This window comes from Streptomyces sp. NPDC008121, assembly GCF_042957155.1.
Lineage (GTDB): Bacteria > Actinomycetota > Actinomycetes > Streptomycetales > Streptomycetaceae > Streptomyces.
Genome location: NZ_JBIBHT010000012.1, coordinates 1 through 57,671, shown reverse-complemented (window position 1 = coordinate 57,671; position 57,671 = coordinate 1). Strand labels below are relative to the sequence as shown.

The window sequence follows — 57,671 nt, the reverse complement described above, 5'->3', positions numbered from 1 at the left end:
TCTTCAGACCACCTGCATGTTTCGGTGACGTCACATTCAAGGAGGCCGAAGGGACTGAAGGGACTGAAGAATATCTATGACGGAGGCTATCGCAGAGGAATGACCCGCTCGCTGATGTAGTCCCCGTTGCCTCAAAGTCAGTCCCTTTGGTCCCTCTGTAGAGATTTTCGCATCTCTTCCCCTTGCTCCCATTGACAATTGTGTACGGATCATGCCCTGCCCGGATGGCGGATGCGGTTTGGACCGGTGTTGGCGTGGGCGGAGATCTCAGAAGCTGTTGTCGTACCCGAATGCGATCGGCGGGCTTCCGCAGGTCAGACATGGTTCCGTTGTAGTGAGGCAGGCTCGGGCTGTGGGGTGGTCTCGTTGATAGAGGTGCCGGGATGACGCCGGTCGTGGGGCGCTTGCAGGAGCGGAAGCGCGGGAGCGAGGCGAGGTACTGCGGGTGGAGGCCGGCCGGATTCTGACTGGGCTTGCGAAGGCGGAGACCAGCTGGCAGGTACGGGTGATCGCGCGGCAGCGGGTGGGCGAGGTGCGGCCGTGCGGGCCGCCTGCTGGCGTATCACTTCGCCGCGCAGAACTTGGGCCGCGGTGGCTTGGTCGGGCCACGAGGTCACTGCCGGCGATGGTGACCTCCTCGTTGTCAGTGCGGACCGTGACCCTGTTGCCGACGGCCCCGGGTTGGACAGAGGCCGTCTGTGTCGACGCAGATGTAGTGGTCCCGGGCCGATATGGTGCGGGTGCGCCACCAGTTCGGCGGGGCCACCGGCGGGATGGCGGGCATCGCCGCGCGGTCGGCCCCCCAGCGGTCCGCCGGCCGGGGGCCGTGGACACGCAGCTGGCGCCAGATGGCGATCTGCAGCCAGGCCGTCAGCTGGGTGTGGCAGTTGTCAGGCCGGTGAAGGTCCGTCCGGGCAAAAAAGGCTGGTCTCCAGGCAGCGGGTCACCCGCTCGACCCGCCGCGCGGAGCCGGCAGAGGTCCACGCTCCCGGCGAGAAGCCCGGCGAACGCGGCGAAGTCGCTGGTCAGCCTGCGCGTGGATCGCGGCTTCATTGTCCCAGACCAGCATCTTCAGGACGGCTCACCAGCCGTGCCAGCAGTCGCCAGTGGCTGCCGATCGGGTCGGTCGCCAGACTGCCGGGAGGACACTATCCGGGCCGTGGTCACCCGCGGACACCCCGAGACGATGAGGCCAGCCCGACTGCTCAAAGCCGAGCGAGATGTCCATCGGTGTGAAGCACAGGTCGCACTGGGCGCGAGCTCGGCGGGTCAGCAGACTGATCCGAGACCGAATCGACCGGCAGGCAGGACGGCCGGAACTCGCGCACGTGTTCCTTAAGGATCCTCACCCCCGCTCCCAGCGTCTGCACCCTCTCAGCAAATCTGAACCGAGGGATCACAGACCCAGACGGCAGCAAGCTTCCACCTCACACAACGGGCCTCGCACTCCCGTACTCGACTCACTGCTGAGCTATCAGATCCACCTGCGCCGACCGCTACTGCCGCCGACCGATCGCGATTCTGACCCCCGGGCAGGCGGCAGACCGCCCGCAGTTCGTTCCCGTCCTGGACAAGCTGCGGGTACGCCTGCCGACGGGTCGGCCCCCAGGTCAAGCCGCGGAGTACTGCGGGAGTCACCGTGCTGACCGGCTTCGACCAAGACCTCGCCGCCGAGGCCACCCGCACCAGCAACTGGCTACCCGGCCTGCCACGCAGTTCCACCCCAGCCCCGAGCGCGCCCTTGGGCCACGGCTGGATCACGCCGCCGTCGCTTGGCTCCTCGAGCGCTACGGATCCCGGGCCGCCCTGAGGACAGCCGACCCCCGAAGACTTGCCGAGATGATCCGTCCCAAGCCTTCCGCATGGCGGCCCGGGGATCAGCGACGTCTTCACCGCACTCGACGAGCAGACCGTCATCGTCTCCGGCAGGGGCGCCCCCGGCAGCGTCATCCCCCTCCCCTGCCCCCTCGCTCGCCGCAGGCCATGACCAGCACAGGGCTCTGGAAGCCCACCCTCTTCACCAGGTTCTGGCCTCGATGCCCGGAGTCCGAGTCAGGACCGCGGCGTCCTGCTGGTCACCGTCGGCGAAGGCACAGGCTTCCTCAGCGAAGCGCATCTCGGCTCCTACGCCGCCCTCGCCCCCGCCACACGCCCCCAGGGGAGGACCCGCAGCTCAAACACGTGATGTTCCTCTCCGCCTCGCCTTGTCTCCGACCAACGGGCGACAGGCGACGGCGGGGTGCTGGCAAAGGTTGGCGGGGCAGAGCTGAACGCTGCCCCCCGGTGACTTGCGGCTGAGCTCCTGGACGGCGGGTGGGCCCCACCTGCCGTCCAAAACTCTCGTTCACCGGACCGCGGCGTACGCTTACGCGGCTAGCCGACGAGGCGGGCAGCTGGCCGCCTTGAAGCGGTCTTCTGCGGACAGTCCGGTGCGCCGAGATCAGACGGCCGACCGTCTACTTCTTGGAACGCCGCGGCCGCTTAGCTTCCGGAAGGAAGTCGTTGAGAACCGCGTTAATGAACTGGGACCGGTCCTTGAAATAGGCCGGCCACACGCCATCCAGCTTCGCGAGCTGTCCGAAGGTCGGTCGCCACGACAGCTGGTCGGTCTTCCGGCGCTCTCGTGAAGTACGCCGGCCTGGAGCGTGGATCGCGAGGAAGTCCTCAGGGTCTTCCTCGGGGGCTTCATTGAGCTCCCCCAGCCGGTTGGCCCGGACAGCCGCGTTGATGGCCTGGAAGACAACCACTGTGTTCGAGGGTTCTGATCCAGTCCTGACCTTGAGGTCCAGCTGGTAGGCGTGGAAACGGTCCACCACGCTGACCTCGACGATCGAGGTGACCTGGGTGAATCGATCGTCAGCCGCTGTCGCATCCGCCGTCGATCCCTCAGCGCGTGCTGCCGGTGTGGGTGCAGGTTCGGCCGAGCGAGGCTGCGGCGGCGCTGCAGCCTGTGTCGGAGCGGGGCGCGCGGCAGGGGAAGAAGGCGTTGCCCCTGCCGGTACCGGAGGTACAGAAGTGGCCGCAGCGTTCCCGCTCCGGGACGCACCCAGTGCACTCGAAGCGAGGGCAGCGAGGTCAGCGTCATCGTCCGGGAGCCCGCCCCGCTTGTTGCTTTCCTGCTGCTGTGCACTCACTGCTCCGCACCTCCGGTGTTATTCGCCTGGGTCATCGCCGACAGAACCTCCATCGCGAGCGAGCGGTAGTCCTTCGCCAGATTCCTTACGGACTGCATGACCGAAGGATCGACGCCGCGGTCCGTCCGCTTGGCCAGCTCCTGCGGAACCAGCCCGTTGGTCCGGCAAGCAACCGCAGCTGCTTCTACGTGCCGAATCGCAGTTGAGAATACCTCTGCGACGCCCCGGAGGTCGCCTTCGAAAAACTCGCGGATGTTGCCGAGGACCTTCTTGGCACTGGAGTTGACACCGAACAGGGCAACGCCAAGCAGGACGATCGAGGGGTTGTGCGCCCTCGCCCGCAGCATACGTCGGGCCACGGTCCTGAGGCCCTTGCGAGAGCTGGGGTCACTCTTGGCGGGGATTATTACCATGTCTCCCGCGGTGAGCGCCTGGAGTTGAAGGGTTTCGTAGCCGGGGGCTACATCCAGGATGACCAGGTCGAAATCGTCGTCAAGGTCTTCGAGGGCAGCCGCATACATGCCCATCCATGCGTCCCTGGCAAGGGGATCCTCGTTGTCCCGATAGGCACGCTTCTGGATGTACAACTCCTCGACAATCTCTTCCAGGCGATCACCGCCCGGAATCACGAAGAGGTTCTCGCGCACCTCCCCCGTCGGCACCAGGCGCTTGCCGTGAAGAATCGCATCAACTTGCGCCTGGCCGTTGTCGAAGAACTCGGTGCCAAGGAAACCAAGATCCTCCGCGTTATTTCCCTGCGGATCTAGCTCGACGAGGGCGACCTTGCGGCCGATGGTTGCGCAGGTGACGGCGAGAGCGGCAGCCAGACTCGACTTCCCGACGCCCCCCTTACCGTTAATGATCACCAGCCGCTTGCGCGGGCGGACAGCTGACGGCGTCACATCGATCCGACGCTGCAGCGCATTCCAGGCAGGGCCGATGTCCGCGATTTCAAGTGTCGTCGTTGCCATCTCTGCATCCTCCTCTTCTCATGAGACATGACGTGTTCTCAAGGGCCCGCAGCAAGCCGCGCACAACCCTGCTGCTCGCGCCGTGTGCGACACCTGATCGCCGAGCTTTACCCGCGAGCAGACGCAGGGTTAACCACAAGGCAGGAGAGTACACGTTGCATCAGGGGTCTTGGGTCGCGAGCACATAAATCCCACGTCGTGTCGCACGTTGAGAGCGCAGTGTTGGACCTCGACAGATCGTTCTAAGACGACGCAGCGCGCATGGACCCCCACCAAGAGCCCTAGCGAAACGCAGTGCGCGGGGCCTAGCGTGCTAGGCCTTACACCTCCTAGTACTTGACTAGTCTTTTACTATCCTTGACCTTCTCGATGCGCCTCTGAACTGCCGTTATGCTAACACCGGCTGACAGCATTGCGGCCCGCAAGGCGGTGAGCCGTTCCCTCTCAGTGTCACCCGGAGAGTGCCGTTGAGGCTGCTCGCTGGATTCAAATTGAGCCCCGGGAACCCTGTCTGACTGACTGTAGACTCGAGCGCGGCGTTCATGTGACCAGGCCTCGCCGACAGAGGACTGCAGCTGCTTGGTCCGCACCGGTCAGCGGTCAGCGCAGGAATGCTGTGGCGCAGCAGCCATTGATCATTTCCACCATCGCTCGTTTGCCGACCGCGGTGGTTCTGCGCCATCGGGGTATCAGGCCCCTGGCAACGCCCCGAGCTTCAACGCGGCGTACCTACAGCCGGGGCACTTACAAGCGCTCGTCTATGACAGCGGCTCCCCAAGGCCGCTCCAGTGCTGGAGGTTCGCAGCCGCTGGGGTGGGCTGGTCCAAGCCTTCCCACGATCCGCCCAGCAAGAGCTCATTAGGCCGACAGAGATGCCCGTGCGCAATCCGTACCCTCCGATGCCTTGAAGAGCCCGTTGCAGCAGGGCGGCATGGATGCTCGTTATCCGCAGATTTCCTGAGTCACACATCAGCAGCAGCGGGGAGTTGTCAGGGCCATTCGAGCGGGAAATTGCCACGCGGAGTGTGGGACCCCCAAGGCAAGGCAGCCAGGCGACCTCCGACCTCGAAGGACCGGCAGGGTACTCACATGACGCGGTGCGGTGACTAGCTCCCGGTGCCCTGTCAACGGTCTCCCTGAGGCCAGCCCTTTTCGATCTGGGTGATCGGGTAAGAACCTCGCTACAGCCCTGACTGGTGCATCCCATCGGCCTCATGCAGGCCGTGCAGAGGTACGTCGCCCTAAGGAAGGGAGGGGCCGCTTCAGGGTGCTCAAGTAGCTCGTCACAAGCTCCCTCTGGCTGTCTGGGGCCACGCGGCCACCCCTGTCGGCCTGCACACAGCTCCATCCAGTGGAACGCACTCTCTCTTCTAGGCCCCCTGACCGTCAACGGCAAGGTGAAGATTCGATCCCAGTACGGCCCGACGTACCAGCGGCTTCCCGCCCTAGGAATGCTGTCGTTGTCGAGGGGAAGCAGCAACTCCTTGCCTCTGTCCCGCCGGGGGCAGAGTCTGCTGAGTGCATGGGCCGTCAAATGGCCGGCCAGACCAAAGGCACTGTGCTTCATCAGCCCCATGGGAACCGCACCTGGCGCCAGTTGATCGCTCTGCGGGGGAGAAGCTGCTGTCATCTGGCGGCAGCTTCTGCCATGCGAGATGCGCGTGATGGCGTCGCACCAGGTTGGCCCCTTAGAAAGGTGCGACACCCCTAACGGTGACTCAGCTGGCTGTACATGCACGTCGCGTGAATGCCATGGGGACAGCCTCCAATGTGCATTCGCCGCCCCCATATGCGACCAAAGGTGTATATCCGGCAGCCCCGCAAGCTTCTGACCTGCGGTTTTATCGAATTTCCCGTGAGAGAGGCTAACGCCGTCATGCCGGTGTGATCGGATCCACCAGGAGGAGTTAGGCCGCCAGGGAGGCGCTCAGCCATTCCCAGGCCCCGATGGGTGGATGGGACTGCAATGCCGTAAGGGGTCGTGCCCCAAGGGGGCCTTACGCCGCCCAAGTTGCCCTGCGGGGGAGCGGTCTGTCACCCGCAAGAAGCCATGCTCATTGAGCGTACAGACTCTCCACTCTCCACGCTGAAGCCCCACCGACGAGGCCACCCGGCAGCGAAGCGCCGTAGCCCCTCACCTCAGGGCAAGTGAGGTCTACCCCAAACATCTTCCTGCCGCCGGTTGGACGTACAGGCCGTCGAGCACCCCTCCAGTGGTAAGGGCGACGTGGATCCCGTCGGCGTGAGGCACTTCCCTCCGCCTCAGCGGTATATCAGGCCCAAGGCTGGTGGTGACCCGACGCTCTGCGAGGCACTGCTGCTTACTGGCTCAGCTCACCCGCTGTTGCTTCGTGCCCTCGGCAACGGCGTTCGGCCGTACCGGCCGTGCCCAGCCTGTCTGCGGCCTCAGCTCCGTCCTCACAGTCTCCTGCACAACAGGCGACGGCGCACCAATTCCCTCCACTGCACGCGGGGGAGCGGCACCTTCTCTCAGGATGAGTCTTAGCAGTCCACTGAGCTTTCTAAGCTGCCGATACGCGGTCGGTCGTGAGATGGAGGCAGTGCCCTGTAACTCCTGGACGGGCTATCCTTCCCTGTCCGCCAGGGCCACGATAGCGGCCAGACCGCTTCCTCCCAGCCCGAAGTGGGCGAAGGCATCGAGGGGAAGGGGCTGCGCCGCAGGCGCAGCCAGTGAACTGATGTCCGCTTCAGCCCTAACGCGTATCACCGCTGAACCACCGATGCCCCCTCAGCCGTCGGCCCTTGAGGGGCGTTCAGGGGGAGACGCGCTATGCACGGGGGATATCGACCTCAACCGGGCGCCCTCGGTTGCGTCGCCTCGATCGAGGCGACGCAAAAGCTGCTGATGGCTGGAGCGTGCGGCTTGTTCGGCTGCATCCCAACCCCTCGGCAAGCTCGCGTTCGGAGACGGCATGATCCCCGGCGCCGGCTCGGGAGCACAGGTCCATCCGGGCGATCAGATCGCGAAGGTCAGTCTTCTTGGCGACTCCCTTTCCGGGGCGCTCATCTCTTGCGAAAGGTGGCGAGGTCGGCGTAGAAGCTCTGGCGGAACAGCTGCGGTCGAGTTGGACCGAGCGCGTGCTCACCAGCTCCGTCCGGGCCCTCCGGACCCCCTCAATAGCCCTGTCATAGCCGCGGCGGCACTGGATCGCCCTGGCGTGGTGGTCGGCCCTATACGGACCGTCGGCGAGGACCTGGACGAAGGAGTCCCGACCCCACGCGACACGTCATCGATTGACCGGCGCACAGACGGCCGCTGAGGAGTCCCGGCTGCTTGGACACGGTGGGAGCGTCTACCCGCTCCTGGCGGCCTGCCCGGAGCATGACCTGGTGTTCACCGGCGCGTCATCGTGACTCTGGTGACGCTGCGCTTGCAGCTCCCGCACGCGGAGTTCCGCGGAAGCTGTGTGCAATCGGGTCGAGGGCAAGCTGGGCGTCACGGCCGCGTGCCGACTGACCGGCCGTTGCAAGCAAGTCACTGCCTCAGATCCAAGCCGAGGCCGGTGCGGGAGCACGCGCCAAGGCCATCGCTTCCTTTGCCACACGCGGCCGAGCGGGCCAGGGTGGCTGAACTGGTGGACTCGCCCGAGTGCGCCGAGCTGCCGCCTCCCCAGATCTGGGACCCGTTCCCTGGACGCGGCGCGCTGCCGTGTTCTCTCCTGCGGATGTACCAGATCCTGTGGGCCGGGGGCCTGGTCCGGGCGGCGCCGCCCGGCCTCGCAGTGGTCTACCTGGGGCACCCCAAGCTCGTGCGGCCCGCCAAAAGCATCTGGTGACCCGTCTACGTCACCATGGGCATCTTTCAGCCGGTATGCCGTCGGCCACACCATGGAGAAGGCTGAGCGGGCGGAGGAGTTGATCCGCGAGACCCTCCAGCCGAACGGCCTGATACCCGAGACCGGGCATTCCCCTGCCGTATGGCCTGACCTCATGCCGAGGAGTTTTCCGTCCCTTCTGGCTCCGGTCACTGCACAAACCCGCTGGCCGGCGGCGCAGCAGGGTCGGTCAGGGACTCAAGGGACCCATATCTGGAGTTATGAGCCACATACAGAGCAGAGCTGTTCCTTTCGCGCCCGCGCATACACATACTCATAGTGGTAGTGGAAGTGGTGAAGGCTGGTCCCTTCAGTCCCTGTCGTGGCCGCTGTTCATCGTCTGACCTGCTCCTTTTCAAGGGACTGAGAGGTCAGGGACTGAGTGCCGGGGGGTATACATCGCGGCTGTCCGCGCCGCGCCGCCCCGCCCCGCCCCGCCTATGCCGGCTGGGCGCGCCACTGGTCAGGATCAAGCCCAGCCCTGCCGTGTCGGTTTAGAACCGAAGGGCGCCCGCGTCCAGGCGATGACCTGAAGATGGCGACTGTACGAACAGGCCGGGCGGCCGGTCTGAGACGGCGTACCCGAGGTTGAGTCACTACAGTCGCTGCTCCGCGAGTGTCGGCGGCGTGACCTGCACTTTTGTTGGGCGGAGGCCTGAAAGTTCGGTCTCTTGCCGTAGTCGCTGATCGGTGGCGGTAAGCCGCTGGCCGTGCTCTCCCACTGATCGGCCGACCTGTTGATCGGGTGCGGGGCCGGTCCCGATCCTTGAGGCAAGAAATGCTGACTCGCTATGGTGGATCCCGTCTCAGACTGGTGAACTCGCCTGTTGAGCGTCGCGAATTCGTAGCTGACGTCAGCAGCCCCATGCCGCTGATGAGTGATACGTCAGGGCGGCCGGTCCCAGGGGGCAATCGAGTGGTAAGTGAAGCGAGGGTGCTGGCCGCGGAGGCCGTTGAGTCACTTGCCCAGGGGATCTTCGAGGGGCACCCTGTGTGGGGGCGTCGGCTACGGTCTCGGGCAGGAACGGCAAGCGGTGGTGCCCGACCTGCGAGGGGTGATTATGGGGCCCGGCTCCGAGCGACGGCTGGCCCTATCCGCCGGTCGGCGGCGATGGACGAGGACGGTCGCGGCCTTGAGTTCGTCATGACCGCTCAGGTCTGTGACCAACCGTTCATCGAGCTCGGCAAAGATCGTCTGCTGCCTCTGTGGAGAACACGAGCTCGACTTTGAGCACAGATGCCGATCGGTGAACCATAGGCCGGGAGGCAAACGGCGATCACCTGCTGGTCAGCCTGCTCAAATCTTCATGGACCAGACCCTGATCACTGTCCCGTTCCCGCGGAACGGGGCCACGCCCACATCTGTAGACCCCACCCCTAATGACAACCGCGATGGGTTCCGCAGGCGTCGTTGCACGAAGCGTGGAGCAGCTCTCCGACACGGCAGATCCCCGTCGATCCTCTCGGAACGTCGGTCGCCTGAGCTGCCCAGGTCCAGCCTTGGTGACCAGCTAGGGGGCGGTGTTGGCCCGGTGCCTTCGCGGTCACGGGACCGGTGCCTGGAGGACGAGCTCGCAGATCGCCGACGTCCTGCTGCGCTGTTACGGCAGTCAGGTCCTTCTAAGCTCGTGCATTGCCGTGGAAGGGGGTCCTCCCTCGGAGCGTTCCGTCTTGCGCCCCCTGGTCCCGGGTTGCAGGCTGCGCGGATCGATGCCTTCTGACGGGCCGGACGCACGGTACAGCCCGTCTGGCACGGTGTCCCTGTCGTGCGGTAGGAGCCAGAACACGCGGCGCCGGAAGGTTCCAGATGCGCGGGACGCCTTAGCATTCGGGCCCAGGATCGCGTATCCAACCATGCGGCCGTCACGGAAGTAAGCGGGTCTCCCGCTGCGTGTGGGCAGCCTGTCCAAGCTCTGGCGAACGTAGTCCAACTGCTCGATGTCCTCAAGCCAGACCAGTTCGGTCTCGTGTTTGATCTCGTCGTCGCTGATCAGGGCACTCATGCCATCTCCTCGTCGGCGAGCAATCCGATACCAGGGTAATACTTCCTCGAATTCGACAAGATCATCTCTTTCGGAGACGACAGCCCGACTAGTTCGCGAGTGCGCTGCGCGAACGCCCGGCTAGTGATCGACGGGGAGCCTTCGCTCGCGCACCAGGCCCGGTATGCGTCGTAGAGGGTCTTCTGTTCGGTTCGGGCGTCCGGGGTGACGACGCAAGCCTCGTCATAGAAGCGGCCGGTGTGATCTTCCGTCTCTGCATATGCGGTGGTTGCGATCCGGACCTTGTCAGGCCCCGTCAGGTCCTTGTCGCCGGCGAGGTAGCGCCGGGCGCCTTCGATGAGCCAGTTGAGGATGCCGGGGCCCTCCTCGGCAACCAAAATGTCTGCGAGATTGTCAATCTTATTGTCATCCGAGACAGTGCGTTCGAAGGGAATGAGTCGCATCCGGCGCCAGAAGGCAAACCCACCAGTCCCGACTTCGGGACGGTGGTTTCCAAGAAGCCAAAGCTTGTGAGTGGGCTCGAAACTGAAAAAGTCCTGCCTCATCCGGCGTGCCTTAATTCTGTCACCGCCGGTCAGATGCTTGACGCGGGCTTCGTCGAACTTGTCTCCCGGCTTGACCTCGGAGCAGACGATGACCCTGCGACCGTGCAGCTCAGCCAGATCGGTGGGGTGGCCTTCGTAGGGACGCGCCATAAGAAAGCCGGGTGGGGCAGCGTCCGCATAGTCACCGAGAAGTTTCATAAAAAGGTCCAGAAGGACCGATTTTCCGTTCTTTCCCAGCCCGAAGAGAAAGGGCATGACCTGCGCTCCGGTGTCTCCCGTGATCGAGTATCCCAGCAGCAGCTGAAGGTACCGGATCATCTCGAGGCCTTCCGTGTCGTCCCCAAACGTATCGACGAGGAAGCGGATGAACCGCGGAGTGGGCATCACGGTGGGGCCGGTGGTGGTTGAGCGGGAATTGAAGTCCTTGTTCGGGTCAGGCGTGCGCAGCAGGCCTGACCGCAGGTCCACGACGCCGGCAGGCGTACACAAGACGTACGGGTCCGCGTCCAGGAGTGCAGCATTAAGCACCATGCCGGGGGCAGATCTGGCCTGGGCGAGCATGGCGTTGATTCCCGACGTGCTCAAGGCGCGCTTCCGGTGCTTCCGCAGGGACTCCATGCTGTAGACCCCTCTGGGGTCGGTAGAGGCGATCTCCTCACCGATCTCACCTGCAGCCCACAGGACCGTGTCATCTTCGTCCATCTGCCAGCGGGTGGTGTCCCAGCGGTACCAGCCTAGCCCCGGAACGTGACGGAAGTCGGAAGCGTAAATCTGCACGAAAAGCTTTGCGTTGCCACGGTCAGTGAGACTGTCCGGCAAGAGACCCTGAGGAGTGGCGGGGCCATGAGCAACGTCAGGCTTTGGGGGGCCTTGGAATGGGAAAGGTGCAACGTTTCTCGCCATGATCTGCGCAGCGATAGCTTGCGGGTCGAAGTCAAAAAGCAGCTCCTCACTGCCGCCTGCGGGGCTGGTCACGGACGGCTCCCGGTACGAAGAGGGTTGCGGGATCCGGCGGCCAGGCCGCTGCGGATGATCTGTGCAGAGCGGCGTTCCTGCCCCGGGCGGGCTGTATCTGCAGATTCCTGCAGGGCGCGCTCAGCGGCAGAATAAACCAGGTGCCCTGCTGCAACGAGGCCACCGGCCGTGTACGCAGCGCGGTTAAGTTTTGAAGAAAACCCTGCGCCTTCGGGGACAGCCGCGCAGGCGGTGACCTCAGCAAGGACTGTCGACAGTGCCCTCGCTGCCTGGCTGGAGTCGCCGCCGACAGCGGCGACTGCCTGCCGGGCCCTGGGGGGGACCGAGCGGGGCGCTGGGACATGCTCAGCCGGCAAATGGTTGGTGCGCTCCAGTTCCTGCGCAAGCCATTCCGGGATCGGGGCGGGGGCGCGTCCGGGGCCGACGGGGGTATAGGGACCGGCAGTCGTGTGGGTGCTGGGGGCAATGATGTACCCGCCGTGGGCCCGCACGTCAACCTGCCAGGCCAGCGCGCGGCCTGAAGCTGAGCCGGTGGAGCATTGCCAGCGTCTGGCACCTGTCTCCCGGTACCAGATGTGGAGGCCTCCGGAGGGAGTACGTACGCGAAGAGTGTCGGGATCCGTCGCTGGATTTCTCTGGTTTCGCAGGGCAGCGAGGACGGCCAGGGTGTGAAAACCGGTGGTCATCGCCGACACGTCGATTTCGTCGGCGATGTCGATACCTGGCAGGAGCCTGTTTCTGGGGGGCACGGGCACTGGGTGAGCATCCACGTCAATTACCACGAGATTGGCAGGGCCGCAGGCAACCCCTACACCCATTTGGGGACGCTGGCCCCACCACTGGACGATCCGGGTCATGTCGAGGGTTGCAGCGTGAAAGCCATGACACCAGCGGCCGGAGGCCCGGCAGGGGCAGCTGCGGCGGTCGTGGTCACGCCGTCGGCACTCCTGGCAGTTGGCTGCAGGAGTCTTCTTGCCCGGGGCAAGCGGGAGAACGGGCCAGCCAAGGCTGGCGCAGTGCTTCGCAATAGTCAGGGGTGTCGGGGCCGACGTTCCAGGACTCAGCATGTTGCTTGCGTCGCTGTAGGAGACCCGCAGGTCAGCAGGCATCTCATTCCCCCATCAGCGACTGAAGCGACTCAACAACGAACACAGACTAGCGAAGATGCCTGCGCGGGGGGTGCACCTGCCAGCCGGGCGTGGCGGCTGCACCCGTGACAGCGACCAAAACCGGGGCGACAGGTCGGCATTGTTGAGTCGCTCCATTGAGTCGCTCGACAAAACCGCAGGTCAGAGCACCTATGGAAGCCCGAACAGCGACTGAAGCGACTCAACAACGAACACAGACTAGCGAAGATGCCTGCGCGGGGGGTGCACCTGCCAGCCGGGCGTGGCGGCTGCACCCGTGACAGCGACCAAAACCGGGGCGACAGGTCGGCATTGTTGAGTCGCTCCATTGAGTCGCTCGACAAAACCGCAGGTCAGAGCACCTATGGAAGCCCGAACAGCGACTGAAGCGACTCAACTTTCTACTTATCACACCCACACGCACACACAGTAGAGCCCATATATCCGAGCCTCAGTCGCTTCAGTCGCTAATTAGAGGCGAGCAGGCTTCTGACCTGCACCTTTCTGCAGCGACCGAAGAAGCCTTCAGTCACTGGTGCTCAGTCGCTGCCCAGCGACGCCCTAGCGAGTGCTGGAGCGACCCAAGCGACCCAAGCGACCCACCACGAGACATCAAGCTCAGGTGGTGAGCACAGGCTTCTGACGCAGGAGCTCCCTTCTTTCCAAGCAGTGCGCAGACGCCACCCAGCTAGCAAGCTCGTGTCCGCCACTTAGAAATCAGCAAGAAGACTGCGGATCGGCAGGCGGGCCGGGAGTGCCGGAAGGCCTGGCCGCGTATGCCGAAGCGAGCCGCAGCTCCCAGACCCCCGGGGGCCGATTTGTGCAAGCTGCCCTCTGAGCGACTCCTGAAGGTCACCGCTTGTTGCAACCAGAAGGGATGCGTGGAGGCGGCAACGGACAAGCCCCAGCCTCGCAGGCCGGCTCTCTGGCAGCCTGCGGTAGAGGTTGGCGCAGCCGAGGCAGGTGGGAGCTCGGGATCGGTCGGTCCGGATACCGGTGGCGCGCGGAGGCCGGCGGTCCTGCGCCGGAGGGCCCCCCAGGTGTATTGATCACGAGCGTTGTTGACACGCGGTAGGTCTTGAACATGGCGAAGACCTCCGGTGTGGTGGGAGCTGTCTAGGAACTCACCGCACGGAGGTCTTCGTGCCCCACCGTAATGCCCGGCTGACCGTCTTCGGTAGGAGACTGCTGGTCGAACGTGTCTGCTCAGGCCGTCCGGCCGCCCACGTGGCCGCCGAGATGGGTATCTCCCGGGCCACGGCCCACAAATGGATCCGCCGGTCGCGGGCCGAGGGCGACGCGGGTCTGCACGACCGGCCGAGCCGGCGGCGGGCCCGTCCGGTCCGCAGGTCCTTGGTGAGTTCGCGGCGGAGTTCTCCGCGGCCCTGGACGTAGAGCGCCTGGTAGATCGTCTCGTGCGTCACGCGCATCTCCGGGTCGTCGGGGAAGTCCCGGCGGAGCTGGTGGGCTACCTGTTCCGGGCTCCAGCGTCCTTGGCTTGGGTCGGGGTCGGCGGGCGTCAGCCCTGGCCTGGGCTGTGTAGGGGCGGTAGTGCCACTGGCCGCTGCGACCGGGGGTGCGGTTGCGGCGAAGCTCCCGGCTGACCGTGGACGGGCTGCGGCCCAGCTCGGCAGCGATCGCACGAACGGTGACCTTCTCTCGTATCGGTCGGCGATGTTGATGCGCTCGGGCTGCGAGAGGTACCGGGTCGGCGAAGAGGCCGCTCGCGCAGACCGCGCGGGCGGCCTGGGCCGCCTCTTACCGCCCTCGGGCCGACCGTTACGCCATTCACGGCCGGTCCGAGGGTTGACGCCGACACGTCGGCTTGCCTGGGCGTTACTGAATCCCTGCTGCACGAGCCGGAAGTATTCCTCCCTCTCAGCGTGCAGCTCCTTCCGCCCTTGTTCCTTCCGGCTCTCCCGGATCTTGACGTCCATCGCATCCCCTGAGCTGGGGTGTTGCCACGACCACTAGGACGGAAGGGAGGGGGAGGGGTCATAACCAGGACTCGGAGGTAGGTACACCGTGACCCGCGCCGGCACCAGCCGCGCCGGCCTCGGCCAGCGCCTCCTCGACCATCTCGAACGGCACGATGCGGGTCCCGTCACCGATGTGGCCCGGCGCGAACAGCGCGTTGCGACGGGTCCGCTATCGTCTGGGGGCAGTCCCGGTGAAGGCCTGTTCGACCTGGTGCGCGGGCCGACGGCCGCGGCCGCCGACCGTGGCGGTCGACGGCACGCTGCTGTCGGCGCCGGACGCTCCGGCGAACCTCGCGGTTTTCGCCAGGCAGCGGTGTTAGAAGGGGACCGAGAGCTATCCGCAGATCAGGCTGACGGTACTGGTGGCCTGCGGGACCCGGTCGGTGATCGGGGCCGTGTTTGGTCTGGCGGCCAGCCGGCGAGCTGGGATACGCGCGCCGGCTGGCCGGTGATCTGCGTGCGCGGATGCTGCTGCTGGGTGACCGGATTTTCGCCGCCGCCGCCCTGCTGGACCGCTTCGCGGCCACCGGCGCCCACCTGCTGGTGCGGTGCAAGTCCGGGCGGAAACTGCCCGTGGTAGCCCGCTTGCGCGGCGGCTCGTTCCTGTCCCGGCTGCGAGCGCTGACTGTGCGGATCATCGACACCGAGATCACGATGACCACTTCCCAAGGGATCCGCACCCGTCACTACCGGCTGCCGAACACCCTCACCGACCCTATGACCTACCCGGCGCGCGAGCTCATCCGGCTCTACCACGAGCGCTGGGAGATCGAGATGGCCTACGCGGAGCTGAAGTCGACGGTCCTGGGCGGACGGGTCCTGCGGGCCTGGATCCTGGCCGGCGTCGAGCAGGAGGCCTGGGCACTGTTGGCCGCCTACCAGGCACTGCGGACCGCGATGACGGACGCCACCGATAGCGCCCCGGCCCCGGCCCCGGCCCCGGCCCCGGCCCCCGCCCGGCTTCACTGTCCGCCGCCCGCGGCAGCTCGCCCTGGCCGCAAGGATCATCGCCGACACCGCAATCGACCTGGTCGGAACCATCAGCCGCAACGTGCTGGCCCAGGTCCTGCCCGCCCGGCGGGTCCGCATCAAAGACCGTGGCAAGCAGGGCATTTCCGCCCTTCCCTGTGCCGGGACCACTCCGCAACGAGCAGTCGGCGTGGCTGCGACATCATCAGCGGCTACCCGAGCGAGTAGGGCCCTGGTGGGCAGCCGGATCTCCAGCGCGGGCAGCCTCTTCCCAAGCCGGTGCGCCGAGTATTACGTCGTAATACCGGGCCGGGAGCTGTCCGGAGACGCCGACATGTCGATGTGGCCGATCCCTGGCTGGGCTCTGAATCCGCCCGCCGGGCTTGTAGTCCTGGCAGTTGCCAAATGCAGCCGTCGCAAGCACGACGTCTCCTTGCCTCGACAGGCCGCCAAATTGGTGTGGACGCACTCGATACTGGGCGGGCCCTGGGAATAGGCCACCTAGGGCAGCCCCCTGCGGGGTCGTCGAACGCCTCAACCGCACCTTGCTCGACGAGTGGGCCTACGCCCGCCCCTACCGCTCAGAGCAGGAACGACGCGATGCGTTCCCCGACTGGCTGCACTCCTGCAATCACCACCGCGGACACACCGCGCTTGCAGGCAAACCACCCGCCAGCCGCGTCCCCAACCTCACAGGGCAATACACCTAGCCGAAGTTGCGGTCGAGGCCGCCGAGCGGCAGCACGAGCCCCGATCGCGGTGATCACGGCGGCCGTGCTCCTGACGCTCGGGCCGGCAGGGACGTCAGGAGGTGGACCAGGAGGAGGGCCTCCAGTAGGAGGCGATCTCCCGCTCGGCCTGGCGAACGCTGGGTGTGGGCGGCGGCGAGCCGGGCGGCCGTGCCGGGCACGATCAGCGCGCTGGCCTCGATGCCGGGAACGATGAAGGACTGCTCGGCGAGCGTGTCGAGGATCTCGTTGAGGCTTAGGCCTTGAGTAGGGCCTCGCAGCGGGCCCGGCCGAATTCCTTCAGTCTCGGAGGGGAGCCGTGCCGTCGGAGGAGGGCTTGGACATAGGGGTAGGCCAGGCAGGGGCCGAGTACGCGGTTAGCTCGGCCAGTACCTCGTCGTCTCGGGCCGATCTGCGCCCCCTGCGCGGGGTGGGTACGGGCGGTCTCGGCGCTCACGAGCGCGTCGCGGGCGACGGTCTCGGCCTTCCCGGGTGCGGGTCGGGGGCCCGGGTCACGGTCAGCGGCAGCGCACCGATATTGGCGACCTGGTCTCTGATCACCACCAGGGCAGTGCCAACTTTGCCACCGGTCTGGCTCCAGCAGTCTTGACCCGGTGTTGGGCAGCGGCTTGCTGTGCACGGTCCTGCCGCTCTTGTCGCGGTCGTGTCGACCACATGCGTCCAGAGCCCAGCGCTTCCAGGCCGCAGGCCGAGGCCAAGGCCCTTGAGAGCGGGATCCTCGCCCTGGTACGGCGGCAGGCACCCGCACTTCTCGGCTTGTTCGGGGTCGAACCGATCACCATCGACCCCTGGAATCCGCCCAGGAGGGGGAGGAGCCACGCTTCATTACGTCGTAATACTTGGCGGCAGACCGCAGAGCGATACGGGCCTTGAGGCTTGATCTTGCGCAGCGACCCATAGGCGTGGGGCGGTGCTCGCGCTGATCCGGAACCCGGCGGCGATCTGTTCCAGACGAGCATCGGGACCGCCCCGAGGCTGCTGTGTCGTGTCAAACGGCTGGAGTGAGTTCCTCGATGCTCCCGATCTGGGTTCGCTCGGTCCGTTCAAGGATCTTGAAGATCTGACGACAGATGGTGCGCTTGGGGCATCGCTGTGCGTCGCGGGAGGTCTTCCCCTCGGTAATTCTTCGGGCGATGTACGTCTTCGTGGCGGGTCGAGCCGCATACGGATCAGGGTGATGGTGGGCATGGCCCGGTTGAGCTGCCGGTCGCCGCTGCGATTGAGTCGGTGCCGGCTGGTGAGCCCGGAAGACGCAGGGATCGGCGAGACGCCGGCAAAGGACGCAAAGGCTGCTTCTGAGCGGAACCTGGCCTGATGGGACCAACTGCCAGGATCTGAGCTGCAGTGATCGGCCCGACGCCGAGCAGGTCGAGGAGCTCTGGAGCGGACGCTCTGACCAGCGTGCAAGATCCTTGGCCTCGGCTTGCAGGGTCTGGATGCGTTGGCCTGTGGATCGAAGGGCCTGTGCTGTCATCTGGTGTTCAAGGTCCTGGGTGGGGCGGTCGCGGAGCTGGGCGCAGTGGGTGATCTGGGACGGGCGCTTGAGTTTCCGCAGCTCGGCGCGTAGGCCGTCTGGCGCGGAGACGGTCAGTGCCTTGAGCTGGTTGATCGCCGCCGTGGACGCAAGGACCGCACCTTGGCGGGTGGCGAGAAGGACACGCAGTGCCTCTCGTTCGCCGCGGAGTTGGGGCTGTATCAGGTGCTCGGTGGCCAGGGCCTCCTTCGCGGCCCGGATGGCATCGAGCATGTCGGTCTTGCGTCTGCCCCGGTTGGTGGCCCGCCTGGGCCGGCAGACCTCGACGACCTGCTCGCCGGCCTGGTCAAGGAAAGAGGCGAGCCCGTCGCCGTAGCTGCCGATGCCTTCCAGGGCCAGTTATGTTTCGAGTCATGCCGGATCATCGGCGTCGAGCCTGGCAGCAACCCATCTCGGGCCGTAGAAGAACTCTCACAGTCATGTTCTTCGCGGTCCTGCGATGGGGCCGCTGGCCTCCGGGCCCGGTATGACGGTGTCCGCTCTGTCGCACGGATGACCTGGGGGGTGGTGTCGCCGGGTCCGTGGTGTGCCGTCGGAGACGCTGATGAGCGACCCGGCCACCGCCCGGTCCGGCGCAATGGCGGGTACAGACGCGGGCGGCAGGCCTGCATAACGTGGATGCGCGAGCACGGTGCCATCGCCCTGGCCAGCACGGTCAACGACCTGGAAAGGGTGCGATGTTCGACATCGAAGGCGTGGGCGTCTACCTCGGGATGGACGTCGCCAAGACCACTCACCACGGTCACGGGCTGACGTCGGCGGGCAAGAAGGTCTTCGACAAGCCGATGCCCAACAGCGGACCGAAACTGCGGGCCGTCTTCGACAGGCCCAAGGCCAGGTTCGGCGCCGTCCTGGTGATCGTGGACCAGCCCGCGTCCATCGGCGCTCTGCCGCTGACCGTCGCCCGCGACGCGGGCTGCGAGGTCGCCTGCCTGCCCGGACTCGCGATGCGGCGGATCGCTGATCTGTATCCGGGCGAGGCGAAAACGGACGCGAAGGACGCGGCGGTGATTGCAGACGCGGTCCGGACGATGCCTCACACTCTGCGTTTGCTGGAACTGACCGACGAGATCAACGCTGAGCTAACGGGGCTGACCGGCTTTGACCAGGACCTCGCGGCCGGGGCCACCCGCACCAGCAACCGGATACGCGGTCTGCGCACCCAGTTCCATCCCAGCCTCGAGCGCGTGCTCGGGCCCTCGCCTCTACCATCAGGCCATGACCTGGCTGCTGGAGCGTCACGGCTCCCCGGCCGCCCTGCGCAAAGCGGGCCGCCGCAGACTCGTCCAACTGATCCGGCCCAAGGCCTCGCACATGGCCCAGCGGCTGATCGACGACGTCTTCGACGCCCTCGACGAACAGACCGTCGTCGTGCCCGGCACCGCCACCCTCGACATCGTCGGGCCCTCCCTGGCCGCCTCGCTCGCCGCCGTCCACACCCAGCGCCGGGCCCTGGAAGCCCAGATCAACGCCCTGCTGCTGTCCAAAGCCTGCCATTCCGGTCCGGGCAGCAGATCGAAGCCAGCTGCGTCTTCCTCGACGAACCGGCGCCAGCCTTCCAGACGGGTGGAGGGATCCGGCCGGTCTTCTTCCAGGTCCACAGCCTCTTCTTCGTCCGGTTCCGGGGTGGCTACCACCACTTCTCAGCCTCCTGGCGTGCATCGAAGCGTCGGGCAGGGCGCGCTTCCGGTCCGTCGGCGGCCCGATCCAGCAGCGCCGCCGCAGCCTGGGCGACCTCTTCCTCGTGCGGCCTGCGCTGCTCCCGCTCGGTCAGTACCTGGTGGGCGCGCTCGAATACCAACTCGCCCATCGGGACTGGAGACGTGCGCAGATGGCGCCACGTTGCCGTGATCCACCCTTCCCCGCGGTGATTGCGCACCCAGACGCAGGAGATGTCGTAGGGGTCGTAGTGGACCTCCCATAGACGGCCGCTTGGCCCGGCCCCGGACGGTTGGCGCCGGTGGGGGTCGAGTGCACAGGTGTCGTGGTGCGGTTGTTGATACGGACTCCGCTTGGCCCGATGACCCGCCATGCACGGGGCATCAGTTGGATGTACTCCTCCGGACTCAGCGCGACTGGCACGTATCCAGCTGCCGAGACCAGGGCGGTTCTCGTTCGGGCTCAGCGGCCGATCCGGCATCAGCGGGTCCCTCAGACCGTCGTGCGGCCGTGTTTGCCACCCCGCGACGACCCACTCCTGCAGTAGCTCCTGAAGTTCGTGGATGGATGAGGCCGCGTGCGCAGCCGGGTCCTTGCCAGCGCATCTCGGCGCTGCGGCCCGTATAGCCAGCCACGTACTGGGCGAACATCGTCGCCACCGAGCCGAGGGTCCGTTCGATGTGCGGCCGGTCGGTGTGGGTATCGGGATGCGCGGGCTGGAAGGAGATCCCCAGGCTCCGGCAGGCGTTGCGGAAGGTGTCCGAGATGAACGCTTTCCCGTGGTCGCTGACCACCATCTCCGGGGCGATCACCGGGACCGCGGCGGCCTTGGCCAGCCGCTCGTCCAGCGACAGCAGCGATGCGTAGGGCAGCACCGAGCGCGACATGCGCAAGGCGTCTGGCCAACCGGGCCTCATCAGGTCCGGTGTCGTAGCTCGCGCCAGCAGGAGTGCGGTGTCCACCGCCTGGGTCGACGGGCGCACTACCGCCGCCGCCAAGGTCCTGGTGGCCACATCCACCAGCCCGGTCAGCTCGCAGCGGTCCACGACCCCGTCGTCATGGGTGACCAGTACATCCAGGGGCGTGGAGTCAATCTCCATCACCTCGCCCGGCCGGGCAGCTATCAGCTGCCCGAACATCCGCTTCGGCTGCTTGCCCAACGAGCGGCGGGTGCGGGCCGACCCCATGAGATGCCGCCCGCTGGAGACCGCCTCCAGCAGCCGGTAGAACGTCGCGCGGGACGGCATCTCCACCACTCCGGCGCCGTGCTCGGCTGCCAGCTCCCGCTCCACCTTCCGCCGCAGCACCTGCGCGGTAACAGTCGCATCATCTGTCCGCCCGCCCACCACCTCCTCGATCGCGGCCACCGCCCGTGGATCAGCCCGGCTCGTGCCAGTGGCGGGCTTGCGCAACCGCCCGTCCACCAACCCCGCCACCCCTTCACGCTCGAAGCGGGACCGCATCCGACGCTGCGTGCTCAGCCCCACTCCCTCACCGCCCACCCCCAATCGGCCAGCTTGGTCAGCTCCCGCTGACCCAGCGAGTGCAGCGACGGGTCGTACTCTGCCCGCACCGGGGCGTGCGGATCGTCGTCCGGGCGTCCCGTCAGCAGCTCGACCAAGTGACGCTGCCACCATCTGACCCGATCCGTGACGTCCTCCGGCAGACCCGCCAAAGCACCCGGATCACTCATGACCGGGCGGACGGGGCCGACGCTGACCACGGCGAAGCCGTCGGAGGACAGCAAATGCCCCAGCAGCACCACGCTCGCGGCATGCGCATCGTCGACCAGCCGCACCGACGTGCCGTGCAGGGCGATGACCGTATGCTCGCGCCCGTCATAGCGGACCCGGTCACCCAGCAACAGCATCCGCGGACGCATCGGCATCGGTGTCCACCTCCTTGGCGATCGCGGGTGCCAGGCTCACCAGCGTGGCCGCTGACAGCAACTCGCCCTCCAGATCGATGTTGAGCTCCCGGAGCCACAGCAGATGGAAGAGCACCGGCAGCACGGCGATCGGGTCACCGACCGACCGGGCTCCCTCCAGCAGGGCCTGCGGCTCGGTGAAGGCGGCCCTCAGCTCCGCCGCCACCGGTTCCCGCCGCACCCTGGGGTGCCGGTAACCCGACAGCCAGCGCAGATTCGCCGCCGACACCGGCTCCAGCACCCCGACACGTTCGTATCCCCAGCCGACCCGGCCGCAGGCCATGGCAGTGGCTGCGAACTTTGCCGCGTCCTCGGGCTCGATCCGATCGTCGGGACGTACGTCCAGCACTGTGGCTGTGCCGTCCCGCCGACGTACGAAGTAGTCCGGCGTGTGGTTGATCCGGCGCCCCTGGCCGCCGTACCGCCAAGAAAGCCGGAAGGGCTGCGAGGCCAGCGCCACCACATCCGGGTCGAAGTCCAGCCGCATCAGGTGGCCCAGCTCAACCCAGGATTCGTAACCGATTTCCGTGGCCCTGGTTATTCCCAGCACCAGCCGGGGAAGTTGCGCTGCCCCCGGAACGACGGGAATGCACGCACGCAAGGTCGAAGCCGGCTGACCACATCACCTCAAGTGGCCCCCGGCACAGCTCACCAGGGGCCGCCACGTACTCCAGCCAGAAGTCCTCTGCCTCCACCAGTTCCTCCCGCATCGCCCTGCCCTCGCACATTGACCGTAGGTAGCGGCTCAGACCGGTGGGTCAGGAAGAGCGAGACGTACCAGCAGATGGCCGAGGTTGACTGAGACGCGCGACCAGATGACTTAGAACGACTGGGATTGGCTCACCATCAGCGAGACAGGTCAACCGACGCCAACAGTCCAAGAACTACCGTGCCGACGCTTGTGATGGCCCTGAGCGTTAGTAAGGTGTCGCCCATGAGTTCACCTACCTCGAGCGACCGCGAGAAGGTCGTATCCAAGCTTCCGGCCGGGCTGCAGAGAGATCTGAAGATCCGCACCGTGCAACACGGCATCGACATCCAACATGCTGTCGAGGCAGGCATCATGGCCTGGCGCGGGCTGGGTGCCAGCCTTTCGCCCATCGAAACCTCCGGCGCCAGGTCGTTCTCCACGTTTCTGCCAACCGGTCAATGGGACGACTTCCGAACGGACTGCACCTCCCGCGGGGTATCCCTCATCCAGGGACTCTCACAGTCCGTGTTCCTGTGGCTAGAGAAGAACCCGGCGCCAGCGGTGGTTCGGCCCAGGCACCCCCGACGCATCATCGTCTGCAACCAAAAGGGTGGCGTCGGGAAGACAGCCGTCGGGGCCGGCGTCGGCGAGGCCCTGGCCGAAGACCCCAATCAGCTGCACCCGGTCCGGATCTCTAAGCACTTTGCCGTGGCGCTCGGTGACGATGAAGCTGACTCCCCGCTTCACTACGAAGACCTCCCGGGCCTTGGGCTGAACGTTCTGCTGGTCGACTTTGACCCTCAAGCCCATATGACCAATCAGCTCGGTCACGAACCTCTCCCGATGGATGGTGACAGCCTGACCAAGCACATGGCCGGCGAAGCCAAGGGCGAACTGCGCGACCTCATCGTCCAGATCAACGGCGAGCGCTTCGGTGACCGGCTTCACCTGCTGCCCGCCTGCAACGACGCCTTTCTCCTCGACGTGAAGCTCTCCAGCGTCCGGGCCCGCGAAGCTGCCCTCGAGCGGGCTCTCGGCACCGTCGAATCCAACTACGACGTAATCCTGGTCGACTGCCCCCCCAGTCTGGGTTTGTCCATGGACGCCGCTGCATACCTCGGCCGCCGCCGCCCCGGCGAGGCCCCCGGCAATTCGGGCATCCTCGTCATCGTCCAAGCCGAGGACAGCTCAGCTGACGCGTACGGCCTCCTCACGTCGCAGATCGAAGACCTCCGGGACGACATGCACCTGGAGCTCGACTACCTCGGGATCGTCGTGAACCATTACGACGCCCGACGCGGCTATATCGCTACATCGTCGCTCCAGGCGTGGATGGACATAAAGGATCCTCGCGTTGTGGGAGTCATCGGGGATCTGAAGGAACAGAAAGAAGCTGTTCGCGCGAAGCTGCCACTCCTCGAATACGCTCCACGCTGCAGTCAGGCCGTGGCTATGCGGGCCCTCGCCAGGGAGATTTCATGAGCTGTCTGAGCGAACCCCCACGTCGCCCCGGCGTGAGTCGGCCTTTGGATGCTCCCGCTGGATTGCCCGGCCGATGGGGCGTAGCAGCCTCCGTCTCGCCCGCTGGGCCCCGACAGGCGTATCCAGGCTCGGGTGAGAGGGCGCTTGAGCCGCAGGTGCCGCTTCTCGTGCCTGCGGGCATCAGCGATGTACTTGACGCAGCCATTGCCGCGTCTGCTGCCCGCGGCGAGAGTGGTGTCGGTCAGGCATGGGAGGCGGTGGGTCTCATGCTGGAGGGCAACGGATTGGCCGGGCTTAGGAGCGGAGCGGCGGTTGCGTTTGCATCGGGCTACAAGCCACCCGGCAGTGAGGTTGCCGCCGGATGCGAGGCTGGGGTGCCGCTCCGGGCCGGCATGAGCAATGTTCGTGACAAGCTCGCGCAATACGGCCTTGCCCCCATGCAAGGGGGCTTCCATCAGCGCTGCGAGCTAGTTGACGGCGACGACCGTATCGTCCACCACATCCGCCTGAAGCCGGGCGCGTGCCTGGATCCGGCCCCGCGCGGCCTGGCCGGCGGTCTCCAGCAGAGGCAGCTAGTGCACGCCGGTATGCAGGTAGGCGGCGAGCCTGAGGCTGTCCACGACGTTAGCCCCGGCATCCTTGGTGCTACGGCGAGGATGCATGACATAGAAGGGGCAGGGGCGCGCCGCCGCTACCCCGGTCCCGGCGGCCAGCAGCTGGGCCACAATCAGAAGCCGGGCAGTCTCAAAGGCCACTGGCACATCAGCAGGCACACCAAGATCCGCCAGCCAGGCCTCAGGTGTTGGAACGCCAGCTTTACTCGGCGCGCTCAGCTCTCACTCGTCAAACACGAAAGAACTACCTTTGTGTCGTGCGTCAAGCACCAACTCGGATGCGAAGAGGCATGCCGGGAGCTCGCCAATCGGTACGCCAATGGGCGTCTCCCTGAGAGGTCCCGTGCGGCTGCGGACCCGACAAGACCGGTGGCGGTGGAACTTGTGATGGCCAATAGGCGGCACGCAGCACGCGATGTACAACACGGGGACCAAGTGGTCGCACCGGTATTTAAGTGCACTGCAGTTAGGAGGCTCTCCAGTGAGCAGTAAGGCAGCGAAGCTCGGCATGGGCGCCTCGTTCCAACAGGCCAAACCCGTCAGCTCACGGCGCGCCGCCATCGAGGCGTCGACTACCGCTCCCACCGAAGGCGTCCCGGCACCCACCGAACTCTCCGTCAACGAAATCAGCCTGAACCCCGACAATCCCCGCTCCAGGTTGGGAGACCTGACAGACCTCGCCAACAGCCTCCGCGATCACAAGCAGAAGACCGCGATCAGCGTCATGACGAGGTTTGCCTACCTAGAAGGCAACCCGGACAAGGAAGACCAGCTGGAGCCCCGGGCCCGGTATGTCGTCATTGAGGGCAACAGCCGTCTAGCTGCGGCGCGTGAAGCTGGCCTGAAGACCATCAAGGTCATGCTCGACGACGGCCTGGGTAGCAGCTCCGACGAGATCCTTGAGTCCGCCCTTGTCGCCAACATCCACCGCAACGATCTCGATCACCTCGACGAGGCGCGCGCCCTGGAGCGGCTATTGAAGATTCATGGCACACAGGAAGCCCTAGCGGCGCGCCTGCATCGTTCCCAGGGCTGGGTGTCCCAAAGACTCGCGCTGCTGAAGCTGAATCCGGAACTGCAGCAGCGTCTGGAAAACGGTCAGGAGCCGGCGGACCTACTGCGGCGTGTGGGCGGCCAGGCTCCGGAGAAGCAAGAGGCGCACCTGGAAAAGCTCAAGCAGGAACGAGCTCAGGCAGTTGCAGCGAGGCGGGCCGCCAGGGGGCGGACACTGCCGCCTACCTTGGGGACGCTGGCCGTGCCCGCCGCGGCCAGCCCAGAAGCGGGTGCTACCGAGAAGGAGCAGAGCAGCTCCAGGACTGGTGTACAGGCAGCAAATTTCGGCCCTGAGTTCCTCGGAGGCCCCGTAGCAGCGCCGCGGCATGGGGCTGGGGACGAGGAGAGCTACACCACACGTTCTGACGTGAAAAGCACCGGGGACGGCAGCAGAGATTTTGCGGTTCACGAATCCGTCCCCATCGCTGCCCTGCCGTGGAAGAACGGCGCTGCCGTGATGGACATCGCCTACCGATCCTTGGATGCCGAGCAGCGCAGTGTCTTCATCCAACGCTACTTCCAGGTCAGTAGGGGCGTGGAGGCAGTGGTCGAGGACATGAGGGGTAAACTGAGCGCACCAGACAGAAGGGAACTAGCCGACATTCTGCAGCAGGTCGCCAGGATTCTGGCCGAGGCAGAGTAGGGCGTCAAACAGGTCTATCGCCACATCATCATGCGCGCGGGACCTGCTACAGCAAAGTCCCAGTGGTCGGGTAATCCGCCCTCTGAACTTTCCCCGTGATGTCGGACACCTCATGCTTACGCTGCGAGGACGTCCTTGTTCGTGTCGCTGCCGGATCTGCAGTGGGGTGCGGTAGCCCCAAGGTGCTTCGGCAGCCGTCTGCGGTTGCAGAAGGTCTCGATAGGGTGAGGATCTCGGCGCGGGCGGTGGCCCGGTCGGGCCAGCGGCGGGTGCCGATCTTTTCTTGCAGCACTGCGAGGAAGGACTCGGCGGCGCGTTGCCGAAGCATGAGCAGGTTCGTCCTATGTTCTGCCGCAGCCCCAGTCGGTGTATCTCACGGCGGAGTTCACCGGAGGTGTACTCCGGGTGACGGTCGGAATGTGCGATGCAGCCGGGCTGGAGGCGGCCGCGGTCGGCGGCCATCACCAGCGCGTCGACGACCAGGCTCGAGCGGTGGTGGCCGGCCATCGCGTAGCCGACGATCTCGCTGGTGCCCAGCTCTGGCCAGGTCGCCAGATATTAACCAGCCTTCATCGGCGGGGACGACGGCGATGTCGTCGGCCAGTTGCAGACCGGGCGCGGGGGCGGTGAAGTCGCGGCCGAGCACATCGGCCGCGGGCACTGCCCTGACCAGCACGGTCAGCGGATACCGCCGCCCGCGACGACCACGCGGATCGGCGCTCTCCGCTGTGCAGTCACCCGCCAGGGCGCCCGAAACACAATCAGCGCAGGCGCGGGCATGACAGGCACACATCACCGAGGCTCCGTTGTTTGCAGGTTGTTTGCAGGCGAGTTGGTACGTCACCCACATCAACGGAGTCTTCGGCACGTCCGGTCACACCCCAGTCGACCAGCCCATTGACAAGATCACGACGACTTTGCAAGAGCCCTGGTCAGACACAGGGCATGAAAGGCGCAAATAGGGCTGTCGCCTCTTGCAGGACGGAGAGCCCGCGGGGGGAGTGCTAATCGTCAGGAAATTGGCGTACGGGCCCACCCGGGGGCGTGCGCACGCAGCATCTATCCCGACCCCCTCCATAGCCCGGCCCTAGACACAGGAACGGTTGCTGGGCCTGAAAGGAATCGGCGTGTGTCGGAGAGTCGGCTGGCTGTGCGCTCATGTACGTGCGAATCTGGCAGTCCCAAACGGACTGCCCGCGAATCACTGCTCTAGGCCAGCACGGCAGGAAACGACGAAGGGGTCTCAATATGCCTGCAAGAAGCCGCTGGGTATCCGGGGTATTGGGTGCGGTGGCCCTGGCTGCGCTAGGCTCGATGAGTCATAGCGAGGCAGCGGCGTACGTGGCAGGACAGCAGACCCCCACGCCTCTTATCTCGCCTTCAGCAAGTTGCATCCCGGCAGGCGTCTCCGTCCCGACTGTGACCGTGACGGCAACAGTAACGGTTACTGCCACAGCCACGCAGCGCATCACCCCTACGCCCCTGCAAACGGCATCCCCGACCGGCACGAGTACCGCTTCGCCTTCCCTGACCGGCACTGCCTCTGCCTCCCCGTCCGGGTCGCCCTCTGTCCCGCCTTCACCATCTCTAAGCGTCAGTGGGACACCTTCACCCACTGTGCCCTCACTGCCCACGCCCTCATTCTCACCCTCAGCTCCTCCTACCGCTCTTCCTGTCTGCCCGACCAACACCCCGACGGTGACAGCTACCATCACCGTCACGCCCTCGGGACTTGCCCCCACCGGGACTCCGCAGACCCTGCCAGTGAGCACCATCGCAGCAGTCGCGGCGGTACTAGCGCTGCTCCTCCTTCTCGCGCTGCGGCTGATCAAGCGGCGACCACCCCGACGTCATTGACCTGCTGCCGGCGCACGTGCGAGCCACATAGCAAGGCTCGGAAGTGGTGCGGGTCTCTGCCGAGAGTTTCCAAAGAATCGTCTGTGCGGCCGACGGTCTGAGAGCAGGATGAAGATGGGGCGCCTCAATAGTATCTGAAATCAGCCCTACAACACGGCCCAGTTGAGCGCGCGCGGATAGGCGGTGGCCAGGGCTGCCGCTCAATCCTGTGTGAATATGTTCCTGCTGATGAGAGGCCCGTGCCTGCACTAAGCTCTGTTGGCGCGGCTACCTCGCAAGTCGCCCTGCAATAACGGAGCTTCGCTGTGAGAAGGCGCATTCTGACACGTCCGTGCCGGTGTCGGCGCAGGCGGTGCTGTGACAGAGGCCCGGTGGGGCGACCGGTCCGTGCACGGCGCTGGGGCGTTGTTCCCGTTGCCGCGGCTGCTCGTGATCGCGCTGTGTGTGACGGCGGCGGGGTTTGGGTCCTGGCGGGCGATGGCGCAGGGGGCTGGCGCCGCGGAGCCGCGGGAGGAGCAGAGCCTAGCCGGAGCCGTTGCCTGCCGGTACGTCCGGGCTGGTGAGGGCGCCGGGGGCGGACACGCTGTGCAGTGTGCAGCCGACGCTGAGGCCGGGTGAGCTGAAGGTTCTCCTGCGGCTGGGTGTTGGCTCAGCAAACGGTAGAGGCGGGTGGCAGGGCCTCTGAGAAAATCGCGTCGGGGTACGCAGAGCGCGGTGATGCTGTCGGCGTGATGGCTCACACGGCACGCTGGTTGCCCAGCAGCGAGCCGCGGACAGGAGAAACGAGTGCCCGGGCGCTGGCTCCGCTGTTCAGCGGTTCTGGACGGGCGGGGTGCGGTGGTGACGGTCATCGCCCTGGCACCCCAGGCGGAGACCGCCAATGTGCTGGTGTAAAGGGCGGGCGCGCACTTCGTTCTCCGGGTGAAGCGGACCCAGCCGGCCCTGTGGGAGGGGTGCCGCTCGGTCCCGTGGCATAAGGTGACGGCCGGGCACACGGAGAGTGGACGAGGGCACGGCCGACCGCATGGCCCGGGTGACGCACCGTGAAGCCCTCGGGGAAGCAGTCCTGCGGGATCGTCTGCCTGACCACGGTCTCACCTCGCAACGAGCGGCTTCCGAGGCCGTCGCGAGGTACGCCAGGGGTCACTGGGGAGTCAAACTCAAGATCCACTATGTGTGGATGTGCCCTTCGGCGAGGACGCCGCCCGGCTTCCGCACGGGCTACGGCCGGCAAAACGTCTCTACGTTGCGGTCGATCAACATCAGGTGCGCGATCCGCGCCGCCGACATGCCCTGTGCGGAAAGGCGCCATCTCAGCCCGCCACCGCGTCACCACCGGCCCGAAGGCCGATCCGCATCAGCCGTCGCTCTTCGGCGTCGACATCAGCCCCGTACTCGTCTGCTGCCTGCAGCTGCAAAGCTTGTCACGCGACCACAAAGCCAACATCGCTCGACCTGGCACTGCTGGGAGTGGGGGCCGGCCTCCGCTGTCGGCAGAAGCTGATTGCCCTGGAGCTCGGCGCAGGTTCCAGCCCGCCCGCGCGGACTTCCTGCCGCTTACCCGCGGGACAGCGGCGGCAGGGTTCACGCGGCAACTTTGAGCAGCTCAGCGGTCCCCAGAACCGCCCCTGCCCTCTGTCCCTATGTACCCGCAGCGCTGCAATTTGCGGCCTTGCACCCGAGCGTGTAGGTGGCGGGCTCGGAGCCGCAGGCCCACACTGGCTCTATGGAAAGAGCGAGCCGCACCGTCCACGCCGCGGCGCTCGTGGTCCACGCCGCGGCGCTCGCATTGGTGTCGCTGTGTACGGCGCTTCTCGTCATCCTTATCACCATCAATAACACGGTCGCGAATCCGAAATTCTATGAGTCCGTGCTTGACGATAATGATGCGTACAGCAGGATCTATGACCAGATTCTCGTGGATCCCCAATTGTCTGCAGTGACAAGCGATCTCTTGGCCAGGCTCCCTGTACCCCCCGGCGTGGTATCGGCCAACTTGAAAAACCTGGTACCTCCGTCGGCCTTGCGTGAGCTCACGCAACAGCAAGTTGATGCGGCGGTTTCCTATGTGCGGCGCGGAGAGGATGGACCTTTTCGCATCGAAGTAGACATAGAGCCTATAGCCAATAATCTAGCGTCACTAGGGCAAGACTACTTTAGTGACCTAGTTTCTTCGCTACAGGAAAGCGAGTCGGCGAACTTTACTCAATTTTCACAGCAGCTTGGAAAAGCGGCTGTGGCGCTATCGCATGGTCAGCGCCCGCAACAGCTTCCGAATCTGGAGCTGACTGAACGTCAAGCTGATGCCGCCACGACAGCGCTACTCCGCGTCGTCCCGGCTCAGCAGCGGGAACAGCTCCGTTCCGGGGTCAGGGCAGCGCTGGGTGACGGAGACATTGCGTCAGCTCTCGCTGCAGTGGGCCCGGCCGCGTTTTCTCCAACATCGGCGGCGGCTTCCACGAACTTGATGGTTCGGGCTGATGAGGACGGTTCTTGGGACGTCCAGGTGAAGAGCGGTGACGGACGAGAGATTCCTGCCCTTAGACAGGCTCAGGCCATCAGCTATTTCCTGCTCACCATAGGTCCGGGTGCGATAGCGGCAGTAGCAATCGCAGCGCTGGCAGTGGCTCTCTCCACAGGCCCGCTTTCGCGGGGCCAGAAGCTCACGCGGATTGGGTGGGCAATCACCATCGGGGCTGTTTCCGTGGTCGCCGCTCTCTGGGCTGGGGAACAGATCGTCGGTGAGGGAATCTACGTACCCCCTGAATCGTGGCCTGCCTCAGTTTCCAACCTCATCTCTGACATGGAGCACACCGCTACGTTGGGTATAGCGCACACCGCGCTGGCAGTGGCTCTTGCTTGTGTCTCATTCGGGGCGTGCCTGACCGTGATTGGTTGGGCGCTTGCACGCCGATACAACCCTCCGGATCTACCCCGACGGACCGCACTGCTGGCGTGGGCTGGTGCATTTATGGCGCTGCTGCTGGCAACAGTACCGGCAGCATCCATAGAAATCGGATTTAAAACGCAGCGTCGGTGTCAGGGTGATATCCGTCTGTGCGAGCGGCCATATAATGATGTCGCCTATCTGGCCTCACACAATGCAATGTCCTCTACCGCCGAACACTTCATTGGCCCATTGCAGGATCTTGACATCATTGGTCAGCTGAACTATGGCGTCCGGGCTCTCCTTATCGATATCCACCGATGGGAGACGCCGGAAAGTGTCACGGAACGACTGCGCGCGTCCAGCATTAGCCCGCAGCTGCAGGCACAGATAGACGAATTCGCCAAGAGAGCCAATCCTCCTCGTGCGGGGCTCTGGCTGTGTCATGCCGTCTGCCGGGCCGGAGCTACTGAGCTCAGCTCGCAGCTGCGAGACGTCGGAGCATGGCTGGAGGCTAATCCCACCGAGGTTGTGACGATGATAGTTCAAGATGAGACCAGCAATGTAGATATTGAACGGGCCTTCATCGGAGCAGGACTGGGTGACTTCCTGTTCACCCCTCCTGCCGATCCTGATGGCCCTTGGCCTACGCTGGGAGAGATGATCGATGATGGGCGCAGGCTGGTCGTCTTTTCCGAGAAGGCGGACGGCCCAGGACCTTGGTACCGAAACTTCTACCGCTATGGGATGGAAAATCACTACTCCTATGCCCGACCCGAGGACATAAATTGCTCTCCGAACCGAGGCGGGACAGGCAAGGAGCTGTTGCTGATGAACAATTTTGTCACCAACGGCGGGGGGAGTAGAGCGGATGCCGGAGTCGTTAATAGGCGCGACTGGATCCTATCCCATGCGAAAGCGTGCGAATCGGCCCGCAACCGCCCCGTCAACTTCATTGCTGTCGACTACGTGAACATCGGGCAAGCACTCGAAGCGGTGTGGGATCTCAACGATGACTCGTTGGATCCCTAGTAGGGCTTGGTCAGGTCGGGGCTGGTGTGGGTATGCCGCGGTGGCAGGTGGGGCAGACGCCGGTCCATGTCGCGAGGAGGGTCTGCAGCTCGCGGACGGCTTGGTAGAGGCTCAGGCCGGCGCCGTGTCTTTTGGGGCTTGGGCCAGTCGTTGCAGGGTGCAGAAGGCGTGGGCGAGGGAGACGAGGGTGACGTGGTGGTGCCATCCGTTGAAGGTGCGGCCCTCGAAGTGGGCGAGACCCAGGGCCTGTTTCATCTCCCGGCAGTCGTGTTCGATGCGCCAGCGGAGCTTTGCCAGGCGGACCAGGGTGGTCAGCGGGGTGTCGGCGGGCAGGTCGGAGAGCCAGAACTGAACGGGTTCGCTCTGTCCGGCGGGCCACTCGGCCAGGAGCCAGCACTCAGGCAGTTCCGGTCCGTCCATATGCTGCCCGTGGCCCCGATCGAGCTGGCTCAGCTTCTCCTCGGCGCCAGCCAGGCTGACCTGGAGACCCTCGACCTCGCCGAGCCAGCCTTCCGTCTCGGCTTCGGCGATTCGGGCGATCAAGTTGTCCCGGATCTCGGCAAGCCGTGCCCGTTGGGCCGGGTCAGGCCGGAGGAGCGAGCATCTGACACAAGCGTGCTCATGGATGCAGGGGGATCCGAAGGCGCGTGCGCAGGTGCCGATGGACACCTTCCGCTTCTCGAAGTGGGCGAGGAAGGCGTCCCACTCCGCCTCTGTCGGGATCCGGTACTCCTCGCCGGGACGGGAGGCCCGTCGGCGGGCGATGAACGCTCGGTGGGCCTCGATCGTCTCGGCAGGGTAGACCGCCTTGTATCCGATCGTGGTGTCGATGCTCTTGTGACCGCAGATGACCTGGGCAATGTGCGGGGGTAGTCCGTTCATGATGGCGTCGGTGACGAAGATCCTTCGAAAGTCGTGGGGAGAGAAGGACAGTGCCTCACCTTCGGCGTTGGTCAGCCCGGTCGCGGCCAGCGCATTGATCAGCAGTTTGCGGATCGCGGTCGGCGTGAAAGCGCGGTGCTCGGAGCCGATGCCGCGCTGGAACAGCAGCGGCATCGGCGGGTTCCAGACCTTCTCGCGGACGTCATAGGCGGCCACCAGCGGAACCATCCCGCCAGGGCCGCGCAGTCGACTGATGATGGCGCTGAGGACGTCGGCGAGTTCCGGGCTGACCAACAGGAGCCGCTCGGTGTCGGTCTTGGACGGAGCGATCTGCAGCAGCGGGACGACCTCGCCGGTGGCCGGGAGCCGGTACTGGGTGACGCTGTGGTGCGTGAGTTCCAGGAGTTCCTCGTTGCGAACGCCGGTCAGACGCAGGACCTCGATCACGGCGAACGCCCAGAAGGCTTCCTCTTCTTCATAGAACAGGTTCCGTCGGCGCCCGCTGGAGGTCTCTTCGGCCCACGTCAGGTGGCCTGCGGCCTTCGGAGCGATGGCTCTGCGCAGGGCCCCGCCGGTGCCGGGGATCAGTTCTCCGGGCTCGGTGTCTCCCGCCGCCTGGAGCAGGCCGGCGGCTTCACGGCGCCGACGGTCGGTGGTGCTGACCAAAATTGGAAGGACGGGCAGCCGCTCGCGGGTGCGCTGATCCATCCGGGCTTTGCGTCTCTTGCGTTCCTTTGCCTTGTGGATCTCGTCGTCGCTGATCGGACAGGGCACGGCCCATGGCCCCCAGCGGGCCGGTTCCTCGGCCGCCCATTGCGCGATGTCGAGGTAGAACGCTCGGACGCGCATGAGTTCGTCCTTGGCGTTGAGTCGCGGGCTGGAGACCTCGACGCTCTTGCCGTCGGGGCCAACGACGTTGCGCTTCTTGACCTTCAGGTCGTCCTTCCAGGCGCGAGCCACCGCCGGGGGCAGCCGCAGTGAGTCGATTCCCGGTGCCAGAGCTTCGATCCGGGCCCAGAACAGGCCCGCGAGCGTGCGCGAGATCGCGTCCAGGCTGGCGAAGTCCAGCGATGGTTGGCGCTCGCGCAGATAGTCCACCATCACGTCGCGTACCGGTTGGCACCGGATCCGGTAGCGGTCCACCAACTCTTCGATACTCAACTGGCCCAGAGCGAGCCCGAAGGCACGGATCGTGGCCGGGGCATCCTCAGGGAAGATGCCCATGGCCCGCAGCCGCAGGTAGAAGTCGACCTTCTTCTGCCCGCCGCGGGCGTGCACCCGGCGCTGGGTATCGACGAGCTCCACGCAGTCGCCGACGGTGATGTCGCCAATCCGTCCGCCCTTGCAGGCCAGCAGCGTGGCGATCCGCGTCGCAGCGATCTGCGCATCCTTGCGCGAGCTCGCTGGCCCGGCGCCGGCCATCTGATGCAGGCGCGCGAATCCGTCCGGGTCTCGAACCTCGGCCATCACAGAGGCGAGATACCGGTGCGTGCGGGTGAGCATCCACGGCAGAGCAGGACGGATGACGTCTCCGCAGATCAGCATGAGCAGCCCGGAGGTCAGGTCTTCCCGGTCATGCGACGGTGAGGGCCCGCGCTCGCTCAACCACCGCTGTGGAAGCTCCACCCAGGCGGCTCCGCACAAGTCCTCGGCCCCCGTAGCCATCCAGCGCTGCTGCCACGTATCCCCGGGCTGGCTCGACAGCCAGTGCAGCAGCTTGGTCACCCCACGGCGGCGTCCGGCTCGGGTGCCGTTCGCCGCAGGGAGGAACGGCGGCGCCGTCAGGCGTCGCAGCGTCTCATCAGACGACTGCGCGGTCTGGGACCACCACCGTTCCGCGGTCCGGGCCGGGAACTGCTCCCGCAGCCGGCTGTTCCGCGCCTGGGCCTGCTCAGCGGTCGCGTTCGTGATCTCCAACGTCTTGCGCGTCGCGTGCTTGACGACGGCCGTCATGACGAGCGCCCGAACAGGACGTCCAGCGATGCCGGGTCGTAGCCCGGTGCCGGCGGCGGAGGCGCAGGCTGGATGCTCTCGCGGGCCTGGCGTGCGTGGTGCGCCAGCACGCCGGCCACGACCTCGTCCTTGTGCGGCGTCAGATATACCTCCGTGGCAGACAGGTGAGCGTGTCCGAGCACCCACTGCACGTCGGACAGCGTCAGCTTCGGGTCGCGCACCATGCGGGCGGCCGCGCTGTGCCGCAGGTCATGAAGGGTCCAGTCGGCGCCGAGCGAGGCGTTGACACGCTCGAACATCCGGTGGGCACCGTGGTAGGTCAGGGGTCGAATCGGGTCTCGCCGTGTCCACCACACCGGCTGGGTGCGGCCCCGCGCAACCTGGCCTTGTACCTCCTGCTGGTAGAGGCGCAGCCATACGAATGCGTCCGCCGACGCCGGTACCTGCTGGACCGCCTGCGAGCCCTTGCGCACCACGCTGATCAACTGCTGGCCGGGGTCGACATCGCGCTGACGCATGCCGATCAGTTCCGAAGCCCGCACCCCGGTGGAGATCCAGAAGGCGACCAAGGCCCGGTCGCGGTTGGAGGGCAGCGCCGCGAACAGCTTGTTGAACCATGCCTCCGGAATCGAGCGCGGGATCCGCCGCGGCAGGCTCGGCCGGTAGCGGCCCACCCGCTCGGGCCTCCAGCCGTCCATCGGATTGTGGTGCGCGTGAGCCCGCCCAGAGCGGCGGGACAGATCCAGCGGGAACGGGTTCAGCAGCGGGCCGGTCCCCGCATCGCGGTGCACATCGTAGAACCGGCGCAGGACCGTCTCGCTGTGCACGACGGTGGCCGGAGCGTATCCGGATCCGGTCGACGGCTTCCCGGTCACCGGGTTCCCGGCACCGGCTCCCCGTACCGCTCGCGGGCCCTGGGCCTTGATCTTCCTGGGTTTGACGGTTTCTTGGATCCAGCAGCTGAAGTCCCGGGCCTCCCGACGGGTCGCCCGGTCCCAGGAAACGTCCACAGCCTGCAGGAACCGCCACCACCGCAACAGATCCATCCCGTAGGAACGAACCGTTGACGGCGCTTTCCCCGCGGCCAGCAACTCCTGGAAATAGACGGCGACCGCCTCGACGGCCGCTCCGTCGGGATCGATCAGCCGGTAGGGCTCGTACCGGTGGCCGGTCTCCACCAGCCGACCCCACCGGGGAACCACCAGGGCCGCCAAATCTCGTCGGGGAGCATCGTTCATCACGACCGGTGACCGTAGTGCGCGATGACTCCATCCGCCCACTGAACTGGGCAATCTCCAGGGTTCGTTCAGTCAACGGGGCGTGTTCATCGATGCAGGGGGTGCCGAAGTCGCGTGCGCAGACGCCGAGGGCGACCTTCCGCAGCTCGAAGTGGGCGAGGAAGTCCTGCCACTCCTGTGCGGTGGGCTCGCGGTACTCCTCCCCGGGTCGCAGCGCCCGGCGGCGGGCGATGAAGGACCGGTGGTGGTTGATGACGTCCTCGGGATAGATCGCGGCATAGCCGAGGGTCGTGTCGACCGTCCGGTGGCCGCAGATGCGGGCGGCGATGTGCGGGGGCAGACCGGAGCGGAGGGCGTCGGTCACGAAAATTGGCCATCCAGCGCTCCTGCCAGGTGCGGCCGGGCTGGTCCTCCAGCCAGTCCAGCAGCTTGATCAGACCGCGGTGCCGTGTGCGCAGGTTGGCGTCGCTGTCTGCGGTGAACGGCAGCGCGAGTGCGCTGCAGCACCTGTTCGCGCGGTTCCTCCGCCTGCCACCAGGTCGCCGGCGCTTCGCGCTTCTCCTGGCCGGGAGGCAAGGGGGCATGAGGGATGGGGGTGGAGTGCTGGGCAGTCACGGTCGCGGTGGTCATGCCGGGCCTCCGCCGAGGACGGCCGTGCCGAGCAGCGTCTGGAGAACCTCGGAACGGTAGCCCGGTGCGGGCATCACCGGTTTGACGGGTTCCGCAGGCTGCCGGGCGTGGTGGGCCAGCACGTGCGCGACGACCTCGTCCTCGGCGGGTTCGAGGTACTGCTCCGTGGTGCTGATGTGGAGATGGCCAAGGACCCATTGGACGTCGGTGAGCGAGAGCTTGGGGTCGCGCACCATGCGTTTGGCCGCGCTGTGCCGCAGGTCATGCAGGGTCCAATTCGCTCCCAGGGTCTCGTTGGCCCTGGTGAACACCATGCGTGCCGCGTCGTAGCTCAACGGCCTGATCGGGCGCCGAAGGGTCCACCACAGCGGCTCGTCCGGACCGTCGAGGGTCCTGCGGGCGGATCTGCTGCTGGTAGAGCCGCAGCCATACGAACGCGTCGCTGGAGGCGGGGATCCACTGCAGGGCCCGGGAGCCCTTGCGGATGACACCGATCGTCTGGTCACCGGGGCTGCCCCGGTCGCGGCTGGCTCCGAGAAGTTCCGAGGCGCGCGGGCCGGCCCAGAATCGCGCTGCTGGCCGCATCGACGTTCCCCACCAGCTTCGGCCCCCTTCGCTCTCCTCGGCATCCGTATCCGCCACGGGCGTCTGCCCTTCTCCGCGCCGCGCCGCTGTCTGCAGGCAGCACCCGCCCGAGGAGCCACTGGAGACCGGCGCGCGCAACGCCACCAAGGAAGGACCCCACACCGGCCCCGGAAGCAGACCGACTTACAGGCAGGGGCCCCGTCCAGCAACCCGAACCCCGGCAGGCGGGGCGCCACCGCCCGGTGATCACGCCAGCACGGCGGGCCCGCCAAAGACCGGCAAGACGCACCTGCGGCATTCAGGAAGAAATGGCATGCGTACACCTGGTGCGGCCCCACCACCCGCATGAGCTCACCCCCGAAATGCTCCTAGCAGGCAGCCGTATTCCGGCTCCTTTCAGCGGTCGGCGCGGTTGAGGCAGGACGGAAACCGCAGACCCTCACGTCAACGCTGCTCGTCAGCCCCTGTAGCGGCGCCTCCTACAGAACAGCAGCTCACCCGGCATCTGCCACCATACCGCGGATTGCCGGCGATGAAGCGGCCTACACACCGGAGAGAAAACTGACGCCCACGGTGCGCCTAAGAGTGTCATAAAAGTATTCACGTTACAGATGGCCTGAATCCCCCCTTCCTGATGGCGGGAGCTCGTATTTCTGGTGTAATGAATGCGCAGCAAATTGCTGCCCTGGAATGAAATGAGTTGATTGTGGAAAGCACACGCGCATCCGGTCGCATCCTCCGCTCAGCGACGCACCGTTTGGCGGCGGCAGCAGCCGCCGTGGCGCTCACCGCCACGGTCGCCTCTCTTGCCGCTCCGGCATCGGCTGCTGGCCCCGCGGCCGGAGATGAACTCACCTATGGCACTGACATTCTGCTGCAGAACCAGTTCACAGGTGACGGCGGCTACCTGGACACAATCGGCTCTCTGACCCAGCCGTCCGGTGCCACTTTCGATGTGGCAACAAACCAGAAGCCCAACAGTCGAGGCGCCAAGACGTCGGTGTGGAAGGTGGTCTCAGCCACTGGAAAGGTTGACGGCACCCCCGTCAACAGCGGCGACGTTGTCTACCTCGTCAACCAGTTCGGAGGTGGCACCTACCTGGACGCCAACGGCGGTTCCAGTAAGGCGGGCGCTAAATACGACGTCTCGAGCACCCTCAGCAAGGACCGCGCTGCGGGAAGCGGGAAGTGGCAGATCTTCGGCAAGGCTTCCTCGTATGGGGACGGACACATCCGCACCGCCGATGTCGTAAGCCTTCTTAACACCTACAACTACGACGGTTCCAGCGGTGGTTTCCTGGACGCCAACGGTGCGTCCAGCCAGCCCGGTGCCAAGCTCGACGTATCCACAAGCCACTACACCGATCGCGGGCCCGGCACGGGCTCGTGGAAGGTACTTCCGGCTGCCTGACCGGTGGCCGACCTCGGAGCGCCAGGTGCCTGCGGATCCGAAAAGAGGCTTGAGCGGCAACGCGTGAAGCTCGTGCTGCGTGTAGGTGCTCTGTCCTGGGAGGTCGTGGACGGGTGAGGCAGGTCTCGGCTGAGGGATCTTGAACGGGTGAGGGCCTTCCGGGTTCGGTGTGGATTGCGACGTCTCCACCGACGATCAGAAGGCCCTCATGCCCCACCGTAATGCACCCCTGACCGAGACCGGACGGCTGCGCCTGGCGCGCTGCGTGGTCAAGGACGGCTGGCCGCTTCGCCGGGCCGCCCAACGCTCCCAGGTCTCTCCACCACCGCCCAGCGGTGGGCCGCCCGCTACCGGATGCTGGGCGAGGCCGGGATGACCGACCGGCCGTCCCGCCCGCACACCAGCTTGCGCCGGACGCCCACGCGGACCGAGCGGCGGATCACCAAGGTCCGCCTCGCACGCCGCTGGGGACCGGCCCGTATCGCCACCTGCTCGGCCTCGTGCCCTCGACCGTGCACCGTGTGCTGACTGGGCTTGATCCGCGTTGACGGACATCTGAGATCAGGGCTTTCTGCCCCGCCAGGATGATGTTCATCACGGAGAGCTGGGGGAAGAAGGAGCCGCGGCGGCCTTGACCCCGGACCTTGAACACGTCTATGCGGCTTGGATCAGGGTAGTTGCTGCTGGTTGGAGGGTGTTCTCGTAGGCGGTCGGGGATCGCTGGCCGAGGCGGGAGTGCCGACGGCGGGTGCTATACCGGGTCAGCCAGCGGAAGGTGTCGAGTCTGGCCGCACGCTCGCTCGACCAGGCTTTGCGGCCTTGGAGCGTTTCCCTTTTGAAGGCAGCTTTGAAGCACTCGGCTGCAGCGTGGTCTGCGCTGGAACCGACCGCGCCCATGCTCTGCCGGACCCCTGCTGGCCTGCAGAATTCCGCGAAGGCCCTACTCGAATATTGAGATTTGTGGTCGGCGATCGCCCGCCCAGCCAGGCGGCGTGAGGCGAGGTCGATGACGGTCGCGAGGTAGAGCGGCTCACCGCGGCTGCGGTGAAATCACGGCCGATCAGATCCGGTGCCTTCGCCGCGGCCTAATCCGCGAGAGTGGTGCGGTGCCGACGGCGCAGACGAACTCCCTCGATTCCGACGGTCCGCATGATCCTGGCGACACGCTTGTGGTTGATCCGTTCGCCCTCGTCACGGAGTTCGGCAGTGATCCCGGGGGCTCCGTAGGTGCCCTCGGATTCCTGGTGGACCTTGCGTATCCGGGCCGCGATCCCGGCCTCGGCGGCCTGGCGGGCCGCTCTCGCGGATGCGGTGCGGCGCCAGTAGTAGAAAGGTCGAGCGGGCCAGGCCGAGGATGTCGCAGAACCGCTTCACGCCGTGACGGCGCTGGTGATCTTCAGCGAACTGGCAGCGGGTCACCAGCGCGTCTCCCTCGCGAAATACCGGGCCGCTTTGCGGAGGATGTCCCGTTCTTCCTCGAGCTAACGAATCCTCTTCCGGGCCGCGGCCAGCTCCTCCTGAACGCCGGAACCATAAGTCTGCACGGCGGCCGGCGGCACGGGGTGGGCGCCGGATCGGCGCCCGTCGGCGGCCCGGATCCAGTTCCGCAGCGTTTCGGTGCTCACCCCGAGATCACCGGCGACCGACTTGATCGTCGCTCCCGGCCCCGACCAACGCGACCGCGTCCGCCTCGAACTCGGCGGGATAGTGCTTCATCCCCACGGAAACTCCGTTCTCCTGGACCATCAAGATCCAAGTCTTTCCGGTGTCCAAGATCCGGAGTCAGGCCCCGAGACCGCCTGGCCCTGGGTCGGCACCTTCACCCCACGCTGGCGACGGCGTGGCGCGCCGCCCGTCGCCCCATGAAGCCGGGCGCTACCACCCGGACGATGACGGGTAGGAGAAGACTCCGAGGAACCGTGGAAGCCCGTCGAAGCCGGCAGCGATATGCGGAGATCCCATTCGACACCAGTCGCGCACAAACGGGAAGAATCGGTTCTCAGGACTGCTGTGACCCGCAGGTCACAGCGGGCGATTCTGCTGCTCGATGTACTGACGGACGATCGACAGCGGGGCCCCGCCGGCCGACCCGGCGAAGTACGAGCCGGACCACAGATGTTGCGCCCGCCAGTAGTGCCGGACAAGTTCCGGGTTCTCCCGGCGGAGCCTGCGGGAGCTGACGCCGTTGAGAGAGTTGAAGGACGAAAGTGCAGTGCCTGCCAGTCCGGATGTTCTCATACTCAGCCGTAAACCACTGTTTACGCTGATCGGCATGCAGCTCAGGTATTCCTTCCGGATTTACCCGAACGGTCCGCAGCGCTCCGAGCCGGCCACGGCGTTCGGGTGCTCACGGTTGTCTATGACGATGCGCTCCGCGCCCGTGAGACCGCCCGCGCCGGGGCAAGGCGTTCCTGGAGGCAGGGGATCAGTCGAAGCTACTGATCACCGAGGCGAAGAAAACCGGGGAACGGGCCTGGCTCGGCGAGGTGTCCGCCGTCGTTCTCAAACAGTCTCTCCATGACCTGGATACCGCCTACCCGAACTTCTTCGACGGCTCGAAGGGGCAAGAGCCCGCGCATGGGCGCGCCCCGCTTCAAGTCCCGCAAGGGCAGCCAGCAGGCCGTACGGTTCACCGCGAACGCCCGGTTGACGATCACGGCCGGCAAAGAGCTGTCGTTGCCGAAGATCGGAGACGTGCGGGTCAGAAGGTCCCGTGCACTGCCGTCCGCGCCGCCACGGTAACCGTGATCAAGGATGCGGCCGACGAAGCTGATCTGCGCACACCAAGCGGTCGCAGTGGAAAACCTGGTGGTCAGGAGACTCGCCCGCACGCGCATGGCCTCGTCTGTCCGCGACGCCGGATGGTCGGCGTTCACGGCGATGCTGGAGTACAAGGCAGCCTGGTACGGACGCACCTTCATACGCATCGGCGGCTTCGAGCCCGCATCTCAGGTGTGCTCGCCTTGCGGCGTCAAGAACGGCCCCAAGCCCCTCGGCGTCCGTCTCTGGCAGTGCCAGGCGTGCGATGCGCGGCTGGACTGGGACATCAATGCGGCGGTCAACGTCGCCATGGCCGCAGGACTTGCGGTATGGGCCTGTCGAGCGAAGGTAAGACCGGACCTGTCCCGGCCTAACGGGAAGAAGCGGGAACCACCGAGACGGTCAGACGGCCGTGGAAGGAATCCCCACCCTTAGGGAGGGGAGCGGAAGTCAATGCAGCCGCAACTGAGCGGCACTGCTTCGCAGGGGCCTCCCGAGACCTGGATTCGCCGGGTTCGGCTCCACTGCCGACGCAGCAAGTGCGGCAACGCCGGCAATCGGAGGAGGGCCGTCGTCCACAAGATTCAGCCGATCGGCGACAGATTCTCTGCCATCTGTAAGAGAAGATGGCCCCTCCGGAGGGACCAGGCCTGACTGCGTAGCACATAGGCAGGCCAACGAAGAGGTCTGGAGCTCGCTCCGTGTGTGCAAACCGGAGGCTGTTTGAAGGGAGTCGGAGTGGAAGAAGGACAGAGCAAGCTGCGGATACTGGTGGGGGACGACCATCCTGTCTATCGTGACGGCATCGTCCGGCTTTTCGGTCCCATTGCTAATGTCATCGCGCAGGTGGCGAACGGAAGGGATGCGCTGGGTGTGATTCGCACGCAGAAACCAGACGTCGCTGTTCTCGACTATCGGATGCCTCATCTCGACGGGGCGCAAGTCGCTAGCGTGGTACATAGGGAAGAACTTCCAACGCGGGTAGTCATTTTGTCTGCATTCGATGACAGCGCTATGGTTTACCGGGCCATGCAGGATGGAGTGGCTGGGTATCTCACAAAAGATTCATCTGCGCAGCGCATAGTGGACACCGTATTTGCCTGTGCGCGGGGTGAAACGGTGCTTCCCGAGGACCTGACCTCTGGGCTCGTTCAGGAGATACGGCAGCGCGCGGATCAGACGATGCCGGCATTGACCGAGAGGGAACGCGAAGTCCTAAGCATGATCGCGAACGGAAACTCGGTTCCTCAGATTTCGCGAGCGATCTTCCTTGCTCCGACCACCATTAAGTCTCACGTGCAGCGGGTTTACGAAAAGCTAGGGGTTTCCACTCGTGGCGCTGCTGTGGCGGAAGCTATGCGGCGGGGATTGCTAGAGTAAGAACAGACCTGTAGCACCCGGTGGAAGAAGCAGAACTACAGGAAGACTAATTTCCCGTGCATTCCTCCCTGACGGCACGAGGCCATCTGGAATACTGCTACGCAGCCTCAGCGCAACGGCTTCAGTACGTACTTAGGCTCGCCTTTCTTGCGGCGTTGGTTATTACAGCTACCGGCGAGCCGACGTCGAGTCTGCTGCCCCGCTATGGAGTGTTGCTGATCTACGCAATAGCTATTGTCGCAGCTTCGGCCATCTGGCATCGTAGCGGGCCCCGAGTTCGTTCTACGATGGCCTGGTGTCTGGGGATTACGGATGTGGTTGTAATCATAGCCCTGCAGAAGTTGTGCAATGGGTCGCTGTTGTTAGTAGTCGCCCTCTTTCTGTTTCCCATACTGACGGCGTTTCAGGCGCGCCCTGCATTGACCTCAGCGACCATTGGTCTTGGGTCCTTCATGTATGGTGGAGCGGCGGTATTGGATCCGGATTTATTTCTCACCGTTGACACTGCACGAGCCGTCGCAATTGCGGTTCTCTTTTGCCTCGTTAGTGTTTGCTGTATTATGCACTCCGTGGCGCACTCCAGGCACATTGCCTGCATTGCTCAGCTTCTCGCTGACAGGTCCTTTCTGCTTGCTGAGGTAATCTCGGCCGAAGAGCGAGAGCGGGCCAAATTAGCAGAATTCATACACGATGGCCCCTTGCAATCCGTGTTGGCTGCGCGTTTTGCGTTGGAGCAAGCCACCCCTGATACCTGTGACGAAACAATGCACCGGACGAGCGTGGAACTCCTGGCTGTGGCACGGCAGTTACGGCGTACGACAGGGCAGCTATATCCCGAGGTGCTTAAGGAAGTTGGACTGGTGGAGGCGATCCGTTCACTTCTTCGCACGATGCACGAGCGAACTCAGATCGATTACCAGTTCAATGTGGAGTACACGCGGCGGAGACCTCTCGAGCCGTTAGTCTTCGCCGCCGCCCGTGAGCTGATTGAAAACATTGCGCGCCATTCGAGTGCTACACGTGCCTGGGTCTCACTGACTGAGCGCACCGACTCTCTTGAGCTCACCGTTACCGACAATGGGATTGGTACAGACGCCAAGCAGCTGCACCAACGCCTCGCTGAAGGGCATATCGGGTTGGCTTCGTTGCGTGTCCGAGTTGAGGCAGCAGGCGGGATCCTGGAGTACCTGCAAGCGCCGGTAAGCCCAGGCACACGAGTGCGTGTGACATTGCCACTTTCATTTGCAACGGCACAAGCCCTGGAAAGGCCGAGCTGCTCTCGGCGACTGAGGGCGCTTCTCAAGCGCAGGGATGCGCCGGAAAACACTGCCAAGTCTCTCCACCGGCACCTCTGATACCAAAGGTGACATCCGTGGCCATGGTTCTCCGGGGACAGGCCTGAGGTGAGCTTCCAGCCGCAGGCGCCGGCTGCTCGCTCTCCGTGCCGCATCAAGATTTGCTTCGAAGCGACCCATCCCGGCGATGTTGTCTGCTCCGCATATGGGCTCCTGCGAAGGCACGAGAGTGGCAGCCGGCCGGTCACTGTCTTGTTCCCCTCGCCTGTCGGCTGACCGGACTATCGCCACCCGTACTGCCCTGATAGACGATACGAGGGTGTTCCGTGATCTACGAACACGACAACCGTGGAACCCTACGAGACAGCTGCTGGTATTGAGGGCATATCCCTAAATTATCGTGGTAACCGCGCATATGATCACGCCGGTACAGTCAAAGCTCGCATGTTGGCGGGCGGAGGATTCTAAACGGGCAGACAAAATCCCCGATCTGGAGTGACGCTATACCAGCGCTTGCACGCCCTCTCAAAAATACTCGAGTTCACTTCGTATAGGCCCTGAAGTAGAAATGAATCACACTCCCCCGTCTGTTCCTCGCCCTACCTCAGCAGTCGGCTCGGTCTTCCGGATGTACGCATACCGAGCCGCTGGGGCTCAAGCAGTATTCCGCCTTCTCCTCGTGATCCTTGTGATCCTGGAGGCAGTCCTTTTGGCGCAGGACACCATACATACGTCAACAATAGCGATTGCGGTAGCGTACACGCTCTGGGTATGCGTGATGGGGTGTATGGTTTGGCGGCGCAAGATGCTGCACCCTAAACCCTGCCTGCTCATTGTTGATTTGCTGGCTTTGACCCTTCTTTTGATTTCTGCGGGAAGGTTTACTGAGACCGATATCGCTACTTCCCTGTTGAGTGATGCCTACTTCCTTATTCCGGTTCTGGCGGTATTGCAGGTTAAGCCATGGATAACCGCATGTATCTCCGTCACTACAGCGGTGGCCTACGGTTGCGCTGCTGCTCTGACGGACGCTCCCTTGGACTGGCCTAACGCCCTTGCGGGAATGCTCATTCTCCTGATTCTCGGAGTTGGTTGCGTGCTGCTGTCGTGGCTGCAACGCTCGCGAACTCGAACTATCGCAAATTTGGCAAAGGATAGGGCGCGGTTGCTTAGTGATGCTCTGACCATAGAGGACCGCGAACGACAATGGCTTGCTGACACGTTGCATGACGGAGCTCTCCAATCAGTACTTGCCGCGCGGCAAGACTTTAGCGAGGTTCGTGCGGTATGCAGTGGCCAGGATCTGCAATCGGCATGCGCGAGGATTGAGAGCACCTTGCTGGATGTCGTTCACCAGCTCCGCGCGACTGCCGCAGGTCTGCATCCAACCGTGCTGGAGGATTTAGGTCTGACCGAGGCGTTGCGAGCCGTCGGCGAGTCAATGGCGCAGCGAGCGAATCTCGGTATTCGATATAGCTTCGATTGTGCGCCGAATACACTTACGGCCGAGCATCAGAAGCTTCTTTTCGGAGCAGCCCGTGAGTTCCTAGTGAATGCGGCAAAACACGCCAAGGCAAGCAAAGTTGTAGTCACGTTGTTCTGTGACGAGCAGATGGTGCGGCTGACCGTTGTTGATGATGGTGCGGGCGTTCTTCCGGAAGGGCTTCGCCATGGACTGGCCGAAGGCCACCTGGGTCTCGCGGCTCAACGGGTCCGGATCGAATCCGTCGATGGCTGTTTGAAGGTAGCGTCTCCGGATACGGGTGAGGGGGGAACTATCGCCTCTGTTACTCTGCCGCGAACTCTTCCCAACGCTTCGCCAATGTAACGCAGGTGTGAATATGGAAGCTTCTTGGAGCGGATGAAACACTTCCTGGATGTTGTGCCCCCGTTCCCTCAGTGCTTGAAGTATGCACTTAACCTGCACGGACCGAGGGTTTCAACCAGACGCAGGCCAGGACGGACCGTTCTGCTGTACATGCGGGAAGAGCGGGTGCAGGGCCTTTCGCAAAGCGTGTCAGGCGCTGTAGGTGATGCTCAAGAGCTCAGCGGAAATGAGGCAAAAAGGTTTGCTCAGCGACGACGACAGCGATCCGGGGTGGGAGATGAGTTGTCCTGCCCCCGGGGCTGACGCAAAATCAGCAGCTGATTTTTGTGTGGGGAGGGCATGGAACGTCCAGGAGGGAATCTCGGCTGCGTGAGGCGACCTTGGCCGCCTCTGCACAGCGGAGCTCCGGTAAACCGTCAGTCTGTCATGCCGGTGCCTATGACGGAGCCGGGGTCTCGGCTGCGCCGCGGCAGTACTGCTGTTGGGGCGGCTCGCGCGGTGGCAGGGTCCGCGTCTTCCGCGTCTGCGGTGGTGTCTCTCCGTTGCCGGGGGCGCTGTGAGCGAGGTCGGTACCCGGTGGCGCAGGGCGGCCCGCGGTCCGGGCACGGGCACGGGCACGGGCGGGGTCGCGGGCGCATGGGGTGTGCCGGCACTGGCTCAGAGCGCGGCGGGTGCTGACGGTGGGGCGGCTCGGTGGTCTGAAAGCAGTGATGCGGGCTGGGGGAGTCGCGCCGGAGACGACCGCGGTCGGCCGGCCGCGGGGACGGGATGGGGGTTCGCTCACTCCGGTCGGCGCGATGGCGCAGAACGGGACTCTGGCGGCCCCACTGAAGGTGTCCGGCAAGAGCAGCGGGATCCTGGCGCTAGCGGTGGCGAATCTTCGCGGGCGGGAATGACCACTGGCGCGCTGCATACCCGTGCCGGCACAGTGAAGGCGCTGCCGGAGGAGATAGGCGCGCATTTCGCTGTCACCGTGAAACGGAACCCAGCGGCCGCTGCGGGAGGGAACGCCCGGCCTGCCCCCAGGACGACGGTGACCGCACTGCAGGGAATCAGGGGGAGGGGCCCGGCCGACTGAAGGGCACGGGCGATCCGTGCGGGTGGACGGACAGGGAGTCCGGCCCCGTCAGACAGGTCGCCCGGATCACCCGGTGCCGAGCCGGATGCCGCACGGGCAAGCGCATCCGCGAGACGGTCTGCGTGATCAGCCGCCTGCCCGCCCGGGAGGCGCCCCCCGGAGCGTGCCGGGCGTTACGCGAGGGCTTCTGCGTCATGGAGAACGAAATCCACGACGTGCGGGATGTAACCTGCAGCGAAAATTTTCACGCATCCGGACCGGCTACGGACCTAGCGCCAGGCATTATGATTTATCGCTGGAACTACGTCGGTAGTACCGGCCCCTCCATCGGCGACGCACAACGACTGAAAGCGCTCAACTCCGCACCGCGCCCCTCGGTCACGCCGGCTGCGTGATCGATCGACGGAACTCGCGGCTATGAGCTCAGACGTTCATGTTCAACCGCATAGCGGACCGAGCTGACCTGCTTGCCGCGCGCAGAAGTTATTTTTGCCGAGATGCAATAACAAGTGATGTGACGATCAGGGATATTCCTGCTACCAGGTTCCACTTCTCCCACGCTGGTATAGGGAACGACCCTCCAGTCACATAGTAGACGGATATCCAAGCAATGCCCAGGAGGCCTGCCATCGATGCGATGCAAGCAGCCCACGGGAAATCTGACCGAAGTGATACTTTAGAGCACATTTCCTTGTCTAATCTCTTCTGTTGCTGGTCCTTCGTACTGCAGTCTAAAGAGCCGCTCTTTACTATCGGATCCATCAATCGGCCCGACGGTGCAGCCTTTCAGAGGGCCAAGGAGGGGATGCCGCTGTCCCCCCATCGGCGTGTTTCGCTGGGAGATGGCAGACCGGAGTTCTCCTGGCAGCGGCATTCCTCCCAGCCGTGCAGCCCTCTCTTCTTCGCTACGAGCGCCTGGTGAACGAGCTGTCGCCCAGCTGCCCGGCGCATCCTGAGACGGACATGATGCTCAACCAACTGAAGCAGCCGGATCATCAAGGGCGTCCGTGCCCTCCTAGCTGCGGGGATGCAGGTCGAGTGGGTGGTTGCGGTTGCAGCCCCGGTAGGCTGGATCTGGTGGTGGCAGTGGGGGCGCTGATGGGCACAGGCGTCCGCGCGGGTAGGGCCTGTTGGGTGAGGCAGGCCGGACGATGACGTGGGCATGGGATGAACGTGCAGGTCATCGCCCCCCCGGGGCGATACGCGCCCGTGGTTGTTGCCGTCCGTTGCCTGACCTGACCGCGGCGCGTGTGGGGCAACGTCCGGCCTGCCTCGCCCAGCGGGAAGTTGGAGCCGCATCTTGACGTTTGGCGGCCGGCCCCTCCAGGTTGGTGATCTGCCCCTCCGACTTCTGCGGCTTGCAGCATCCTCACGGCCGCATCAAGGCACATCCGCTGCGGGACGATGTCGGCCTTGATCGGCAGAGGCGAAGCTGCATCGACGACATCAGCTCTCGAATCCGTGCACGGCCACTGCGATCCGGACAAGCAGCGCCATGAGTGTGTCAGGGGACTGGCAATCCTGCACCGTCGTGTGCCCAGGAAGACTCGATCACAAGTCAGCCATGATCGCGAATAGCCCGCTGGAACAAGGAGGCAGCTGCTGTAACCGCGCGGACCCGGAACCGCAGGAGATGCACCTGCAGGAGCGTTCGGGGCACCGAGCTGATCTCATCCTATTTGTGGGCATCATCTGCGCCCGACCGCGGTGCGTTCCTGGCCACGGGCGTCCATAACACACACAATTGATAGGAGCTGGAGCAGCAGTGTCTCCGCACGCGCCTGCTGGGGCGCTATGGTGCAATGGTTGGAAGGACTTCGCCGACATGCTCGCGAACACCAGTGTTTGATAGATTGCAGACATCGAGGAGGCTCAACTATGGCAAAGCGCGTGGTCACGCTGTTCACCGATGACATCACCGGCTCCGAGGAGGAGGATGTTACGAACCACAGGTTCAGTATCGACGGCATCATGTATGAGATCGATCTTGGTCATGACAGTTATCAACAGCTGCTGGACGCGCTAGGCCCATTCATCCGATCGGGACGCAAGACGAGCAGTTCTCCGCGCGGCTCGGCTAGGAAGCGGTCGGCGCCCGATGGGCGCCTGGATGCTGGTCGTGTCCGGGCCTGGGCGCAGGAGCAGGGCATCGAAGTCAGTGCGCGAGGCAGGATCCCCAAGGAACTGCAGGAGAAGTACGAGGCTGTACACTGAGTGCACGCAGGCTAACCTTGCGTTCGCTTGTATCCACACCGCGCTGACGCCAGTGTCAGCGCCTTCAGGGAGTGTGGCGGAACTGGCAGACGCCCCGGATTCAAGTCCCGGTGCCCATTGCGGCGTGAGGGTTCGAGTCCCTCCACTCCTACAGATGCCGAAGAAGCGGCCTGGAACTCACTGAACCCCTTTGATCCTGTGCTGGCGGGTGAATTGGGCTGGTCAGAGGGCGTGGTGACGAGAAAAGGCCCCTCGTCGTTGGCGTGGTGATTCCACTCAGCACACCGGCGACCGGAGGGGCCCTGTTGGTTCCGTATCCAGCCACGCTGGACGTCCCGCATGAGCTCGTCGAGCAAGTTGCCTGGCTGCTGTACAAGCACCGCCGCGCTCGCAGCACCCGCTGGCGGAAGCTCGGCTGCTTCGACCAGGCACTGCTCACGCTGGTCCACCTACGCAAGAACGAGACGTTTGCCCAGCTCGGCGCCGGGTTCGCGATATCGCAGGCCACCGCCTGGCGCTACGTGGACGAGGCCCTGGAGGTGCTGGCTTCCTGGGCACCAGGCCTCCACGAAGCCCTCACCGGCCTCGGTGAGGGCGACCACGTCATCGTTGACGGCACACTGATCCCCACCGAGCGCGTCCGCGCCGATCAGCCGTACTACTCGCAGAAACACAAGAAGCACGGCATGAACGTGCAGGTCATCGCCCGCCCGGACGGCACACCCCTGTGGTTCTCCCGCGCGACACCCGGCCGCACACATGACCTGACCTCGGCCCGCGCCCACGGCATCGTTCAGGCCTGCCTGACCCGGCAGATCCTCGTCCTCGCGGACCGCGCCTACCAGGGCGCCGGCGCCACCTTCCGCACCCCGTACTACCACCACAGCGAACAGCCCGAGCGCTACCAGCAGTTCAACCGCGACCACGCTCGACTCCAAGCACCCGGCGAACGCGCCTTCGCCCGACTCAAGTCCTGGCACATCATGCGCAGAGCACGCTCCTCCCCCCGCCGAACCAGCCGCACCGTCCAAGCCATCCACGTACTACTGACCTGCGACTATTCAGGATGAAAGAGGCTCACTCAGGGCGTGTTCGGAAATGGCGGGGCCGGCGCGGACACCCGCACCGCCAGCGACGACTTCGGAGGGCAAGTTCGGACGACGGGGCCGAACGGAGCGGCATGTCCGGGCTTGGTCTACGCCGATGCTGCAACCATCCCAGCGTGAATACTATGCAGGCCGTGCCGGGAAACCGAGCCCGTGACGGCGGTCGCCCCAGAACCGATGGGCGACCACTGGGGCATCCTGCGACTGCGGGCCTGTCATTTGGCGATGGCGCGAAGAGTCCGGCAGTTCGCGCATATAAGACAGTCTCGGCCACGCGGACGAGAACGGCGTAGGACGTAACTCCCACTCGCATGCACGGCACTGCTCATGCCGCAACCATCCTCACCCCGTGGCGCGCCCTACCGGGGGAGGCGGTCACCGCCACGGTGCCGCAGGATTTCGCTGAAGTACAGTACCCGTGGTGAAGACCCTCATCCCCGGTGGGATAGTGACCAGGCGCGCTGCCGCGCCCATGATCTGACCGCGGTCGGTGCCCACGGCATCGTCCAGGCTGCGGTCCCGATCCTGGCAGACCGCGCGTCCCAGGCAGCCGGCGCACCGGCCGCACCACTACCCGATCCAGCCGCAGCGCAACAAGGACTGCAACCGCGATCACACCCTCATCCGTCGACCCGGCGAACGCGCTTCGCCCAGCTTGAAATCCCGGCGCATCTACGGCAGGCACGATGCTCCCTCCGCCAACCGTGTCAAGATGTTCATCGGAGCTATCTGCGCTCTTCTGACCTGTGGGTATGCACATGAGACGGGTTCAAGTGCCAGCTCGTCTTGTCATCCACACAGCCAACAATGCGCCGCACCCCGCTAGCAGGACGACCGCCACCACCGACTTAGTGCCGGTGCGTCCTGTGTGGGCAAGGTACGCAGCCGCCGAAGGCAACGGCCCCGGGTCCCCGCTGGGTGCCGCGGCGGAGCCAGCGACGGGGCATTCCCTGGCTGCCGCAACCAGCGCATTCCTTTCCGCCACATCTACAGACAGGCCGTACCTTTGCTTAACCGAAGTCCATTGGCGCACATACTCGCACCGGTATACCGCGGCAGGCGGTGCCCACTCAGCAGGGTCGCTGTCGCCCTTCTGCCTGTTCAGTGAGGCGGTTACGGCGTTGAGTACGTCAGGGTGAGCGGTATCGTTGGCGAACGCTTGCCGTTTCGCGGCATCCCAGGAATGAGCGCCTGACGCCCAAGCTTCTGCGAGCGGGACCGTGTGATCCACTTCTACCTGGGCTGCATCAATGTGCGTAATCCCGTCCCAGGGGGAAAGCCACTCACCCGACACAACTTTTCCCGCAGCGTCCTTAATGACTGGCGTACGGCTTTCTTGCGTCAGGACGGTGGGACGCGTCGCTCCGCTGTCGTACGCGAACGCGTTCCTGGCGTATCCCGCCCCCGCTTCGGCTGTCACCTGTAGGCTCTCGGCCGCTGCCACCCAGCCATCCTCGGCGTGTGCCTCGATGGCAGCGCTAATTACGCTCATCACGCTGCATGCTGTGACGACAGCCGTGACTCGAAATACTCGCATCCCCGAATAGTGACCGTAGGGCGGCCGCGTGCCACGTCACCCCGCCGGAAAAGACTCTACAGCCCCTCCATCGGAGTCTGCGTGGTATGGGTTGCGCAGTGGCGGACGTCTCCGGTGGTGGGGTGCAGCTGCCCTCCCTGCCCTGCTTGCCTCAGGCCCCTGGGAACTTCCTCGGCCGGCCGCCGCTGTCCTTCGGATACATCAAGCCGAATTCATCCGCATGACAACATGGTGGATCAGGTCCCGGACCGGGTCGTCGCTGGTGAGCGACGCCTTTGCTGTCCGCGCCGCGGCATGCCCTGCGCGGACTGCCGCACCTCCTCAGCCTACGGCCACCGACCCGGTGCAACGGCGGATGATCGGCAGCAGCCGTCGCCACTTGTCATCATCGGTCTCACGGACCCGAACTCGCTGGCCACTCAGCCAGAACGGCGCATATCCACGGGGCCGACTTTGCCTGACCCGGCTCTCGCTATTGGGATCGGGGATGCAGAGGGTGAAGGGTGGCGGGGGTATGGGTGCGGCGTTGGCGGAGCGCAAGGGCAGTGAGCGTGAGGGCGGTGAGGGTGAGGACGGCAAGGACGATGGCCGCCTGCCAAAGGGTGCTGGGCGGTCCGCCGGTGATGGTAGTCCGGGTGGCTCGGATGGTGTGGGTGAGGGGAGCGTAAGGGTGGAGGACCTCGAAGAGAGGAGGGCTGGTCTGTGGGGGATAGAGAGCTCCGCTGGCAGCGGCCTGGAGTGCGATGAGAAGTGCGTAGAGAGCTTCACCAGCGGTGCCGAGAAGGGCTTTGAGGGTGTGGGCCGTGGCGGCGGCGGCGAGGGCGGTCAGGGCGAGCACGGCGAGGGTGATCCATGGGCGCTGGGCGTCGAGGGTAAGGAAGGCCTCGGCGAGGAGGTAGGTGGTGAGGGTGGTGAGGGTGGTGAGGACAGCGAGTGGCAGGAGGCCAGCGGTGGAGGTGGTCAGGGGGCTGAGGGTGCCGGTGAGGGCGCGAGGGTTGTAGGGGCGTAGGAATTGCAGGGCGGTCAGGGCGGTCAGTGAGGCGGTGAGGGTGAGGGCGGCGGGGGCGAGGCCACGGCCTGTAGTGCGGGATGGGTTGAGAATGGTGTGTTCAGTGGTGAGGGGCTGCTGTAGATCTCGGCTGGTGCTGTTGATGCCTGTGGCGGCTGGGAAGGTGCGGCTGACGTCTTCGAATTGTGATTTGAGCTGGCTCAGCTGCGTGGTGAGTGTTTGGCTGGTCTGGGGAAGTCCGGTGAGCTGGGTGAGCAGTGTGTTGGTTTGGTCCGTGGCGCTCTGGAGCTGGGTGGTGAGGGAGCTGACATCGTTTTGAGCGAGCTTGGCGGAGGTGGCTGCGTCCGCGGTGTTCTGGGTGGTGAGGGCGGGGTCGTTGCTGGTGTCCTGGGCGCGCTGGGCGGCTGCGGTGGTGTCGTTGATTTGCCATGTCATCTTGGCGCCCGCGGTGCCAAGCTGCTGCAGAGTGGCTGTGAGCTGAGTGAGGGTAGCGGTGGCCTGGGTGAGGCGCTGGGTTAGCTGGTCGAGGCTGGTGACGGCTGGCTGTGCTGGCGCTGGCGCTGGTGCTGGTGCTGGTGCTGGTGCTGGTGCTGATGCTGGTGCCTGGGGCGGGGGCGGGCTGGCGGTGGCCGGTGGGGTGGTGAGTGCCTGAGCTGATCGTGTCAGCTGTTCGATCTTCTGGCGCAGTCCGTTCCATTCTGTGGTGATGTTGCGAGCGAGGTAATTGAGGACGATGGTCTGGGCCTGCTCCCGGACTTGGTTCATCTCCTCAGCGGCGAGGGAGCTGGACATGAAGCCGTTGGCGTCGTTGGTGCGCAGCTTGAGAACCGGCGGGGGAGAGGGCTTTGCCAGCGAGCGGGCGATGTTCTGGGAGAAGCCTTCGGGGATGATGATGGTGAAGTAGACCGAGCCGCTGCGCAGACGGCGTTCGGCGTCCTGGCGGGTGGTGAACTGCCAGTCGTAGGCCCGGGTTGCCTTCAGTTCGGTCACCAGTGCCTGGCCTGCGTTGACCTTCTGGGCTGGTTCTGTAGAGGAGGCCGGGATGGTGGCGGGGGTGTCTTCATTGACGACGGCGGCAGGGACGTTTTCCAGGCGGGCTTCTGGGTCCCATAGGGACGCAAGGAGGATCAGGACGATGGCCAGGGGTACGCCTGCGATGAGCAGGGGTACGAACTGCAGACGGGGTCCCCGGAAACGCTGCAGTTCGGTCCAGGCCAGGCGGGCAAGCCTCATGGCGCGTGTCCTTCCTGGCATGGCCGGCCCGGCTGCTGCCCCTCGTCGGGGCCTGACGGGGGTGAGGAGCCGACCGGGCCGCCGAGCGGGTCCAGTGCGGTGGGCTGCGGGGCGGCCTGCTCACTGGTCCCAGGGCCGGGCGCTTCGGGCGGTTGGTCCTCTGCACCAGGGGCGTCGGCGGGTTTTGTCTCGGATGCGTTTGCCGGGGCGGTGTCGTCGGCTGAGCCCTGTCCCACCGCTTGCCCGCCTGCGGTGGCGGTGTCATCGGCCAGATCCGCTGTGCGGGCTCGGCTGTCAGCTGAGGAAATGGCAACGTCGGAAGGCCCGGGGGTGCTGGCGGGCCTGCCTTTTGTGGAGGGCGGCCGGAATTTGACCCCGGTACCCCGGCGCAGCGGGGGGCTGCCCGGAGATGTTGCGGGGGGAACGCTTGTGCGGTGGCCCGACGGGCTGGTGCGCCGCGACGGTTCTTTGCCACGTGCTGCAGGACGACTGCCGCCCTCACCCTCGGCGGCGCCGGTTTCACTTGGACTGCCGTCGGCGTGGTTGCTTTCGCTGTCGCAGTTCGCGGCGCCCGAAATTTTTGCTGGAAACGAGTGCCGGCGGGTGTGGCTTAGCGGGATAGTGACGTCCGCGCCGTGGTCTTGCACGGCGGTGGCGATGACGGTACGTCCAGTGTCAGTGATGGTGCGCAGGGCTTGCCAGATGCGCGCAGTTGCGCTCGGGTCGAGGCCGAGGTCGATGTCGTCGATGATGAGGCCGTCGCGCTTCTCCGCAAGGGCCAGAGCGAGGCACAGCAGGGTGGCATCCGCCGTGCTGATGTCGCTCAGCAGGGTGCGCGCTGGCGGCACGTCGAGGCTGAGCAGAGCGCAGGCGTCCCATACGGCTTGAGGGGTGACGGTGCGGCCGGCTGTGGCGCGGCGTTCGCTGATGAGCTCCTCAATTTGAAGGTGGTCATCAAGGTCGACGGCGGGGCGGGCGCGGGCGACGCTGAAGCGGCTCTGGAGCTGGCGCACGGGGTGCGAGGCGGTGGTCCCGGGGACATAGACACTGCCCGTGGCAAGCTTGAACCGGCCGGCGAGGGCGAGCATGAGCGAGGTCTTCCCCGACCGGGGCGGGCCGGTGATGACGGCCAACTGGGAAGCGGCGATCGAGGCGTTCACAGACATGAACACCATTCCAGCCCGGCCGCAGGCGCTGATCCCGTCTGCTTCGACGGCCACTCCGGGCATATGGCGGGCCCACTTTCACTAACGAGTCGGGTCAAAGAGTCGGGCGTCGGCATCCCGGCTCAAACGGCTGCAGCGCAACTCAGCGGCCATCATGTTATGTACACAAAAGCTCGGAATTATGCATGATTCTGTAGCGGGTGTCGCCTCAGCTGAGCCGAATGGCTCGCTGTTGCCGCCCTCCCGCCGGCCCTGCTGGCAGGATGCCCTGCCCGGCCGCACCATTGGCGCTGGGGGAGCTGCGGACGCGTACTGTGATTTCTGGGTTCTCATCAGGTAGCAGCGAGCGGGTCATGACCTCCGCGGTACGCGATATCCCGGGCAATCCCGGTGGGTAGCGATGGAGATGCCGCAATCCACACCGACCGGAAGACCCCCTAAGGTGCCTCGAGGTTTCCGGACAGGGACCCAATAGGATCCTTGTGACAGGAAACGAGGTACCAGTGTCACCACCGAGCAAGTACTCGCCGGAGTTCCGTGAGGAAACCGTCCAGATCGCGTTGAGGTCTGGCACGACCGTCACCGAGGTAGCCCGGGAGCTCGACCTCAATCCAGAAATTCTTCGCGGCTCTGTGAAGAAGCATAAGAACCAGCAGAAACCGTCAGCCGATGCGGAACTGACGGTGACTGAGCGGGCACACTTGAGGGAGCTTGAGCGGCGTAATCGCGAGCTGGAGATGAAGAACAGCTTCCTGAAAAAGCCGCAGCGTACTTCGCGAAGGATCACCGATAAGCGAGAAGTTCGAGTTTATCGATCAGATGAGACTCGACACGGCGGAGTGCGCGTACCTCATCGACTTCATGTGCATCAGACTCGACGTCTCCCGCTCCGGATACTGCGGGTGGCGCTGCAAACCGGATTCCGCGACGACCGCCCGCCGGGGAAAACTCAGATTCTCGCTGCGAAAGCATTTGAGGATCCGACAGCGCCTACGGCTACCGGCGCGTGCACGCACAGCTGTGCCGCTGGGGCGTACGGGCCGGGCCGGAGCTGGTCCGGCAGCTCATGCGGGAGCTCCGCCTCGTGCCCTGCCAGCCCAAGCCGAAGCGGTTCAGCCTGACCAAGGCCGGCCTGCCGTCTTCCGTGCATGACCTTGTCGGCCGCAACTTCACCGCAGATTAATCCCGGAGAGAAGCTGGTCGGGGATATAACGTATATCCCTACCGGCCAAGGCTGGACTTTTCTGGCGACCGTTATCGACTGCTGCACCAGGGAAGTTGGCGGATGCGCCATAGACGACGACTGCCAGACAGCGGTGATATCCCGGGCGATCAACAATGCGCCCGCGATCGCAAATTGGTCAAGAAGATCATCTAGTAATTACATGTCGGCCGAGTACGGCAAGACCCTCGACCGTCTCAACCTTCGACGCTCCGCCGGCCGAACGGGTATCTGTTATGACAATGCCATTGGCCGAATCGTTCTTCGGTGCCCTGAAGAACGACGAGTAAGCCGCATCACCTACAGCACCCGCGAGGAGGCCAAACAGGACATCACGAGGTACATCGAATTCTGGTACAATCGCAAACGGATTACTCGGCACGGATAACTGACGCCGCATGAGGCATATCTTGGACGCTGCAGCATGCGGATTGCGGCGTAATTTCAAACGCATGGCAGCTGTCCAGAAACTTCGCAGCTCCTCACCCTAACCATTTCAAGATTCCTCAGCCGAGACCTGCCTGATCAGCAAGGTCCGTCTCCTGCGCCTATGGGGGACCGGCCTGCATCGCCCACCTCTGGGCCTGGTGCCCTCAGTTGTGCACCGTGTTCTGGCCGGTTCGGCCTGGCCTCACGCACCCTGGACCGAGCCACCGGCCAGAACATACGCCGCTGCGAACACGACAGGCCCGGCGAGCTGGTGCACGTGGACATCAAGAAGCTCGGCAGCATCCCGGGCCTTGACCCTTGATCCTGTACACACGAGATACTGGATCTTGAGGATCTGAAGACGGACATCTCGTGGTCATGAAGAACTATCCGCCGCAGTTCAAGGCGGTCGCGGTCGCGCTGTACCAGTCGCGGTCTTTGCGGAGGGCCGCGAAGTGTTTCGCAGGGGAGACGCGCTGGAGAACCGCTGCCAGTTCGTCGAGGACCACCAGCGCCGATACGGCGTCAAGCGGTTGTGCCGGATCCTGGGGATCGCCCGCTCGAGCTTCTACTACTGGCGGGCCTCAGCTCCTGCCGAGGCTGCCCGGCAGGCCGCGGACGCGACACTTTGCCGCGCGTCTTCGCCAGGTCCACCTGGACTCGGACGGGACTTACGGTGTTCTGAGGATCACTGCCGAGCTGCGCGACGGCAGTCAGACGCCGGTGATCACAAGCGCGCCGCGCGCCTGATGCGGTCCATCGGCCTGGCAGGCCGGAGACTCCGGCGTCGGCACCGCACCACGGCCCCGGATCCGGCCGCCGTGAAGGTTCCGGACCTGGTCGGCCGGGACTTCAGCGCCGACGTCCTGAACAGCAAGTACATCACCCAGCCTCACCGGCGCGGTCATGCACACTGATCACGGATCGCAGTACGTGAGTCGGGCATTTAGACTGTGTCCTATGTGGTGAGGCGGACCAGTCGCTTGTAGCAGCAGAGGGCTGCGGCAAGGCCGAGGAAGGCCAGGTAGTTGCGGGGGTGGCGTTCGTA

Annotated in this window: 33 protein-coding genes, 1 tRNA gene and 13 pseudogenes; 22 read left to right on the top strand and 25 right to left on the bottom strand. The window is 65.1% G+C overall.

Features of this window, described 5'->3' with window-relative positions; genetic code table 11:
• Positions 1–1,506: 1,506 nt before the first annotated feature.
• Positions 1,507–2,250, top strand: a pseudogene (locus ACFZBD_RS31545) (transposase); the annotation flags it as partial.
• Between the two features lie 206 nt (positions 2,251–2,456).
• On the opposite strand, the gene ACFZBD_RS31540 reads toward ACFZBD_RS31545, so the two are convergent.
• A complete protein-coding gene (locus tag ACFZBD_RS31540) occupies positions 2,457–2,813 on the bottom strand; it encodes a hypothetical protein (protein WP_391146323.1) in 357 nt (118 codons plus the stop codon).
• A gap of 317 nt (positions 2,814–3,130) precedes the next feature.
• Positions 3,131–4,105: an AAA family ATPase gene (locus ACFZBD_RS31535; protein ID WP_391146321.1), complete on the bottom strand. Its 975-nt coding sequence runs from the start codon at positions 4,103–4,105 to the stop codon at positions 3,131–3,133.
• A 3,596-nt stretch (positions 4,106–7,701) separates the two neighbouring features.
• Here ACFZBD_RS31535 and ACFZBD_RS31530 point away from each other — a divergent pair.
• On the top strand, positions 7,702–7,902 hold the full coding sequence (locus ACFZBD_RS31530; protein ID WP_391146319.1) for a hypothetical protein: 201 nt from the start codon (positions 7,702–7,704) through the stop codon (positions 7,900–7,902).
• A gap of 1,649 nt (positions 7,903–9,551) precedes the next feature.
• Here ACFZBD_RS31530 and ACFZBD_RS31525 read toward each other — a convergent pair.
• Genes ACFZBD_RS31525 through ACFZBD_RS31515 form a run of 3 tightly spaced genes read right to left on the bottom strand, consistent with a single transcriptional unit; the run spans position 9,552 to position 12,573 of the window.
• On the bottom strand, positions 9,552–9,944 hold the full coding sequence (locus ACFZBD_RS31525; protein WP_391146316.1) for a DUF6009 family protein: 393 nt from the start codon (positions 9,942–9,944) through the stop codon (positions 9,552–9,554).
• Positions 9,941–11,464: a phage/plasmid primase, P4 family gene (locus tag ACFZBD_RS31520; RefSeq protein ID WP_391146314.1), complete on the bottom strand. Its 1,524-nt coding sequence runs from the start codon at positions 11,462–11,464 to the stop codon at positions 9,941–9,943. The genes ACFZBD_RS31525 and ACFZBD_RS31520 overlap by 4 nt, the downstream gene beginning before the upstream one ends.
• A complete protein-coding gene (locus ACFZBD_RS31515; protein WP_391146311.1) occupies positions 11,461–12,573 on the bottom strand; it encodes a bifunctional DNA primase/polymerase in 1,113 nt (370 codons plus the stop codon). The genes ACFZBD_RS31520 and ACFZBD_RS31515 overlap by 4 nt, the downstream gene beginning before the upstream one ends.
• A gap of 1,161 nt (positions 12,574–13,734) precedes the next feature.
• Between ACFZBD_RS31515 and ACFZBD_RS31510 the strand changes: the two are divergent.
• The 3 genes and pseudogenes from ACFZBD_RS31510 to ACFZBD_RS31500 all read left to right on the top strand — a co-directional run.
• Positions 13,735–13,938, top strand: a pseudogene (locus ACFZBD_RS31510) (helix-turn-helix domain-containing protein); the annotation flags it as partial.
• A 1,097-nt stretch (positions 13,939–15,035) separates the two neighbouring features.
• On the top strand, positions 15,036–15,767 hold the full coding sequence (locus tag ACFZBD_RS31505; RefSeq protein ID WP_391146308.1) for a transposase: 732 nt from the start codon (positions 15,036–15,038) through the stop codon (positions 15,765–15,767).
• Positions 15,768–16,033: 266 nt separating this feature from the next.
• Positions 16,034–16,249: pseudogene (locus tag ACFZBD_RS31500) on the top strand (integrase core domain-containing protein); the annotation flags it as partial.
• An 864-nt stretch (positions 16,250–17,113) separates the two neighbouring features.
• Here ACFZBD_RS31500 and ACFZBD_RS31495 read toward each other — a convergent pair.
• Positions 17,114–17,695, bottom strand: coding sequence for a transposase (locus ACFZBD_RS31495; protein ID WP_391146306.1), 582 nt, complete (start codon positions 17,693–17,695; stop codon positions 17,114–17,116).
• A 193-nt stretch (positions 17,696–17,888) separates the two neighbouring features.
• Positions 17,889–18,146 (bottom strand): annotated as a pseudogene (locus ACFZBD_RS31490) (IS110 family transposase); the annotation flags it as partial.
• Between the two features lie 353 nt (positions 18,147–18,499).
• Between ACFZBD_RS31490 and ACFZBD_RS31485 the strand changes: the two are divergent.
• Positions 18,500–19,352 (top strand): annotated as a pseudogene (locus ACFZBD_RS31485) (IS110 family transposase); the annotation flags it as partial.
• A 100-nt stretch (positions 19,353–19,452) separates the two neighbouring features.
• Here the strand turns inward: ACFZBD_RS31485 and ACFZBD_RS31480 are convergent.
• The 4 genes from ACFZBD_RS31480 to ACFZBD_RS31465 form a co-directional block, all read right to left on the bottom strand.
• Positions 19,453–19,632, bottom strand: coding sequence for a hypothetical protein (locus ACFZBD_RS31480; RefSeq protein ID WP_391146366.1), 180 nt, complete (start codon positions 19,630–19,632; stop codon positions 19,453–19,455).
• Between the two features lie 256 nt (positions 19,633–19,888).
• A complete protein-coding gene (locus ACFZBD_RS31475) occupies positions 19,889–20,848 on the bottom strand; it encodes a hypothetical protein (RefSeq protein ID WP_391146304.1) in 960 nt (319 codons plus the stop codon).
• 110 nt (positions 20,849–20,958) lie between these two features.
• Complete coding sequence (locus tag ACFZBD_RS31470; RefSeq protein ID WP_391146303.1) at positions 20,959–21,369, bottom strand: hypothetical protein; 411 nt, start codon at positions 21,367–21,369, stop codon at positions 20,959–20,961.
• Positions 21,335–21,958, bottom strand: a complete 624-nt coding sequence (locus tag ACFZBD_RS31465) for a TnsA-like heteromeric transposase endonuclease subunit (RefSeq protein ID WP_391146300.1) — start codon at positions 21,956–21,958, stop codon at positions 21,335–21,337. Before ACFZBD_RS31465 ends, ACFZBD_RS31470 begins: the two co-directional genes overlap by 35 nt.
• Before the next feature lie 384 nt (positions 21,959–22,342).
• Here ACFZBD_RS31465 and ACFZBD_RS31460 point away from each other — a divergent pair, with 384 nt between their 5' ends.
• Together ACFZBD_RS31460 and ACFZBD_RS31455 are read left to right on the top strand one after the other, a co-directional pair.
• Entirely contained in the window at positions 22,343–23,581 is a 1,239-nt protein-coding gene (locus tag ACFZBD_RS31460) for an AAA family ATPase (protein ID WP_391146298.1), read from the top strand.
• 1,095 nt (positions 23,582–24,676) lie between these two features.
• Positions 24,677–25,891, top strand: coding sequence for a ParB/RepB/Spo0J family partition protein (locus ACFZBD_RS31455; RefSeq protein WP_391146295.1), 1,215 nt, complete (start codon positions 24,677–24,679; stop codon positions 25,889–25,891).
• Here ACFZBD_RS31455 and ACFZBD_RS31450 read toward each other — a convergent pair.
• Together ACFZBD_RS31450 and ACFZBD_RS31445 are read right to left on the bottom strand one after the other, a co-directional pair.
• Positions 25,841–26,446 (bottom strand): hypothetical protein, encoded by a 606-nt coding sequence (locus tag ACFZBD_RS31450; RefSeq protein WP_391146358.1) that lies wholly within the window; start codon positions 26,444–26,446, stop codon positions 25,841–25,843. The two genes, ACFZBD_RS31455 and ACFZBD_RS31450, sit on opposite strands and share 51 nt — an antisense overlap.
• A 764-nt stretch (positions 26,447–27,210) precedes the next feature.
• Entirely contained in the window at positions 27,211–27,666 is a 456-nt protein-coding gene (locus tag ACFZBD_RS31445; RefSeq protein WP_391146293.1) for a hypothetical protein, read from the bottom strand.
• 1,808 nt (positions 27,667–29,474) lie between these two features.
• On the opposite strand from ACFZBD_RS31445, the gene ACFZBD_RS31440 reads away from it, so the two are divergent.
• The gene (locus ACFZBD_RS31440) at positions 29,475–31,667 is read left to right on the top strand and encodes a hypothetical protein (protein WP_391146291.1); all 2,193 of its coding nucleotides are present in this window, start codon (positions 29,475–29,477) and stop codon (positions 31,665–31,667) included.
• A 111-nt stretch (positions 31,668–31,778) separates the two neighbouring features.
• On the opposite strand, the pseudogene ACFZBD_RS31435 reads toward ACFZBD_RS31440, so the two are convergent.
• The 4 genes and pseudogenes from ACFZBD_RS31435 to ACFZBD_RS31420 all read right to left on the bottom strand — a co-directional run.
• Positions 31,779–32,084 (bottom strand): annotated as a pseudogene (locus ACFZBD_RS31435) (transposase); the annotation flags it as partial.
• A 438-nt stretch (positions 32,085–32,522) separates the two neighbouring features.
• Positions 32,523–33,257, bottom strand: a pseudogene (locus ACFZBD_RS31430) (site-specific integrase); the annotation flags it as partial.
• Positions 33,258–34,498: 1,241 nt separating this feature from the next.
• Entirely contained in the window at positions 34,499–35,740 is a 1,242-nt protein-coding gene (locus ACFZBD_RS31425) for a tyrosine-type recombinase/integrase (RefSeq protein WP_391146356.1), read from the bottom strand.
• A 626-nt stretch (positions 35,741–36,366) separates the two neighbouring features.
• Positions 36,367–36,999, bottom strand: coding sequence for a tyrosine-type recombinase/integrase (locus tag ACFZBD_RS31420; RefSeq protein WP_391146289.1), 633 nt, complete (start codon positions 36,997–36,999; stop codon positions 36,367–36,369).
• 662 nt (positions 37,000–37,661) lie between these two features.
• Here ACFZBD_RS31420 and ACFZBD_RS31415 point away from each other — a divergent pair.
• Positions 37,662–38,366 carry a hypothetical protein gene (locus tag ACFZBD_RS31415; protein WP_391146285.1) on the top strand — a complete coding sequence of 235 codons (705 nt, stop codon included), beginning with the start codon at positions 37,662–37,664 and terminating at the stop codon, positions 38,364–38,366.
• A 208-nt stretch (positions 38,367–38,574) separates the two neighbouring features.
• Positions 38,575–38,896, top strand: a pseudogene (locus tag ACFZBD_RS31410) (leucine zipper domain-containing protein); the annotation flags it as partial.
• A 124-nt stretch (positions 38,897–39,020) separates the two neighbouring features.
• Here ACFZBD_RS31410 and ACFZBD_RS31405 read toward each other — a convergent pair.
• Both ACFZBD_RS31405 and ACFZBD_RS31400 read right to left on the bottom strand, forming a co-directional pair.
• Positions 39,021–40,088, bottom strand: a pseudogene (locus ACFZBD_RS31405) (IS3 family transposase).
• A gap of 300 nt (positions 40,089–40,388) precedes the next feature.
• A pseudogene (locus tag ACFZBD_RS31400) lies at positions 40,389–40,562 on the bottom strand (transposase); the annotation flags it as partial.
• A gap of 76 nt (positions 40,563–40,638) precedes the next feature.
• Between ACFZBD_RS31400 and ACFZBD_RS31395 the strand changes: the two are divergent.
• Entirely contained in the window at positions 40,639–40,887 is a 249-nt protein-coding gene (locus ACFZBD_RS31395; protein WP_391146282.1) for a helix-turn-helix domain-containing protein, read from the top strand.
• Here ACFZBD_RS31395 and ACFZBD_RS31390 read toward each other — a convergent pair.
• Positions 40,802–41,260: a hypothetical protein gene (locus tag ACFZBD_RS31390; protein ID WP_391146364.1), complete on the bottom strand. Its 459-nt coding sequence runs from the start codon at positions 41,258–41,260 to the stop codon at positions 40,802–40,804. The two genes, ACFZBD_RS31395 and ACFZBD_RS31390, sit on opposite strands and share 86 nt — an antisense overlap.
• Here ACFZBD_RS31390 and ACFZBD_RS31385 point away from each other — a divergent pair.
• From ACFZBD_RS31385 to ACFZBD_RS31370, 4 genes are all read left to right on the top strand, one after another.
• Positions 41,202–41,561, top strand: a complete 360-nt coding sequence (locus tag ACFZBD_RS31385) for a zinc ribbon domain-containing protein (RefSeq protein WP_391146354.1) — start codon at positions 41,202–41,204, stop codon at positions 41,559–41,561. The two genes, ACFZBD_RS31390 and ACFZBD_RS31385, sit on opposite strands and share 59 nt — an antisense overlap.
• 303 nt (positions 41,562–41,864) lie before the next feature.
• Positions 41,865–42,506: a response regulator gene (locus tag ACFZBD_RS31380; protein WP_391146279.1), complete on the top strand. Its 642-nt coding sequence runs from the start codon at positions 41,865–41,867 to the stop codon at positions 42,504–42,506.
• 56 nt (positions 42,507–42,562) lie between these two features.
• The gene (locus tag ACFZBD_RS31375; protein WP_391146276.1) at positions 42,563–43,861 is read left to right on the top strand and encodes an ATP-binding protein; all 1,299 of its coding nucleotides are present in this window, start codon (positions 42,563–42,565) and stop codon (positions 43,859–43,861) included.
• Between the two features lie 619 nt (positions 43,862–44,480).
• The gene (locus ACFZBD_RS31370) at positions 44,481–45,629 is read left to right on the top strand and encodes an ATP-binding protein (protein WP_391146273.1); all 1,149 of its coding nucleotides are present in this window, start codon (positions 44,481–44,483) and stop codon (positions 45,627–45,629) included.
• Between the two features lie 1,561 nt (positions 45,630–47,190).
• Here ACFZBD_RS31370 and ACFZBD_RS31365 read toward each other — a convergent pair.
• Positions 47,191–47,394 carry a cell division protein CrgA gene (locus ACFZBD_RS31365; protein ID WP_391146351.1) on the bottom strand — a complete coding sequence of 68 codons (204 nt, stop codon included), beginning with the start codon at positions 47,392–47,394 and terminating at the stop codon, positions 47,191–47,193.
• Between the two features lie 1,191 nt (positions 47,395–48,585).
• On the opposite strand from ACFZBD_RS31365, the gene ACFZBD_RS31360 reads away from it, so the two are divergent.
• The 3 genes from ACFZBD_RS31360 to ACFZBD_RS31350 all read left to right on the top strand — a co-directional run bounded on the left by ACFZBD_RS31360 (position 48,586) and on the right by ACFZBD_RS31350 (position 49,991).
• Positions 48,586–48,921: a histone-like nucleoid-structuring protein Lsr2 gene (locus tag ACFZBD_RS31360; protein WP_391146270.1), complete on the top strand. Its 336-nt coding sequence runs from the start codon at positions 48,586–48,588 to the stop codon at positions 48,919–48,921.
• A 67-nt stretch (positions 48,922–48,988) separates the two neighbouring features.
• A tRNA-Leu gene (locus tag ACFZBD_RS31355) sits at positions 48,989–49,072 on the top strand.
• A 112-nt stretch (positions 49,073–49,184) separates the two neighbouring features.
• Positions 49,185–49,991, top strand: a complete 807-nt coding sequence (locus tag ACFZBD_RS31350; RefSeq protein ID WP_391146267.1) for a transposase family protein — start codon at positions 49,185–49,187, stop codon at positions 49,989–49,991.
• A gap of 805 nt (positions 49,992–50,796) precedes the next feature.
• Here ACFZBD_RS31350 and ACFZBD_RS31345 read toward each other — a convergent pair.
• The 3 genes from ACFZBD_RS31345 to ACFZBD_RS31335 all read right to left on the bottom strand — a co-directional run bounded on the left by ACFZBD_RS31345 (position 50,797) and on the right by ACFZBD_RS31335 (position 54,966).
• A complete protein-coding gene (locus ACFZBD_RS31345; protein WP_391146266.1) occupies positions 50,797–51,519 on the bottom strand; it encodes a DUF1524 domain-containing protein in 723 nt (240 codons plus the stop codon).
• A gap of 517 nt (positions 51,520–52,036) precedes the next feature.
• Positions 52,037–53,806, bottom strand: a complete 1,770-nt coding sequence (locus ACFZBD_RS31340; RefSeq protein ID WP_391146264.1) for a YhgE/Pip family protein — start codon at positions 53,804–53,806, stop codon at positions 52,037–52,039.
• A complete protein-coding gene (locus ACFZBD_RS31335; RefSeq protein WP_391146262.1) occupies positions 53,803–54,966 on the bottom strand; it encodes an ATP-binding cassette domain-containing protein in 1,164 nt (387 codons plus the stop codon). Before ACFZBD_RS31335 ends, ACFZBD_RS31340 begins: the two co-directional genes overlap by 4 nt.
• A 488-nt stretch (positions 54,967–55,454) precedes the next feature.
• Between ACFZBD_RS31335 and ACFZBD_RS31330 the strand changes: the two are divergent.
• From ACFZBD_RS31330 to ACFZBD_RS31320, 3 genes and pseudogenes are all read left to right on the top strand, one after another.
• Positions 55,455–55,652 (top strand): annotated as a pseudogene (locus tag ACFZBD_RS31330) (transposase); the annotation flags it as partial.
• A 326-nt stretch (positions 55,653–55,978) separates the two neighbouring features.
• Positions 55,979–56,155: a hypothetical protein gene (locus ACFZBD_RS31325; protein ID WP_391146261.1), complete on the top strand. Its 177-nt coding sequence runs from the start codon at positions 55,979–55,981 to the stop codon at positions 56,153–56,155.
• A gap of 563 nt (positions 56,156–56,718) precedes the next feature.
• Positions 56,719–56,930: pseudogene (locus ACFZBD_RS31320) on the top strand (IS481 family transposase); the annotation flags it as partial.
• Positions 56,931–57,581: 651 nt separating this feature from the next.
• Here the strand turns inward: ACFZBD_RS31320 and ACFZBD_RS31315 are convergent.
• Positions 57,582–57,671: pseudogene (locus ACFZBD_RS31315) on the bottom strand (IS5/IS1182 family transposase); the annotation flags it as partial.

Excerpts from the sequence above, each read along its gene's own strand:
- ACFZBD_RS31525 (WP_391146316.1), bottom strand. The coding sequence starts at position 9,944 with ATGAGTGCCCTGATCAGCGACGACGAGATCAAACACGAGACCGAACTG.
- ACFZBD_RS31360 (WP_391146270.1), top strand. The coding sequence starts at position 48,586 with ATGGCAAAGCGCGTGGTCACGCTGTTCACCGATGACATCACCGGCTCC.
- ACFZBD_RS31460 (WP_391146298.1), top strand. The coding sequence starts at position 22,343 with ATGAGTTCACCTACCTCGAGCGACCGCGAGAAGGTCGTATCCAAGCTT.
- ACFZBD_RS31425 (WP_391146356.1), bottom strand. The coding sequence starts at position 35,740 with ATGAACGATGCTCCCCGACGAGATTTGGCGGCCCTGGTGGTTCCCCGG.
- ACFZBD_RS31345 (WP_391146266.1), bottom strand. The coding sequence starts at position 51,519 with ATGAGCGTAATTAGCGCTGCCATCGAGGCACACGCCGAGGATGGCTGG.
- ACFZBD_RS31340 (WP_391146264.1), bottom strand. The coding sequence starts at position 53,806 with ATGAGGCTTGCCCGCCTGGCCTGGACCGAACTGCAGCGTTTCCGGGGA.
- ACFZBD_RS31535 (WP_391146321.1), bottom strand. The coding sequence starts at position 4,105 with ATGGCAACGACGACACTTGAAATCGCGGACATCGGCCCTGCCTGGAAT.
- ACFZBD_RS31385 (WP_391146354.1), top strand. The coding sequence starts at position 41,202 with ATGGCCTCGTCTGTCCGCGACGCCGGATGGTCGGCGTTCACGGCGATG.
- ACFZBD_RS31420 (WP_391146289.1), bottom strand. The coding sequence starts at position 36,999 with ATGCCGAGGAGAGCGAAGGGGGCCGAAGCTGGTGGGGAACGTCGATGC.
- ACFZBD_RS31445 (WP_391146293.1), bottom strand. The coding sequence starts at position 27,666 with ATGGTGCTCACTGGCAGGGTCTGCGGAGTCCCGGTGGGGGCAAGTCCC.
- ACFZBD_RS31505 (WP_391146308.1), top strand. The coding sequence starts at position 15,036 with ATGCTGCTGCTGGGTGACCGGATTTTCGCCGCCGCCGCCCTGCTGGAC.
- ACFZBD_RS31480 (WP_391146366.1), bottom strand. The coding sequence starts at position 19,632 with ATGGGCGAGTTGGTATTCGAGCGCGCCCACCAGGTACTGACCGAGCGG.
- ACFZBD_RS31515 (WP_391146311.1), bottom strand. The coding sequence starts at position 12,573 with ATGCCTGCTGACCTGCGGGTCTCCTACAGCGACGCAAGCAACATGCTG.
- ACFZBD_RS31365 (WP_391146351.1), bottom strand. The coding sequence starts at position 47,394 with ATGTGCTCTAAAGTATCACTTCGGTCAGATTTCCCGTGGGCTGCTTGC.
- ACFZBD_RS31470 (WP_391146303.1), bottom strand. The coding sequence starts at position 21,369 with ATGCCGATGCGTCCGCGGATGCTGTTGCTGGGTGACCGGGTCCGCTAT.
- ACFZBD_RS31440 (WP_391146291.1), top strand. The coding sequence starts at position 29,475 with ATGGAAAGAGCGAGCCGCACCGTCCACGCCGCGGCGCTCGTGGTCCAC.
- ACFZBD_RS31395 (WP_391146282.1), top strand. The coding sequence starts at position 40,639 with ATGCAGCTCAGGTATTCCTTCCGGATTTACCCGAACGGTCCGCAGCGC.